The organism is Alteromonas sp. a30, assembly GCF_026788005.1.
Lineage (GTDB): Bacteria > Pseudomonadota > Gammaproteobacteria > Enterobacterales > Alteromonadaceae > Paraneptunicella.
The window spans coordinates 1-57671 of the sequence record NZ_JABEPE010000008.1 but is presented as its reverse complement, the minus strand read 5'-3'; the positions used below and the strand labels follow the sequence as shown (position 1 = coordinate 57671).

Genomic DNA, 57671 nt, shown 5'->3' with positions numbered 1-57671 from the left:
TTATGTCGTCAGGTTGAAAAGTCAAAGGTTGAGGAAGTGGTGGTTCACCCTTGTAGGGAGCTTGGTTGGCTGAATCATAATTCCATTTTCCGCCTTCTGGATTGCCGTCCTGCATGAGAATAGTGGTTTTCTGACGCATGACTCGGTAAAACATTTCCATCCTGAGTTGAGTTTTACCTTGGGCCCAAGCTTGGAAATCCTGATGTGAGCATAGAAAGCGAGTGTCTGGCAAGATTTCAACGGGTATTCCTAAGGCACCTTCCCAAGTCGTAATCGAATGTTTTAAATGGTACTCACTTGGCTCAGTGATGATGATGCGTTGAAAGGTTCGGTTGCCGATAATACGCTTGACTTCATCGAATAATGTGTGGGTGTTGTTGGTGTCGGTAATGGTTGTATAACGCACTCGAAAGCCACTTTTCTGTAGAGATTTAGCGAAGTGGCGCATCGCTGAGAAGATAAACGCAATCTTCTTTCCATGATGCTTCACGTGGGTGGCTTCTTGGTCCACCTCTGCCATGAAAAATAAATCGGAAGCCGGATCTGCTTGTTGGATGATGTCGAGCGATTCGGTGAGTTGGTCGCCAAGAATTAATCGAAGCGCTGAAGGCATTGCGCTATTCCTTATCGAGAAATAAAAATGTCTACGACAAAGAATAGCGTAAAGATTATATGTTTATTGCTGCCAAGGTTGCTGACGTATGTCATTTATCAAAGTACGGTAATCTTCAACCGCTGGAAAATGATGTATGTCGCGGGATGGTGCTTTGCTGTCAGGATTACGCACGGCCAAATTATATTGGATACCGAAGGTTTTAGCCGCTTCTAAAATGCCAATGCTGTCGTCAACAAACAGCGTGTGCTTTGGATCGAACCCTAAATGGGCGTGCAGCTTTTGCCAAAGCAGTTGTGATTCCTTGGTAACACCAAATTCATGGGTTGAGATAAGGGTATCAATATGAGCATCGAGCTGTGTACGTTCAACTTTTAACGATAAGCTTCCCGGATGTGCGTTAGTCACTAAGTACACATTTCTACCCGATTCGTGTAGCGCGTCCAAAAAAGGCAATGTGTCGTCGCGCATTCGAATAAGATGCTGGATCTCTCGCTTCGCTTCCATGATGTCGATGTTGAGCTTTTCGGTCCAGTAATCCAAACAATACCAACTTATGGTTCCGGCTACCTTTTCATACTCCTGCATGATGTTATCTTTTGCTTGTTCCAGGCTAACTTGATCTTTCTGTGCAAGTTTTTGGGGAAGAAAATCAAGCCAAAAGTGATTATCAAAGTGGAGATCTAGAAGGGTGCCATCCATATCTAAAAGAACGGTTTCAATTTCATTCCAAGGTAACATAGGCTTTTAAATTTATTAGGGTTATAGTATTCAATCATAGAAAATATGACTTGGTAGGTAAATGAGTAAAATAGATCCAAACAAGCTTTTGCCCGAGATTACCGAGCGCAATATCGTGGCAAGAAGTCGGCTTTTTGCCGTGGAAGAAGTCGATTTAACATTTTCAAATGGCGAGCAAAGAACATTTGAGCGTATGGCGGGGTCGGGGCGCGGTGCTGTTATGATCGTTCCTTTTATCAATGCTGAAACGTTATTACTCATTCGAGAGTACGCTGCGGGTACGCATTCCTATCAACTTGGCTTTCCAAAAGGGTTAATAGATCCGGGCGAATCCCCACAACAAGCAGCGAACCGAGAACTGCAAGAAGAGGTCGGATATGCTGCATCCTCCGTTACACTGCTACACTCAGTAAGCATGGCTCCCACCTTCTTCAATGCGAGTATGGACATTTTTGTTGCCGAAAATTTGAATCCGAGTCGCCTAGAAGGAGATGAGCCTGAGCCTTTAGAGGTGGTCGAGTGGTCCATTCATGATATACCTCAATTGTTGGCTCAAGAGGATTTCACCGAAGCCCGTAGTATCGCTGCCTTGTTACTCGCAGAAAGATGGAGAGCGCAAAAGTAAAATGCAAGTATTAACATCGCTTCTAGACGTTGCCAAAAAAGCCGCTGTCGATGCCGGCGAAAATGTGATGGACATCTATCATAGTGGTAACTTCAGGCGATTTAATAAAAGTGATGATTCCCCGGTAACGAGTGCCGACTTTCTTGCTAATGAGATTATCGTTAAAGCACTTCAGGCAGCGAGCCCAGACATTCCTATTATGTCGGAAGAACAGAACAATGGTAGCCTTACCGAGCGGCAAAGCTGGGACCGTTATTGGTTAATTGACCCAATAGATGGCACTAAAGAATTTATCGCTAAAAGCGGTCATTTTGCGGTGAATATTGCTTTAGTTGAAAACCATGTCCCCGTCATAGGTGTTATTTACTGGCCTACATCCGATATTTTGTATTTTGCTTGCAAAGAAACGGGCGCATTTAAAATGACACAAGGTCATACCTCCTCGATTCGAGTACGTAAATTAGAAAATCCTCAGCATGATGCTATTCGCATTGCAATCAGCCGTGAGCAACCGACAGAATGGGTGCTATCAAGATTGAGTCATCAGCGTCATTATGAGACGTTGGCGTTGGGAAGTTGTTCGTTAAAGTCTTGTTATGTGGCAGAAGGCAAAGCTGATGTGTTTATGCGTATTGGCGAAACCGGGGAGTGGGACACAGGAGCAGCGCAATGTATTGTGGCCGAAGCCGGAGGAAAGATCCTTGCAATTGACTTTCAACCACTAACTTATAATTTAAGGGAAAGTCTAAAAAATCCAAATTTCATCGTGCTGGGTGATCAGCGAATAGACTGGCAAAGCATCGTTCTTTAAATTCTTTTTAACGCAATCAATGGAAAACTTCTATCATCATGAAAATGTGTAATAAACTTGTCTCTGTCGTCGCTTTATTAGCGGCATCTATGAATGTGAATGCGGGCTGGATGTTGGACAATGACGCTTCTTCAGTTCATTTTATTAGTGTGAAAAAAGAGCAAATAGCCGAAGTACATCAATTTAAACAACTCGCAGGAAAAATTGATGAAAAGGGAATGATGGTGGTTGATATTGACCTTACTTCGGTAGAAACCGGTATTCCTATTCGCAACCAACGCATGCAAGAAATGCTGTTTGAAGTCTCTCAGTTTAAAACAGCCATTATCAAATCAGATTTGAGTGAATTACTAAGAAAGAATGTTGTTACTGGCAAAGCTGTGCAGTTTACCGCCACCCAAAAAGCGACCCTAACCTTGCACGGAAAAGTAAAAGCAATTGATGTTGAATTGCTTGTGAGTTACGACGGCGTTGGGTCATTGTCTGCATCGGTCACTAAGCCAATTGTGGTACAAGCAAAAGATTTTGACTTAGGGGATGGTGTGATGGCACTACAAAAAGTGGCTGGGCTATCAGGGATAACGCTCGCAGTGCCTGTTAATGCTAATCTTGTCTTTAGTCAGTAAGGTATCGACTTGGCGTCTCATTTTTCAATGCGTAATATTGAAAAGCTAGGCGCCATTACTTTACAAGGGTGGCTTGTTTTCTAATCTTCCCTTTGTTGCTGTTGGAATGCTTGCTTCGAGATAACATCCACAGTTTCATGCAATTCACTAAAAATTAATACTGCTTCGCCGCTTTTTAGTTGTTGTATAACTTGTAGTGTTTTGTCTTTTAGTGAAGCTTCAACTTCTCCGTAATCCGTTCCTTCTCTTAAAACAAAAGATTCAGCGATGGCATAAAGTGTTTCTTTTTCGAGTTCATCAACCGGAATTCTCATGAAGTTTGCCCTATGTTGAATTAACCAATTTTGATATTGGCTAATTGGGTATCTAAAAAGCATTTTACCCGATCATGAAACCAAATTTTAGGGCGCCAAGGCGACCCTTGCATAAACCCCACATGTCCACCTTGTTCACTCAATTCAAGCTCAATATGTTCAGATAAGTGCTCGGGTTGAGGCACTACGTTTGAATTCATAAAAGGGTCGTCTTTTGAATGAATGATCAAGGTAGGTGTTGTTATCTTGTTTAGGTAATGAATACAACTGCTCCGGCTATAATAATCTTCTGCGTTTTCAAACCCGTGCAAAGGCGCAGTAATGTATTCGTCAAAATCACGAAATGTTCTTATTTTATTCATAATTTCATTAGTGATCTTAAATTTACCAAAGTCTATTTGGCGTATTTTCTCAATAAAGGTGCGGCGCATACTGGCAAGCAAATAGTTCTGATAAATGCGTGAAAACCCTTCACTAATACTCTTACTACATTCCGATAATTTGAATGGCGGTGAAATTGCCACGGCAGACTCAAAGAATCCATGATTTGGTTCTTCGCCAATGAGCTTTAAAAGCATATTGGCACCTAGAGAAAATCCGAGTGCTGTTTGAATTGGTACATCAAACTGTTGTTTATGCAGGTATTCCAAAAAGAAGCGGGCGTCGTCAGTATCGCCGGAATGGTAAGAGCGTGGAAGGCGATTGATACTGCCACTGCAACCGCGAAAGTGCATTAACACAACCCACCAACCGTCTTTATTGAGTTGGGCAATCATGTCGTTGGCATAATGAGAATTGATGGAACCTTCAAGGCCATGAAACATGGGAATTAAGCCTTTACACTCATCTGGTCTTGGCGACCAAGCCAGATCAATAAAGTCTCCGTCAGGCAAATCCAAGCGTTGCACTTCTGTTCTTAATGGCAATCGACGCGTAAAAAAGCGAGGCCATATGGTTTGAATATGGCGATTTCTAGCCCACAGAGGTGGTTTAAAGGAATTAATATTCTTACTTTTACTTTGCATTATGTTTAGCTTGAGTAAATGCTTGAAATTGCGTGTTTAGATCTAAGATAAACGGCTCAATTTCATCGTTATTGCCTTTTGAATATGCTCTTTTGGCGTTGATGTAGGTTCTAAGGTTTGTAAGATGACAAGCTGAACCCCTCTTCTCTTTCGAAGGTATTATATTAAATGAATGCACCAACTCGGTAATCTTTCTTTGCTGATGCTGCTCCATCTCCAATTCTTGTTGTTTAAGTGCGTGATATTGCACCTGTGAAACCGACTTTGTTGCCCGTCTTTTTTCACGTAAGGTTTTTATCTGCGCTTCAGATGCGTTAATGCCTTGAATGAGTTGTTCTATGTTGTTTTCTGAGAGGGCACAATCCAGATCACTTAAAAATCCACAAAGGAGTAACAGGTTGACGTTAAGATCGAACTCATCTTGTAGCGTTAAAACAAGACGTTGCACATCACCAAAGCTGTAAAATTCAAGGGAAAAATCCCAAAATTGCTGGCTTAGGTATTGGATGCTTTTATCGTGGGCGGTCATTAAGATAAGCTTTCCTCAAATTGTTGCTGAGCTTTTTCTAATTCTTCTTGAGCGTCAAACCACAACAATTCCGCGTCCTCTTTGTTTTTCTCAAGCGAAGCTTTGTCAGCGAGCAGTGTGAGCAATTTGTTTTTTTGATCTTCATTGTAAATGCTTGGATCAGATAATTCGGCGTCGATTTTCGCAAGCTTTTCGTCTAGCTGCTGCATCTTCTTTTCCGATTGACTGATTTGATCTCTAAAGCCTTTCGTCGCTTTTCTAAACTCTGCTTCTAAACGCTTCTCATCTTTACGGCTTAGCTTGTCAGCTTTGGTGGTGTCGGTCTCGTCATTTGCCGAGTCTTGGCTTACAAAGGCTTGTTTGTCGGACTGCATTACCCATTGCTGATAGTCATTCAAATCTCCTTTGAAAATGTCGACTTTACCTTGATCAACCAGATAAAAATCATCACTCACAGCGTTAAGTAAATAACGGTCATGTGATACCAATAACACTGCGCCAGTGTAGGTTTGCAAGGCGAATGTGAGGGCTTGACGCATTTCCAAATCAAGGTGGTTGGTTGGCTCATCCAGCAGTAAAAGGTTTGGTTTTCGATAGATGATCATCGCCAATACTAAGCGTGCTTTTTCACCACCAGACATAGGACCAACGGGGGCTAATGCGTCGTCACCTCGAAAACAGAACCCACCTAAATAGTCCCTTAGCGCTTGTTCAGATGCGAGTTTGTCGAGTTGTTGAATATGGGCGAGTGGAGAAGCGTCGAAATTGAGTTTTTCTGCTTGATGCTGGGCAAAGTAGCCTACATTCACGCCTTGGCTTACCGTATATTCGCCGGACATAGGTTTTAACTCAGAAGCCAGAAGCTTTACCAGCGTGGATTTACCCGCGCCATTGTGACCCAATAAACCAATGCGGCTTCCCGGAACTAGGTTAAGGTGGATATTATCAAGAATGACCGTTTCACCATAACCGGTTTGTACTTTCTCTAACTTAATAAGCGGGTTAGGTGACTTTTCGGGTTCAAAAAATTCAAAGTTGAAAGGGTTCTCTTGTTGTATTGGCAAGATTTCTTCAAGTTTTGCAAGCTGCTTAACGCGGCTTTGTGCTTGTTTGGCTTTACTGGCTTTGGCTTTAAAACGGTTAATAAAGCTTTGTAAGTGAGCCACTTTAGCTTGTTGTTTTTCAAACTGTTGTTGCTGCAAGCGTAAGCGCTGAGCTTTTTGTTTTTCGAAGCTAGAGTAATTGCCAGTGTAGGTTTGTAGCGCCTGAGACTCGAAACTAAGAATATGCGTTACCGTATTGTCTAAGAAATCACGGTCATGGGATATAAGCAATAGTGTACCGGGATATTGTTTCAACCACTTCTCAAGCCAAATTACAGCGTCTAAATCCAAATGGTTGGTTGGTTCATCCAACATTAACAAGTCGGAACGACAGATAAGCGCACGCGCAAGGTTCAAGCGCATGCGCCAACCACCAGAGAAGGCGGTCACTGAATTATGCAGTTCCGATTGTTGAAATCCTAAACCTTGCAAAATAATGGCAGCGCGAGACTCAATGTCGTAGCCTCCCTCGATGGCAAGTAAGTCGTGTAGCTGCGCTATTTTATCGCCGTCATTATCGGCTTCGGCTTGTGTGAGTTGCTGTTGAATTCGTGTGACTTTCACATCGCCTTCAATAACATATTGCAGAGCTGGCATATCAACGGCGGGGGTTTCCTGTTTAACGGATACAATTTCCCACGTACGGGTTACGTTTATATCGCCGGCATCAAGATTTAACTCGCCACGAATCATGGCAAACAAGCTGGATTTTCCACAACCATTGCGACCGATAACTCCGACCCGTTGTCCCGGCTGTATTTCTGCCGACGCATTTTCCAGCAGCGTTTTGATGCCTCGCATTAGGGTGATGTTATCGATCTTAATCATGTTGTTTTGCCATCTGAATACTCAAGAGGGCGGATTTTACCTTGATAGCGCAGGTGAACAAAATTGTTTTACGCTAAGTATTAAAGGTATGATGCCGCGCATTGAATGATGACTAATAACAACGGGTGTGTTTATGACTGAAAAAAGGAAGCGCAAACGCTTTATTGCGGGAGCAACCTGTCCGCAGTGTAAATCGGTGGACACCTTAATGCTTTACGTTGAAAACAATGTAGAGAAGCTTATGTGTGTGTCTTGCGACTATCGAAAATCGCAAGTTGACAACGAAGTCGAAACCAAAACGGGTGATGCGCAAAACGTGATTGGTATTTTTAAGCCCGAATAGTAAAACCTTGCCTGCACCGTATTTGGGCTATGTGAATTCTAATAATGTGGTGGAGGCGTTTCTTCGTCTTCACTGGCGAGATTCGAAACAGACATGTTTTTAACTTTGCTAACCACATGTTTCATTTGATATTCCAATTTATGGATTTGATTTTGTTGTGATACTAGTGCCTGATTAAGCTGCTCAATTAGATCATCTTGAAACGCGAGTTTAGTTTGTAATTCAGTAATTTCGTTTAGCAAGTGTGCTGTGTCGTGACGCATTATTTAATCTTCCTCTACTGTCCACACTTCGGCCCAACCTGAGCTGCTGCCGGAAATAACCTGATTATCTTCCATAAATGCAACTGCATATACCACGGCGCTTTTGGTCAGTGATTTTTCGTTAGGGTGGACTTTCCAATCTTGAATTTTCGCGCCGGATTGTACATCCCATAGCGTCAAATGTCTGTCTGGTGAGCCGGTTAATAGTTGTGTTCCGTCCTCTGAAAAGCGCGCAGCACTAAAGATTTTTTGCCTTTGTATGTATTTTAGTCGACTGATTTCTTGACCCGTTTGTAAATCCCAAATTCTGGCGTGTTTTTGGCTATCGGCAGTGAAAGCAAACCGGCCTTGGTTATCCAGTACAACTTTCGTCACGCGGCTTGGGTGTTCAAACTTATATACAATCTGACCGGTTTTCGTGTTCCATAAAAATGCGGTGTAATCGTTGCCCCCCGTTAAGGCATATAAACCATTTGGAGAGAGCGCGACACTATTGATTCTTTCTTGGTGTCCGAGGAACTCTATGCGGCGTCCGGTTCGATGTTCAAAATACAGCACTTTTCCATTGCCTCTACCAACTAAAATACCGTTACCGCCATTACTTACCGCGATGTCTCGAACACTGGACTCATCTATACGCCAAAAACCAATAGGTTCGCCGGTGTTGAGGTCCCAAATGGCAAAAGCTTCTCTGTCGGCAGTCACTGCGTGGCTTTTATCTGGTGAGATGTTAACCAGACCAATCACATTCGCATTGTCATCTTGGCCTTGATGATTCCACTGGTAGATCTTTTGGTTGTATTGTAGATCCCAGACAACTATACCTTCATCGTTGCTAGATACGATACCAATGGCGGCATCGTCGGAGAAGGCCGTTGCAAGAGAGCCTGATTCAGCGTGTTGGAAATAATTGACCGGTTTGTTGCTGTAGACGTCGCAAGCGAATAACAGAAAAACCAAGCTTAATGACAGCAAATGTTTCATTTTAAATTGAATTCATGGTTTATTTTTCTCCGTTGGGCGTTAGTATAAGCGCTTAGTTTGGAAACGTCTTGTTCTTCATCTCGGTGAACCAAAATCGATCTCAAGGATTTTCAAACTTTGGGTGTCGGCCAATTGAGCAGCACTTTACATAAAAATTACAAATTGAACGTTCATTATCGGAGATAAACATGAACAAAACTCTTTCAGTGTTGGCGCTTTCAGTAGTATTTGGTTTGACGGCTTGCCAACAACAAAAAACGGAAGATAAATCTGTGCCAGTGAAGCTAGAAACACAAGAGCAAAAAAATGCATACGCACTTGGTGCTAATATCGGAAACTTCATCGACCAGCAAGCAACAACTTATGCTGATGTCGGTATCGAACTTGACCGTGACCTATTAATTAAAGGGGTTATCGAAGGAGCAGAAGGTAAGTCCCAGTTAACTGAAGAAGAAGTGCAACAAACACTTCATGACCTACAAGTTGCTTTCCGTGAAGGTCAAAACAAGAAGCGTGATGCAGAAGCGGAAAAGAATAAAGTTGAAGGCGCAAAATACTTAGAAGAAAACATGAAGCGCGAAGGCGTTGTCGTGACGGATTCTGGTCTTCAGTACGAAGTGCTTGTTGAAGGCGATGGCGAAAAGCCAGCCGAAACAGACACCGTTAAAGTTCACTACCACGGTACGTTAATCGATGGCACAGTGTTTGATTCATCTGTAGAACGTGGTCAACCTGCTACCTTCCCGCTTAACCGAGTGATTACAGGTTGGACGGAAGGCGTACAATTAATGCCGGTTGGTTCTAAGTATCGCTTCCATATTCCGTCAGACTTAGCTTACGGCGACCGTTTAGCTGGAAAGATTACACCATTCTCTACATTGATCTTTGAAGTTGAGTTGCTAAGCATCGAAGCTTCAGGTGACGAGAAGTAAGCTTATTTTTCAAATAGAACATAAGTAAATTAAAAAAGCCGGATATTGATTTTAATGTCCGGCTTTTTTTTGGCTTATGTAAGGTAAAGCTTGGTTAATTCAACCAATCCCCAGATTCTGTTGGTACAAAGAAAGGCTGAGAAAACCAGTAATAATGCCCGAGTTTAGATTTACTCGGCGCGGTGCAGTTAATACGAGAGCGTCCTGTTGGGAAATGCTCTGGAATTCCTATATCTACCTGATTTTCCTGCCATGTTAATACTTGTGGATTACCCTTGTAATAACAGGCCACTTGGCTGGCATAAATGTCAGATAAATCCACCTTAAGTGTGAAATTCTCTAGTTTTCCGCTTGCATCTAATTGTGGCTCAGTAACTGAATTTTTTATAACGGGGAAAGCCAAACTCGCCATTTTTACTTTTAATGTATTTAAGTTGCTATAAACACCAGAAGCAGGAAAGCGGGGTAATGCGGTGAAGTCGCTATCTGCGGAAATTGCGCCTGAATGCTGCGCGAACCCCTGTATGTTGTGTTTACGCAAAAGCGCTTGAATTTGAGTGTTGTATTCGCCGTAAGGATAAGCAAAATATCGCGGGCTGGTGCCTATATAGCTTTCGATGATCTCTTCTGCGAGCAAAATATTGCTTTCATGATCTTTTAGCCAGCGAGCGTCGGTTTTGCCTTTTTCTTTATAGAGCAAATGTTCATGACCAAGGTAGTGATTGGCAATGCTCGCACCTTCCTGCGATATCAATTTAAGTTCTTCCCACGTTAATAAGTTACTGCGTGTGCCCTGCAAAGCGGGATTAACGAAAATCGTATAAGCGAAACCATGATGTTTTAATAGCGGGTGAGCGTTCTCTAAAATATTGCGATAGCCATCATCAAAAGTGATCGCAATGCTATTTTCAGGTACAGATTCATGTTTTTGAAGAGCATTAATGATTTTTTCCAGAGGTAAAACCGTATAATGCTCGGAAATATAAGCAAGATGTTCTGCAAAGCGCTCGGGTGATACAGAGGTCGAGCTCGGCGTATCTTCACTCACATGGTGATATTGCAAAATCACGGCATGGCTTTGCTGTGCTGCGGCGGCAACACTGCTCAGAAACAATGTAATCATAATAACTGAACGTAAGATGTTAATAATCGCTCTCCTGGAAATTCAAAAACGTATTTATTGTGAACCTAATTTTCTCAAGGTACTAGAAAAAGCACTATGATTTTATCGGCACAGAGTCAAAGAATCTTTGCCTTAGCGATCCCCATGATCATTAGCAATATTACTACGCCATTGATTGGCTTAGTAGACACTGCTGTTATTGGTCATATGGATGACGTTGGTTTTCTTGCTGGCGTTGCGCTTGGTGCTTTAATCCTAACGCAACTTTATTGGGTGTGCGGCTTTTTAAGGATGTCTTCAACAGGATTATCTGCACAAGCAAAAGGGGAAAACAATAACACATTCGCGGCGCGTGTATTATGGCAAAGTGGCGCAATTGGTTTATTTATCGGTGTTGTCATTATTTTACTACAAGGCCCACTATTATCGGCTGGTTTATGGTTAGCCGATGCAACGCCCACAATTATGACTTCGGCCAAGGCGTACTTTGAAATACGCGTGTGGAGTGCGCCATTCGCACTTATCAATCTTGCACTGATTGGCTGGCTGGTGGGGCAGCAAGCGCATCGTCATATTATGCGCATCCAGATTGCTGCTAATTTGCTGAATGTGACTCTAGATATACTATTGGTTTACGTTTTTGATTTGGGAATTGCTGGTGTTGCGATCGCCAGTGTAGCCGCAGAAATCAGTATTTTTATGCTGTCTTTAGTGGTGGTTTTCCGTGTCGCTGATGTTCGTTTTAAAGCACAATTTCTTCATATTGGCATGTTTCGAAGTTTATTGGCGTTAAACAGTAATATGCTGATCCGCAATCTAGCTTTACAACTTTGTCTCGCTTTTGTGACTTATAAGGGGACAGCGATGGGGGAAATGATTGGCTCGACTAATGCTATCATTTTGCAGTTCTTTACCTTAATTGCACTTGGTTTAGATGGCCTTGCTTATGCAACCGAGGCACTTATTGGTGAGGCAAAAGGTCAAAAAACAAGTCTGGGTATTCTTAACATTGTGAAAGTAGCAATGCTTTGGTCGGTTATTTTTGCTGTTGTTTACAGTAGTGTTTTTTGGTTGTTTGGCGAATCTATTGTTCGGTTACTCACCGATATTGAGGCGTTACGCCAATCGGTTTCGAGTTATCTCATGGTGATTGTACTGTTGCCACTGGTTGCCCACTGGTGTTTCTTGTTAGATGGTATTTATATTGGTTTAAGTAATGCCAAAGCCATGCGTAATAGCATGTTGGTGTGCATGGCTTTGTTCTTCTTTCCTACATGGTACGGGCTTTCGGTATTCGAAAATTGGGGACTGTGGAGTAGCTTTCTTATCTTCCTAGCTCTGCGGGGCATGACATTAGGCGGGCACCTTGCTTGGTTAGTTAAACAAAAAAAGATATTTGCTTAACCGTTCAGAAAGCCGTGGAACTCGCATTTCGTGTGCTCTTACGGGGAAGCCGATTTTTTGAGTTTAACGGCCTCTATTGCTTGCCAATATGGTGAACAATAACGGTGCCAGAGGTATCGATTTAAGATAGCAAAAAGCAGATACAACCCATAGAACAATATAAAGAAGAACAGGATCAACAATACCGATGGAAAGTGAGTAAAGTCTGCCGCTACATCGCGTAAAACGGTGATTGGTTTTTCCATGATTGCTCGACTTTCCAAGCGTTGTATTCTTCCAAGATAAACCCCTACGGCACAAGCAAAGTGAATAATAGGAATAAACCATTTTGCAAGACGGTTATTCGCTTCCTGTTGAATATAGTGTTGCGCCAACATGATAGAAACAACATAAAACTGGAAGTTAATAAAAATAAACAATAAATAAATAGGAAACAGGAAAAATGTTAGGTAAACCCAAGAATGTGCCTCGCTCTGTATGGCACCAATAAAGTGAATGATGTCGGTAAGTGTATATGCAGCGTTAGGTAAAAATCCGACGAATGTTACGCACATGAGCCACCAAATAATGGAACGTTTTTGTGCGAAAACAAACAAATAAAGGGCTAGAAAAACAGGTATTTCTGCAAGTAAGATGTTTTTAGCTACAGTAAAATGTGCAGGAATTATCATTTGTATATCTCTTAAGATAAGCGGGCATACTTAAGATATGCCCGAGCGAAGCTTATTTTGACAAAGTGGAGTTAGCGGTATTGGGTATGGGAGTTAATTCAATATTGGTTTTGAATCCACATACACTGCCAAACCAGAGGAATGTTTGGCACACTAAAACACCAAACGGGATGTAGCCAAAGTAGCCAAGTAAAGGCATATCACTGAATAAATACACCGCGTCGACATAGGGAATATTGTAGTCCCAATAATTTGGGTTAGTTGGTGTATCGATACCTAGATGGGTGCTTCCATAATTCCAAAATTCCCATACAAAACCATTGAATAAGGATGCTAGTCCCATTAATACACCATTGCTCCAGTCGCCTTTATGAGCGATTTGCAAGAACGTGTTATCAATTTTGCAGTTAACTAATGTGCCGGACAAGATGGCAAATGGTCCTATCCAAACCACCCAAAAGAAGGGGAAAGGCCACATCACCATACAGACAACCAGAATCGCTCCAATCAGAAGCAAAACGTTACCTGGGATATTCATTTTGGGACCGTTTTTATAGCGGGCAGGCAATTTAGGAAAGGTTTTAAATAGTGAGAACCATTCAAAGAAAACCACGGTGATAGTGCCATATGTGATAAAAAACTCTATGACCAGAAGCCAGTGTGGCCAAGGCGCATCGTAGGCTTGAGGGTAATACCAATTTCCCAACACAAAATAATCATAGAACTCGAAATAAGCCCAACCCACGATAGAAACAATGTAGGCAATTCCCATAAGTTTGAGCTTACTGGATAACAACGAAATGCCGTTGTTACGTTTATAAACGATTCCATCGAGCACTAAAATGAAGCCCCACCAGAGGGGAGTGAAGGACCAATAAACTAACTCGCCAAAAGCGGTAGAGTGTGACCACATCAACCACCAGAAAAAGCTCATCATTATGAGGCCAAGCCAAAACCACCAAGGAAGGGATTTATGACTAATTGGCATTATTTCCGGTTTTTCACCTCGGAAACCAAACCACTTGGGGCAGATGAGAAATAAAGTAAATGCAAAGCAAAATATTGCTAAGCCAATAAAAATAGGAAGATTAAAGCCGGGAAGTTCTTTTGCGGTATATTGAGGTGGAAAATTAAAATATCCGGGAGGATATCCTTCGGTATAAACGGACTGTGATACCCAAAGTGGTATTGCTATTGATAGTAATACAGGCCAGCACAACTTCCAGAGTTTCATTTACATCTCCCAAAAAAATAAACGCATCCTTTAATTACCAAAAGGGTGCGTTTATTTGGCGTTCAAGTCAACTGACTTATTGTAAATAAACTGCTTAAAATCAGTGTAAGATTATGATTTTTCTAGAACTTATAAGTTACGTCGACACCAATTTGACGTTTCTCACCTTTCAGCTCAGTGATAGCTCGTAAACCGGCAATAGAGTCAAATCTTAATTCTGCATATTCTTTATCAAATAAGTTCTTGCCCCAGATACCGAAGCTTAGTCCAGAACTAAGTTCATAACTTACGCGACCATTCCAAAGGGCGAAGCCACCTTGACGCGTATATGGATTTTCGTTTTGATCGAAATAGAATTCTGATTGGTAGTCAAATCCCAATTCAGCCTTCAGCATACCGTTACCGATTTCTGATTCCCATTGGGCGCGACCACCAATGTTCCACTTAGAAGTAAACGGCAAGCGAGTTTCTTCAATCACGACTTCACCGAAACGGAATTCGCCGATCTCTGCTTCTGGAATATAACCAAGGTTTAAATCTAGCTGCCATGCTTGTGTTGGCGAGTAACTAAACTCGGTTTCTAAACCATAAATGGTAGAATCACCAGCGTTACGCAGTACACCAAAAGGTGATCCATCGTTAAGTAATACGAAGATTTGTTGGTCTTTATAGTCGTAGTAGAAAGCGGAAGCATTTAAGCGTGCTTTCTTATCTAAGAATGACCAGCGGCTGCCGATTTCATAAGCATCCAATTTTTCAGGACGGTATTCAGAATTTGCTGCAACGTTAGGTGTTAATGAGTAAGCACCATTATAACCGCCGCTCTTATATCCACGAGCATAGCTGTAGTAAACACTGAGGTCGGTATTTATTTTCTGGATTAACGATAACTTGCCAGATAATTCGTCATCTTCAACCTCGCCATTTAAATCCCAAGCTCCGGGAATGAAAGCGCCAACAACGTCGAAATCTGCAAGTGATGACCATTCAGTGCTTTCATCTGTGTAGCGTAATCCGGCAGTTAATGTGTAAGTGCTAGAAAGTTGGTAATCCACTTGGCTGAAAAGTGCAACGGATTCATTTTCTAAATCATTGTGGTAAAACACTTGGATTGCATTTGCGGCGACTTCTGGCGGAGCTTCACGAAGTGAGCGAGCAACATCAATACTGTTTTCCTGCTGAATATCCTCATTTAGATAATAGAGGCCGGTGATCCAGTACATGTCGTCATTTTCATAAGAGACCGTGAATTCTTGGCTAACCAAGCTGTTGTCTGTGCCCATTGTTCCTTCGGTAAATTCACCCGGGCCGTCTGAATCGAATGCATGGAAACGGTCTAAATCTCGGTAGCCGCTAATTGAGGTGAACATGATGTCGTCGGTAATGTCCCACTCAACCTTTACACTGGCCGCCCAAGATTCAGAGTCATGAATTCTGTCAGCAGTATCGGCTGATGCGTCCCAATAATTGTCGCTATCAATACTATGACCATAAACGTTAACACAAGCCGGTGAACCTAATTCTTCCGGCGTACATTGACGGCCTTCTGTAGCATGATCAATCCCCAAACTATGAATGGGTTTTGTTGAACCTGACCAATCATCGTGTTGGAACTTAGTTGTTAAACGAACGTCGTCAAAATCGGCAGTAGTGATCCAGCGGAAATTTAACTGTTTCAAGCCGCCATCTGGCGCGCCCGGGAAAAGGTTGTTCGTGGAATAATCGTAATTGTCGTAGTTAAATGCTAAACGGCTTTTAACTCGGGAATTTGAAGGTAAGTTAACCGCACCTTCAGCGGAAGTGTGGTCTTGCTGTGCAACGCCAGCGTTCAAATAACCACCAAACTCGTCGCCCGGCATCGTTGAATGAATAAGTACCGCGCCCCCGGTTGTATTTCTACCGAACAATGTGCCCTGTGGACCACGCAGAACTTCAAGGTGCTGAATGTCGAATAAGTTAACTGATAAGTTATTTGCACTGCCACCAACGACACCATCTGAATAAATCGAAATCGGGGAAATGGAGGATGTGTTGTAATCGATCATGCCGATGCCGCGAATATTAAATGAAGGAGGTGTGCCTTCGCCGGCGTTTGTTGTGATCTTAAAATTAGGCACAAGAGAGGAGATTTGCGTTGTATCTTTAAGCTGTAACTCTTGAATATCATCGCCAGAAACCACAGTAACGGGAATGGCAATATCGGCAATGTCTTGTGCACGTTTTTGTGCATAAACAACAATCTTCTCTACACTTTCGTCTGAGCTAGCAGCGTCCTGTGCATTAGCCTGACCAAAAAATGCGGTACTTAGGATAAGTCCTGTGTATATACATCTTTGCGATAACATCGTAATTCCTTGTTAGTTTTTCTCTCTGGATCATACTGTTGGCAACGCCCGTAAAAAGTAATGCCAAAACGGATTAAGTTATAGGCACCCTGCGGGCGCGGCTATTATGCATGAAAATCTTTGGCTTTGCAGTTGTCTGCGGGATCTAAATGGAAAATTTTTTAAGTTGTTTTATAACCATGCTTTTGGGATAACATCGTGCGAGTCAGGGCGAGACAAGGTAAACTATTGCTCGAAAAAAGGCACTATTTACTCCTCAAAAAATATAACCGCTTGGTAAAGTTAAATTCTTACCTATGTTAGTGAGGAGCTAATAATTCCAAATGATGAAATGAGAGGACATCAAGCGTAAAGGCTTGTGTCTTAAGTGATTATTTACAAACATCAAGATTATTATTGTGAGTATACTCGATTACGAATTAACAGAAGAACTTGCCTCGGTCACTCCAGAAATACGCCTATTTAAAGCTCAAGATGAGGAAGGTAGTGCTTATTTTGTTAAACAATTAATCAGTAGTGATCCTGATAAGCTAAAAAAATTCTTGGATGATAACCAAGTCCAGCAGCAATTTTCTTTTTATTCGCTTGCGAGTATTACTGAATTAGCTGAGTCGCAGCAGTCTTGTCATGCTGTTATGCCGGTGTCAGCAGATGTAAAGGATTTCATTTCTTATTTGAATGACTCAGCGCTAGAACTTCACCATAAGTTAGCACTCGCTGTTTCTCTTGCTTCCATTGTTGAGGACTTTCATAAAGAAAACGTCATCATTGGGGAGATTGCCCCTCAAAATATTTATGTTGTGCCGGATGAAGCATTACCCTTTTTAATTGACCTCTCCTATCTGAAACGAACAAACAGCGTTAGTGCGCCCATTTCGCAAAACGAAGTTAATTTACTTAGCCTGAAAACCATCGCTCCAGAAGCAACGGGGAGGGTTAATCGAGTTATTGAACAAAGAGCAGACTTGTATTCTCTGGGTATTATCTTGTATCGCTTGTTTTATAACGTTTTCCCGTTTGAGTCAGATGTGCCCATGGAGCTTATTTATGCCCATATAGCCAGTGAACCTCCCGTTCCTGAGAACACGCAAGTTCCCTCAATTTTATTTAAAATTATTCAGGTTCTGCTGCAAAAGAATCCAGAAAAACGTTATCGCACTATTGCAGGGCTGAAACAGGATTTATTGACGTGTTTAAACACGTGGAACGAACAACAGGTTATCCCCGATTTTGAACTAGGAACGGCAGATCAAAGTGATCAACTCCTGTTTAGCCATCACTTATACGGAAGAAGTACAGAGATAGAGTGGCTGCAAACCACCTTTTATCGGGCGATGGAAGGTAATAAGCAAGTACAGGTGGTTCATGGTGCTTCGGGTATTGGTAAGTCCAGTGTAATAAGGGAACTTATTCCAACTGTTTCCCAGCACAAAGCCATTTTCATATCAGGTAAGTTCGATCAATTTAAAATTGATCAGGCTTATTCCGGTTTACTGGATGCGATAGAAGCGCTCATTGATCAAATGTTGGCGTTGGATGAAGCCAAGTTATGGCAATGGGAAGGTAAGTTACGCGAAGCGCTTGGTCTTGATGCAGAGTTAATGACGCGTTTATTGCCTAAATTGGGTTTAGTGCTAGGGCAAGGAACGGAAACCCCCACTCGTTCTTTGGAGTATGGAGAGCAGTTCAACAGCTTATTGCTGCGCTTGATCCAAACTTTGTGTAGCCAAGATAGAACCGTTGTCATGTTTTTGGATGATTTGCAGTGGGCCGACATTGCAACCATCAAGGTACTTGAAGACATCATGCTAAGTGAAGACATCAATAATTTGATGTTTATTTTGTCTTATCGCGATAACGAAGTGGATGAACATCATCCTCTTACTGCTACCCTCACAAGTGTGGAAGAACAAGGCGTGAACGTAAATGTCATGGCGCTGGCACCGTTAGATGAGTTAGCCGTTGCTTTGATGTTGTCTGATTTACTGAGAATGGATGAGCAGCCATGTAAACCTTTGGCACAATTGCTTGTGCAAAAAACAGCAGGAAACCCCTTCTTTCTAAAAGAATTTATTAAGGCCCTCGTTGACCAAAAGCTGTTGTATAAGAAGTATAATAAGCCATGGAATTGGTCTATCGATAAAATTCAGCAGCAACAAATCACCGATAATGTTGTCGATTTGGTTTCGCAACGCATCCAACGCTTTAGCCCAGAAAACCAACATGCATTAAAAACGGCAGCCTGTATTGGTGATGAAGTTGCTGTTAGCTTGTTATCTAGTTTAATTAAAGATAACGCAGAGGCTTTAGAGCAACTCATCGCTATTTGGGTTGAAGATGGCCTTATGACGGCTCACCTTGGTTCTCACGGAGTGACTAAACTGGTGTTTACTCATGACCGGATCCGTCAAGCGGCTTATGAAATGCCGGGCACAGCAAGTACAACGGAAATTCATTACAACATTGCACAGTGGTATTTAAATCGATATTCCGAGTCATTGCAGCAACAGCATATTCTTGAATTCATCGATCACTTAAATGTTAGTCGTTCATTTTTTATTGATTCTGGACGTCAATATTACTTGGCTAAACTTAACTTATGGGCTGCCCAAAGGGCGCTTAACTCAAAGGTTTATGAGTTAGCAATTAATTACTTCAACTTGGCTCTTGAGTTGCTCGAAGCCGCAGATTTGGGACAACAATATGAGCTTATCTTCGAAGCAAATTTTGGTCTCGCTCAATGTATGTATTTAACGCAGCAATTTTCTGACATAGACCACTATCTCTTTTTGCTGACAGAACAAGCAAAATCTCAGCGCGATTTGAAACTGGTTCAGCGCTTGCATTTGTTAGTCTTGATTGCTCGAAACGAAACTCAATCCGCTATCAATTTAGGAATGGAAGCAATGCGCGAGGTTGGGGTTGAATTACCCGAGCTTGATACCATCGCTGAAACTTACCTAAATTTAGAAAATCTCTACGATGTAAACAACATCGAAGCGCTGATCAAATTACCCGTCTTAGAAAATCAAACCTCGTTACTTGCGTTAGATATTGCCAATGTGATGCAAACGCCTTGTTATTTAATGGGGCCGCAATACTTTATGGGGTTAACGTATGCCACTATGGAATGGTGCTTACGTAGCGGTAATTCAGCTTTTTCCAGCAAGATTTTTGTGAGTCATGCTCTGCTAATTTGTGGTGCTTATGGAAAATATAAAGAAGCGTTAGATTTTGTAAATGTGTCTGAGAAACTGAATAGCGTTTACAAAGGCGTTAAAAATTTCGAGACAGAAATTCGCTTTTCCAAGCACTCTACTGTTGCTCATTGGACTGCCCATTTGGCCAATTCACTAGATGAATTAGAAAAGAATTACTATCTGGGTTTGGAAAAGGGCAATGTTGAGTACGCCTTCCATTCACTGCTTTTCCAATGCTTTTATCGGGTTTTTGTTGGTCAGCCGTTAGATGAAGTGAAGAATAAGTTTGATTTTTCTTTGTCTATCTTCAACGGTAAAAATCAGCATTACCATGAAGTGTTTGGTGCAGTTTGGTATGAGATGCTCCTCAATTTGCACTCACCGATGCGTGACCCATTGATATTGCAAGGCGAGTGGTTTGATGAAACTCGCGATTTGGAAGATTTGGAGCAACGCGGTGACATCACTATTCAATTTTGTTTCCACATTGCAAAAATGGAACTAGCGTATATTTTCAACGATTTTGAATTAGCAAAAAAGCATATGGAAGCGGGAGAAGCCTTAGTAGCCGTTGCGCCTGGCTTGTATCATGTAACCGAATATTATTTCTATGCGGCGTTAACGCATGCAAGGTGTAGCCACTTCGCTAAATCGTTGGAAGAAGAAGATTATCATTTGAAAAAAGCCAAAGAGCTGGAGGCGATGTTTGATAAGTGGTGTGAAACCGCCTCTGAAAATCATCTTCATAAACTACAGCTCTTACGTGCCGAAATTGCCTTTTTAGAGCGTAATCCGCAGGCGTGGGAGTTGTATGACTTAGCGTTGAAACAGGCTCAGGAAAGTGGCTATATCAATCATGCGGCCATTATTTGTGAAAGAACTTATGACTATTGGGTGGAGCAAGGCAAAAGAGAGTTCGCCATCATCTGTTTGAAGCAAGCTAATCAATTCTATCACCAGTGGCGTGCGTTTAATAAAGCAGAGCAGTTGGTCGCACACTCACCGGAGTTAGCGCGTGTATTTGAGGAAGAAAGTCGGGGGCAAAGTAATAATCAAGATTTAGGTAACTTACTGGATTTATCCTCGGTATTAAAAGCCTCGGAAATGCTGAGTGGGGCCATCGATTTAGAAGCGTATCTTAAGCGAATGATGGCTATTATTGTTGAAAATGCCGGTGCGCAACGAGGGTGTATTTTACTGTCTAATAAGCAAGAGCCGATGGTGCTACGAGCGAGTTATCCCAACACGTTCACTGAAGACATGTTGCCTAAATCGTTAATTAATTACGTGAGTCGAATTAAAGAAAAACTGATCATTGATGATGTCCCTGAGCATAGCTTAACCAGTGATGAGCCATGCTTTAAAAAGTCGGCTCCTAAGTCGATTATGGCGATTCCAATTTGGATTGGTGGCAGCTTGAAAGGCATGTTGTATCTTGAGCATTTGGAGTTGAGCCACTTATTTAAGCCTGAAGGCGGTTATGTTTTGCAAATGCTGGGAAATCAAACCGCTATTTTGTTCGAAAACGCCAATTTGTATCAAGAAAGCCTTGATTACAGCCGTGATTTGGAGCGTAAGGTCTCAGATAGAACCAAAGAGTTAGCACAAGCCAAAATTAAGGCGGAAGAAGCAACGACAGCTAAATCTAATTTCCTTGCCAATATGAGTCATGAAATAAGAACGCCGATGAACGCGGTTATCGGTTTGTCTCAACTGGCTTTGCGTAAAGCTGAGGATCGTAAACAGCGAGATTATCTCAACAAAATTCTTAATTCTTCGGAGTCATTGCTAGCGTTAATTAACGATATTCTGGATTTCTCAAAAATCGAAGCTAACAAGTTGGTTTTGGAGGATACACGTTTTGATTTAGAAGCGTCGATTCGCCGCGTGACTAATTTATGTGCGTTGAGAATTCATGAAAAAGGCTTGGAGTTTGTGCTCTCCATTGACCCGAAATTACCACATTTTTACATTGGCGATCCTTTACGCATTGAGCAAATCATTACGAACTTAGTCAGCAATGCTGTGAAGTTTACCGAACAAGGTGTGATTCAGCTCAACGCTAACTTAGTTGGGCGTCACGAAGACAAGGTTATCTTGGAGTTTTCTGTTGAAGATAGCGGCATCGGAATGTCGAAAGATCAAGTGGACAAACTCTTTAGCTCATTTAGTCAGGCAGATGAATCGGTCACACGAAAATACGGAGGCACAGGACTCGGCTTGGCGATTAGCAAGCAATTATGTGAGCTAATGGGCGGAGATATTTCTGTTTCCAGCCAAGTTGGTGTTGGCTCCAAGTTTACCTTTACGGTACAGCTTGGCATTACAGATGAAAAACCAACAGAGAGTCGTGTTGAACAAAAACAGGTTATTTCTAACTTAAAAGTGCTGGTGGTGGATGATATTGCCATCTCCAGACGTGTAATGTGTGATTGCTTACTTGGGCTTGGTGTTAGTGCAAATACTGCTTGTAATGGCATCGAAGCGATTGAAATGGCGCTAAATGCAGATGCCAATAACACGCCCTTCGATGTGATTTTGATGGACTGGCGAATGCCTGAACTTGATGGTATCCAAGCCGCAAAACAAATCATGTCGGGTTCGAAAGGCCGATTACCACATATTTTGATGGTATCAGCGTACGATAGAGAAGATGCTATTGATGCTGCGAACGCTGTGAATATTAGTGACTTCTTAGAAAAACCCGTGAGCCGCTCTACACTCATGGACTCTTTATATACCGTCATGGGGCACCAGTTATTACCGGAAAACCGCTTTAACGTTGCTTTAGAAGCTCCCGACTTGCATCACATTAATCTTTTACTTGTGGAAGACAATGCAATAAATCGACAGGTGGCAATTGAGTTTTTATCCGACACTCGCGTCAATATTACCGTGGTCCAAAATGGTCAAGAAGCTGTGGAAATAATGCGTAATACGCAGTTTGATATTGTTTTGATGGATATTCAAATGCCTGTTATGGATGGCCTGACCGCTACAAAACGTATCCGAGACTTTAATCAAGAAACGCCTGTTATTGCGATGACCGCTCATGCGATGGAGGGGGATAAAGATAAGAGCCTTGAAGCTGGCATGAATGATCATATAACCAAACCCATTGTTCTTGATGAATTGTATGGTGTGCTTAAGCATTGGTGTCCAGAAGGTAATGGCGAAATAAAAGCGATTGAAACTGAGGTGATTCCACCTAAAACTAAAGCATCGCTCAATGACTCAAACGAGCGATTTGAGCGTCTTGTTTCCTCGAATATGCTTGATGTACACAGTGCGGTTTCGCGCTTCCAAGGGCGAAAGTCATTGTATATGGAGCTGGTTGAAGATTTTTATCGCTCGAATCATGATGTTGCTGAAAAAATGAATCAATGCCTTAAAAATCATGAGGAAGACGAGTTATTCCGAATTGTACACTCATTGAAATCTAATCTTGCTTATATTGGGGCGTTATCGTTGAGTGATGTTGCCGGACAAATGGAAGCGGCAATGAAGTCGCAGAATGATTACGCTCCGGGTATCAATGCTTTTTGTTCACAAATCACCCTATTGACCGATGCCTTAGCGAAGGTTTTCGAGCAGGTTAAAATAGATAAGCCAGTATCTCAAATTAGTGAGCATGTGTTGTTATCTATTCTTGAGCGCCTGCTGCCATTATTGCGTTCATCAGATTTTGATGCTGAAAAATTGATATTGGCGCTGCAAAATATGCAACTTTCTGTCGAAATGCAGGAAAATACTGAACAAGTTGCAGAGATGGTCGATGAAATGGAGTTTGAGCAAGCAACTACATTTGTGCAAAATTGGATAAAAAAGCTGACCAATAAGGAATAATATGTCACTATTTTGCGAGTATTAATTTAACCTGCGCAAAGTAAGAAAGAAGAAGGATTATGTTGCAAGAATTGGCAGATAAACCAACAATTTTGTTGGTCGATGATGAAAAAGCAAACTTAAAAATTTTAACGGATTTGCTTAAGCCGAATGCAAAAACCTTGGTTGCCAAAAGTGGTGCGCAGGCATTACAAAAAGCAAAAGATTTATTCCCAGATATTATTTTGCTTGATGTCGTTATGCCTGACATGGATGGATTCGAGGTTATAAAAAAACTCAAAAGTGATCCGAGTACCCAGTCTATCCCGGTTATTTTTATTACGGGCTTAACGGATGTGAATTTTGAGGAAAAAGGGTTAGAGCTTGGCGCATGCGATTATATTCAGAAGCCTTTCCATGCAGCAATTGTCCGAGCGCGTGTTCAGCTTCATCTGCAATTACTTAGACAACGCCGTATGCTGGAAGAGCTGGCGTTAATAGACCCCCTCACCACAATTGCCAACCGACGTAAGTTTGAGCAAGTTATTGATATCGAGTTGCGTAGTGCAATGAGGACAGGCGAGCCACTCTCCATTGCGGTCATCGACATCGATTTCTTTAAACAATTCAATGATACTGCTGGTCATTCGGCTGGAGATATGGCACTCGCGGAAGTGGCTAACGGCATCCAGTCGCAGTTGAAGCGTCCTCGAGATTTTGTGGCACGAATTGGCGGAGAAGAATTTGTGGTTGTGTTACCAAATACAGACAGCGTTTCCGCAGATATGTTACTAAACCAGTGTCGAAGTGCCGTCGCCTCCTTGAAAATTCCTCACCCAACAGCTACACCTTATCAAGTGGTCACGATAAGTTCTGGTGGAATAACTTGTAAGCCATCTTCTTTAAGTGACAAGGATGACATCCTTAACCGCGCAGACAATATGTTATACGAAGCTAAAAACACAGGGCGCAATCAAGTTTTGTGGGACGAGCTGCCTAACTAGCTCATCAAGTTCGCTTACCGTATGGTCTCGCTTATTCAAAATGTGGAATACGGTAGTGAATAAAAGCAAATATGAGAAAAATGAGCCGTTACTTTCGGGCAAAGTCCTTGTAGCGGAAGATCAACCCGAAGTGCGGCAACTACTTGTTATTCTTTTAGAAACCGCGGGTATGAATGTGGTTGCCGTCGACAATGGCGAAGATTTAGTACGTTTGGGCACAACATCTTCTTGGGATATTATTCTGACGGATATCCAAATGCCTAGAATGGATGGTATAGAAGCCACGAAAAAGCTGCGCTCTCAATACGTAAATCAACCTATTATTGCGCTGACTGGCAATGCAGTTCAGACTTGCAGTGGGCAGTACGAAGATGTTGGATTTACCGGTTTTATCGGCAAGCCATTTACGCGTAAAAGCTTCCTCGAAACGCTTTCAGCACATTTGATGGCGGCACATGATGAGCGTGAAAATATCGAAAAAGATATTGCAAGCGAAGTGGATGCTTTGTCCCGTGGATTTATCTCGACACTTCCCCAACAACATGTTAAGGCAGTGCAATATTTGGCACAAAAACAATGGCGAGAATTAGCCGGTTTAGCGCATGCAATTGCGGGTTCTGCATCGACATTCGGATTAACTGAATTAGGTAAAGCCGCCCAAATGTTGGAACTGTCTTTAATGCGAGTGCAGCATCCAAGTTATGAGGGAGACTGTTCTGAGCAAATCGAAAAAGCCAATGCTTTTAGCTGCCACATTCAGCAAGTTCTAACGTTTCATTCGACGAGTGAAGTATTTGAGTGACACTAAGGCTTCTTTTTCGTGTGTTTTAACCAGTTATTTTGCAGATCAAGTAATCGGCTACTTAGTATGCCAAGATATCCCCAGCCAGAAAACAAAAGCGCTGCGCCTAGCATAAGTAGGCCGGGAATTTGCAGTAAGTGATTGAGCTGTGCGCCAGCAATAATTAGCCCAACTGAAAAAGCGAACAGAACAACTCCTAGTTTGAAGCGTTTCCAGCTTTTTTCAGGGGTAGTGGCTAGTTTTTGTAGTTGCTCGCGCATCATTATTGTGACAGTAGTCAAAAGCATCGAAAACGACGATGCTGGGTTGATCTAATTTAAGAATAGTAAGAATGTTCGCCAGCTTGGTGCTCTGTAATATCTCGAACGCCTTTTAACTCACCTTCAAATTGCTTTAACAACTGAGCTTCAATACCATCTTTTAGTGTGACATCTACCATTGAGCAGCCATTACAGCCCCCACCAAATTGAACAACCGCAATACCTTCATTCGTCAATTCAATCAAGTTAACGTGACCGCCGTGGTTGGCAAGTTGTGGATTAACCTCGGATTGAATGACATATTGGACGCGATCATACAAAGGGGCGTCTGAATCCACTTTACGTGCTTTTGCGTTTGGTGCTTTCAGAGTCAGTTGAGAGCCCATTTGGTCAGTGACGAAATCAATTTCGGCTTCTTCAAGGAAAGGGGCGCTTTCTGTATCGACAACTGCATCAAAACCGCTGAAGGGTAAAATAATATCTGACTGTTCAACTGCATCGGGTGGGCAATAGGATACACCACACTCCGCATTAGGGGAGCCCGGATTCACAACAAACACTCGGATATTTGTGTGTTCAACTTGATTTTCAAGCAACTTCCTGAAATGTGCTTGAGCAGCATCCGATATAGAGATCATAATATCACCTCGTGTTTAAAGATGGTCGAGATGATAGCAAAAAATACTTGAGTGAAACACTCAAGTAAGTAACTCTTTTGCAACTTCTTATAATTAAATCGCAATTCTGAATGCGAAAGCGTAAAAATCTCCAAAGTAAAATAGGAAACGGCAAACGAAATGAACTGGCTTAAGACAACCACGCGATTATTGTGTTCCCTGATCATATTGAATTTTTCTAGCTTGGCAGTAGCAATTGAAGATACCGACTATCTTCCAAAAGATGTCACTTACAACCCTGACATATCGCTACCAAACAGTGTGTTAGGGGCTTCAGTGGGTGAATGGCATGTTCGACATGACCAGCTTGTGAATTATATGAGAACTGTGGCGCAACAGTCTCCGCGCATGCAATTGAAGGAAATTGGTCGCACTCATGAGAATCGTCCATTACTACATATTTACGTATCCTCGCCGGAGAACCTAGCTCGCTTAGAAAGCATTCGAACTCAACACATGAATAACTGGTTTGAGCCGAAAGAAGAAGTGGACCTAAATCAACCCGTTATCGTTAACATGGGGTTTAGTATTCACGGTAATGAACCATCTGGCGCGAATTCTTCAATGTTGTTGGCGTACTATTTGGCGGCAGCACAAGGGGAAAAGATCGATAATCTACTGAAAAATACAGTGATTATTTTAGACCCTTCTCTCAATCCTGATGGCCTTGCTCGTTTTGCGCAATGGGCCAATATGCACAGAGGTAAGAATCTATCATCGGATAGCAATCATCGAGAGCATATTGAAGGGTGGCCTAATGGCCGAACCAATCATTACTGGTTTGATTTAAACCGAGATTGGTTATTACTTACTCACCCGGAATCAAAAGCCAGAATTGAGCAGTATCACCAGTGGCGTCCACATGTATTAACAGATTTTCATGAAATGGGAAGCAATTCAACTTACTTCTTCCAGCCCGGCGTTCCATCCAGAACTAACCCGTGGACGCCTGTAGATAATGTACGACTAACGGGTGAGTTCGCTAAGTTCTTCGCTCATGATTTCGATAAAGTAAAACGTAGTTATTTCTCAGAAGAAGCCTTTGATGATTTTTATTACGGTAAAGGCTCTAGCTACCCAGATGCACATGGCAGCATCGGTATTTTATTTGAACAGGCCAGTAGCCGTGGACATCAACAAGATACAGTAAACGGTTTATTAACTTTCCCACGCACTATTGAAAATCAGTTTTTAATGTCGTTATCGACTTTGCGTGGAGCCGTTGCCCTAAAAGACCAGCTACTCAACTTGCAGCAAACCTTTAAAAAAGAAACTGCGGCGCTTGCAAAAAGCGATGAGGTAGCTGGATATTTGATTAGTGAAAAGTTTGATAAATCTCGCTTACATAAGATGTTAGGGAAGCTAGAGGATCATCAAATTACCTATTATCGTATTGATAAGCCTGTTGAAGTGGATGGCGTGAAATTCATTCCCGAACACAGCTATTTTGTGCCTTTGGATCAAATACAGTATCGATTGATCAAATCTCTTTTTTCGGAGCGAAAGCGTTTTAATAACAACACATTTTATGATGTATCAAATTGGAACATCGCGCTCGCTTACAATATCGACTATCGCCCTGTGGAGCGGAGTCGCTGGCGTAAAGTCTCCTTTATAGATTCTAAGCCTCAGCATTTACCAAGTGTTACGAATAACCTGAGTGAGAATGCCGTCGCGTATGCATTTAGCTGGCAAGATTCTCAAGCGCCGACACTGCTTCAGGCTTTACTTAATAAAGGCTTAAAAGTTCGGAATGCTTCTATTAGCTTTACCGCGAACACCAGTGCGGGTGAGGCGAGTTTTATGCCGGGAGCGGTGATTATCCTTGCAGGGGATAAACAGCCTGAAAACTACCGTTCCACGTTATCTGCGCTTGCGAACGAAAACAACATTCGTGTGAGATCTTTAGTTTCTGGCTTAACAACACAAGGGCCTGACCTTGGTAGCCGTAATGTTTGGCCAATTACGCCCCCCAAGGTCATGATTGTGGGTGGTAAGGGAGTGTCTCCATATGAAGCTGGGGAAGTGTGGCACTATTTGGATCAACAACTTGCCCTTGCTCCCAGCATCGTTGAATGGGGTAATCTAAATCGCGTAGATTTATCTGATTACACCCACATTATTCTTGTTAGTGGTAACTATTCCAATGTGAGTGACTCTGCTGTACAAGCTTTAGCTCAATGGTTGAAAGATGGTGGGGTCTTAATTGGCCAGCAACGTGCTAATCAGTGGTTGTCTGAAAAGGATTTATTAGCAACGAACCTAATGGGCAACGATGAAATCGATAAAGTTTTCGATACGAGCACCTTAAATTATGGCGATCGAGACAAATTAGCAGCCAAGAAACTTGTAGCGGGTGCGGCCTACTTGGCTGAGGTGGACTTAACGCACCCTCTTATGTTTGGTTTTACAAAGGATAAAATTGCCATGTTTAAAACCACCAACTTAGTGATGCGTAAGCCGGCGGGGCCTTTTATTACCGTGGGAAGTTACAGCAATAGTCCTTTGCTTGCGGGTTACAGCGCCGATGAAATGCAAAATCAATTTGCAAACAGCGCTGCGATTGTGGCGCATCGAAAAGGCAAAGGTAAGGTAATCGCCATCTTAGATCGCACCAATTTCAGAGGATATTGGCAAGGTACGAACCGTATTTTAAGTAACGCCTTGTACTTGAGCGAGTACATCAATGGTAAGGCAGATTAATCTAACCCAAGGTTTTTATCGCTGATTGCAAGTGTCCACACATCAATGTTGATGTGTGGATTCCTGTGCTTTATTGCCCGTGATAGTGCTTCAACCGTTGCACCTGTTGTAATCACATCATCGACAATGGCAACTCGTTTTATCCCGAGCATCGGTTCCGCACTAAATGCTCTTTTTAAGTTCTTTCTTCTTTTATCTCCCCCTAATTGGCTTTGGGCGAAAGCAAACTGTTGACGTTTGCAAAAGTGCGTATTCAACGGAATAGCCAATCCATGCGATAGGTGCTCAGCTATCAATGTTGCTTGATTAAAACGCCGGGTCCCATAGCGTTTAATGTGTATTGGTACAGGAATAATGATGTCGGGTCTTGTGGTGTCGTTTAACTGCAATTCTAAATCATGAAGTAAGTATTTACATAGGCTTTGAGTTAGATAATCAGAGCGTGAAAATTTAAACTGTTTGATCATAAAATCAATAGGCCAACGATACAGCATTGGGCAAATAAGCCGATTAAATGTGATGTTTCCGAGGGCTTTTGACACGTTGGGGAGTGTCAATAGGTTTTCCGCACTAGCTGATCTCACCAAAGAAGATGGCACGGTTTCTTCAAGGGTAGTCTTAAGAAAAGGCAGTGCATTTTCGCACGTCTCACAAATCAAATTATCGCTAACTTGTTTACATAAATAACAGTTTTGAATATGAGCCCACTTAAGGGAAATGATAGACTCCATTGATATTTTAACTCCGCTTCCGTGTGGTAGTTCATTAGCAAAGGTAATTCAAAAATGACGCAAACGAAACAACAAACGCTTGAGTGTCGAGTCGTGGGTGATGGTCCCGATTTGGTATTACTGCATGGATGGGGGCTTAACAGCGGTGTTTACGATAAAATGCTGCATGATCTTAGCGCGCATTTTCGCGTGACCTTGATTGATTTACCCGGTTATGGTGTGAATAACCATGTTTTGCCGGAGCATTACGATTTGCCCTCCATAGCGAATATGGTGGCTCAGGTGATACCTGAACGTTGTGCTATTTTGGGGTGGTCATTTGGCGGTTTAGTAGCGCAAAGACTGGCACTAGATTTACCGGATCAAGTCAATAAATTGATTTTGGTTGCAACAACACCCAAGTTTGCAGCAGAAAAGGAAGAAGAATGGCACGGTATGCTGCCAGAGGTGTTAGATTTATTTAAAACACAACTGCAAGGGACATACAGTAAAACGTTGGACCGGTTCATGGCGATGCAGGCGTTAGGAAGTGAATCGGCAAAATCCGATATTGTTATCATCAAAGAGTCGGTGTCAGCTTATCCCGAGCCTCACACTTCTGCTTTAGAAGCTGGGTTGAGTATTTTAAAATCTACCGACTTAAGGCATGAACTAATGCAGCTTGCTATTCCTACTCTTCGTATCTATGGGCGACTTGATAGCATTGTTCCTGAAAAAGCCGTGCCACATATCGAGTCGCATCATCCTGAGTCTCGCTCCTTGATTATTCGAAAGGCTTCTCATGCGCCCTTTATTTCTCATCAAGATGAATTTCTAGAGGCCGTTCGAACGCACTTGTTGGCGTAGTTAATAACTTGGTCGTATATCAAATAATTAATTAAGTAGAAGATCGACTAAACATTAGCTTTTAATCTCTCTTGAGTTGATTAATAATTGATCACTAGGTATGAGGGGAAATTCTATATGTCTATCGTCAATAATGATGTGAATTCAGCAGTCGTTTCTGGTTTGTTGGGATTCCAGCGTGCATCGGATGGCATTACTCAAGCGTCTATTGGGATTGCCCAAAAGGCAGCACAGCTTCGTGATCCTCAAGAAGTATTAGCAGATGCAGCGACAACGCAATTAGGACTAACGTCACAGTTGTTACCAAGTCGAGGTGATTCGATAACTTCAGACATTGTGTCGTTGTCAGTGAATTTAACAAACGCACAAGCATCAACTAAAGTGTTAGACGTGGCTAACGAAACAGTTGGTCGGTTGATCGATGAATTAGCTTAATTTGAATTTTTGAGACAGAACGAAACGTTAAAATGAACATTGTTACGCCATTGCCAACAACGATTCCATTCACGACAAGTAACGTGAATACGGAATCTGCGCGCCGTGATAATGCTCAGCGAGAAACGATTCCACAAACAGGTGCTTCAGAAAATTCGGCTTCTGATTCTGGCTTAGGGTCAGAGTCAGATCGCGTCAGAACACCGGGACAAGCTCCTCCACCAGTCACTTACGAACGTCCACAGCCACAAACTCAACAAGCCCAATCTGATGCCCAACAAGAAGGGGTCCAGAATCAGGGCAATCCGCAAGATCAAGATAACGCGGAAGATCCAAGTGCAGGAAGAGAATCGGCGGATGATCGTCAACAGGCACAACAAGAAGCGGTCGAAAAGCAGGAAGTTCAGGAACTAAAAGATCGTGACAGAGAAGTTCGTACTCATGAACAAGCTCATGCGGCAGTGGGTGGTCAGTATGCTGGCTCCCCGTCTTACGAATTTGAAACGGGTCCAGATGGCAGGCGTTATGCGGTTGGTGGTGAAGTTTCTATTGATATTTCCGAAGAAAACTCTCCCGAAGATACAGTTAGAAAAATGGAGCAGGTTCGCGCTGCTGCATTAGCACCGAATGAACCGTCACCACAAGATTTCAGAGTTGCGAGTGAAGCAACTCAAAAGGCAGCAGAAGCAAGAGCTGAGCTTGCTAGAGAAAGTTCAGTAACGGCGCAAGAAGCTGTTGCTAATGGTTTCCCCGATAGTGTTCAGGGTGAAAACGAAAGCAATGAGCGAAATACAATTGGTGGGGCACCGGATTTAGACGACATCGTTTCAAGAGGCGATGTAAGTGGTCCTCGCCGTTCGTTGCAAGAAGCCGATCCGGTTGCTGAGGCTGCGGGTTTAGCGTCAGAGGCTGACGCCTTTAGGCAACAGCTTGCTAATCGTGATCAACAAATTAACCAACGGGCTGAGCGTATTGCAGGCTTCTATCAACAAGTCTCAGAACCGCGTCAGTTTGGGGTCCAACAGTCTGCTTAAGGTCATTTCATCCTTGGATGAATGACTAAATGTTGGTGAATCGGGTTACTAAGGATTAAGAAAGCCATCTGATTGTTCAGATGGCTTTTTTGTATCTAAACTTGCTAATCCTTCTTAGCTTTAGCAAAGGCTTCTGCAAAAGCGTTACCCATAGCAGCGTTGCCGCCGAAAGATGCTTGCCGATTTCCTTGAGGTTTACTACGACTTTGCGGTTTGCCCTTGCGAGCATCAGGTTTCTTATCACCTTGTCCATTTGATTTCGCTGTAGGTTTATCATCAAGGCGCATCGTGAATGAAATTCGTTTTCTTTCAATATCTACTTCCATGACTTTCACTTTCACAATGTCTCCAGCTTTTACAATTTCCCTCGGGTCAGAGATAAATTTATTAGTCATGCTAGAGATATGCACAAGTCCATCTTGATGAACACCAACATCGACAAAGGCTCCAAAGTTAGCCACGTTGCTGACTACGCCTTCGAGGATCATGCCGGGCTTGAGATCTTTGATTTCTTCAATACCCTCTTTGAATTGAGCGGTCTTAAACTCTGGTCGAGGGTCGCGTCCCGGTTTTTTCAATTCATCAATAATGTCGCGTACGGTAGGTAAACCAAATTGTTCGTCAACAAATTCTTGAGGCTCTAATTGATTGATAGCGTCTTCATTACCAATTAACGATTCAACATTTGTTGTAAGTTTCGCAATCATCTTTTTAACAAGCGGATAGGTTTCGGGGTGAACCGCAGAGCTATCTAATGGGTTGTCGCCCTGACTTGCGTTAATACGTAAGAATCCAGCGGATTGCTCAAACGCTTTATTGCCAAGTCGGCTCACTTCCAATAATTGTCGACGGTTCTTAAATGCGCCGTTCTCGTCGCGGTATTTAACGATGTTTTGTGCGAGGGTTTTGTTTAAACCAGAAACATGGCTAAGTAAAGCAGGAGAAGCCATATTTAAGTCAACCCCCACGCCGTTTACACAGTCTTCTACAACAGCATCAAGTGATTTGCTTAACTGACTTTGGCTTACATCATGTTGATATTGACCCACACCAATGGCTTTAGGCTCAATTTTAACCAGTTCCGCGAGCGGATCTTGTAAACGTCTAGCAATAGAAACAGCGCCTCTTAAAGAGACATCCAAATCCGGGAATTCACTGGCCGCAAGCTCGGAAGCCGAATAAACAGAAGCGCCAGCCTCGCTCACCATCACTTTATGGATGCCTAGTTCGGCGTTGTCTTTAATCAGTTCAGCAACAAGTTTGTCTGTTTCACGAGAGCCGGTGCCGTTACCAATACTGATCAGTTTTACTTTATGTTGTTTGCACAAATTACCTAGAGTACGAAGCGACTTATCCCACTGATTTTGCGGTACATGAGGGAAAATGGTGCTGGTGGCAACGAGTTTTCCAGTGGCATCAACAATGGCGACTTTAACACCAGTTCGCAGGCCGGGATCGAGTCCCATTGTGCATTTAGCGCCCGCAGGTGCAGCCATGAGTAGATCTTTGAGGTTATCTGCGAAGACTTTAATTGCGGCGGCATCTGAACGTTCTCGCAACTGATTAAACAATTCAGTTTCCATGTACATCATGATCTTAATGCGCCATGTCCACTGAACAACTGAGGACAAAAACTTTTCTCCTGCTTTACCAGCGAGTTTATTCGCTGATAAACCAACGTGATCCGCAATAATGGTCTCGCAGTAAGAGTGGCGATCACCTTCCTCTTTTTCGGGATCAGCATCCAGATTAACTTGCAAAATACCTTCGTTTCTTCCTCTAAACATGGCTAGAGCTCGGTGAGAAGGTGCAGAGCTTAATAGTTCTGAGTGTGCGAAATAGTCTTTATATTTTGCCCCCTCATTTTCCTTCCCAGCTACGAGAGTCGCTTTAATATGCGCGTTTTTTTGCAGATAGCTTCGTACCTTTTGCAATAAATCTGCATCTTCTGCGAACTTTTCCATCAAAATGTACTTCGCGCCATCTAGTGCCGCTTTACTATCAGCAATGCCTTTTTCTGCATTGATATAGTTTAGCGCTGCCTGTTCCGGGTCGGTTTCAGGGTGCTGCCATAAGTTAAGTGCAAGCGGTTCGAGTCCCGCTTCTTTCGCAATTTCACCTTTGGTTCTTCGTTTAGGTTTAAATGGCAGGTAAACTTCTTCAAGCTCGGTTTTATTTTCAATTTTTTCGATCTTAGCTTTGAGCTCAGGCGTTAACTTGCCTTGATCTTCAATGGACTTTAATACCGTTGTTTTTCGTTCCAATAATTCTCGAAGGTACGTAAGGCGAGTATCGAGCGTTCTTAACTGCCCATCGTCTAAGCCTTGAGTGGCTTCTTTACGATAACGTGCAATAAAGGGGACGGTGGAACCTTCGTCTAATAATTGAATTGCTGCTTCAATTTGTGAAGGTTTTACATTAATTTCTGCTGCAATGAAGTGAGCAACAGTGTTTTCTGACAATATATGTTCGGACATGCAATGCTTCCAGCACAATCTGTTCTGTTTCAAGCCTGATTATCGGTGAAAATGCCATAACCGAGCTTAGTTAACTGCCGTTGGAAAACCAACGTCATATGAGAATAATAGGTGTAATAGTAAATATGGGTGATCAAGCCATATCAAACCCCTAGATTATAATTTATTTTTACGATGAAGAAATCCAACTATATAACTCGAGAAGGTTACGACGCATTAGAGCGAGAACTTCGCTACTTGTGGAAAGAAGAGCGGCCTCGTGTCACCCAAGCGGTGTCCGATGCCGCTGCGCTTGGTGATCGCTCAGAAAATGCGGAATACATATACGGAAAAAAGCGCCTCAGAGAGATAGATAGACGAGTCCGATTTTTAACCAAACGCTTAGAGTTGCTCAGTGTGGTTTATCCTTCACCGCAACAAGCAGGGAAAGTCTTTTTTGGCGCCTGGGTGGATTTAGAAGATGATGATGGAAATATCATCACCTACCGATTAGTTGGGCCTGATGAATTCAATATCCGCGAAAATAAGTTAAGTATCGACTCGCCCATGGCTCGCAGCTTGTTAGGTAAAGCCGTTGACGATGAGGTCAAGGTGATCACCCCTTCAGGCGAGAGATACTTCATGATTTGTGATATTCGATATAGCTAATACCCAAAGATGAGGGGGTCATCGCTGGGTGATAGTTTGCTATTTGGGGGACTAACAAGACACGATTTTGTTGCTATATTCGAGGTTCTCCTCTTTATAAATATTGGAGATAATTTGATAGTGCATACAAATGATCTCGGCCTTTGAACCGACGTCTAATTTCTTAAAGATATTAGAATTATGAAATTTGACGGTTCTCTCCGAAATATTGAGTATTTTACTAATTGACCAATTATCTTTGCCCTCAATAATCCAATTGGCTACCTCTTGTTCTCGTTCGGTTAAGCCGAATTTTTCAAATTTTGTCCGTAGCTTATTTAGGCGATTAAAGCCTTTAAATAAGGCGGGTAAGCTTCTATTTAGAATCTGCTCTTTGCGTTGATCGAAATATTCATTCAGTGTGAGATAAACGTAAAAGTAGAAGCCTTCTTCTTGCACTTTGAAATAGCGTTCGGCTTTAACTCTGGAATTTGTTGTCACTGGAATAAAGTTGTTATCCGAAGGAAATTGCTCTGTTTGATTGTGTATATCAGATTCAGATTGGCTTCCTAATATAATATTTACGTTAGATTCTTCACAAAATGCACCGCAAACGACGCTATGAAGTGACAATAAGTCTTTTAACTCATTTAAAACTGGGGTTAATTGAGTGATGTGTGTCAAACTCTCTAGTCGGCTAACAATATCTATCAATGAATCAATGTCACCGAGCGATATATGTGAGCCTCCCGATGGTGAAGAACGCCCCAATAAAACAAAATTTCCGTTCAAACATTCTTCAAAGTCACTCGCAATACTTTTCAACATAACCATTCCTTAAATTACAAATTTGATACAAGGATAGATAGTCACCAATCTCAAATCCGTGTGAATAATATTTCCCACGAGATAAATTTTTACACCCTTTATTGACTCTGGTCAATATCAATGTATAAAAAATTTCTATGATCATGAAAGTATTGATCATTTTTATTTTTGTTATCTATGCTAATTAAAAAGTCTTATAAAATGTAATGAGTTAGCTAACATTTAGTCAGAAAGTTGACATAAAACTTTAGTCGTATTTAAGGTTAAGAATGGGTTAAAACTCGAAGCTTAGCGTTTGCCATAGGTTTAAAATATACTCATGGTATATTTCATTTTATTGGTCCGACCACTTTCGAAAATAAAAAAATTACGCGCACGTTTATACGGTAAAAATGTGACATTTGGATTAATTAAAATTTAAATTTTTCCACAATAATTAAAATAACCGTGATATCGGCTCCCTCTTGCTTTGCTTTTCTCCTTATCTTAATGAACAAATGAGCTTGTTATCGTAAAAAAATGCAATGAAGCGGTATTGTTTCCGGTTTGATATGTTCCGTAATAGGGTAAATTACATTAATTATTAAAATATGGGATGTAAAAAGACGATATGAATTTAACTAAAACCAGTGAAAGTAAAGCGTTTGGTGGTTTGCACCAGCAATTTAGCTATGCCTCGGAAGTGCTAAACAGTGAAACTCGGTTTGCTATTTATCTGCCTCCTAATGCGTCCAGCTCAACACCGGTTCCAGTTTTATATTGGCTGTCGGGATTAACCTGTACGGATGAAAACTTTATGCAAAAAGCCGGGGCTATGCGAGTTGCCGCAGAACTAGGAATGGCAATTGTTACCCCTGATACTAGTCCTCGAGGCGGTGCTGTGCCTGATGATCCGCAGGGGGCTTATGACTTGGGTTTAGGGGCTGGGTTTTATGTAAACGCGACACAGGCTCCGTGGAGCACGTATTATCATATGTATGATTTTGTTGTGTCAGAATTACCGAAAGTGATTGAGCAACATTTCCCTGTTAATCGTATAAAGTCTATAAGTGGCCACTCAATGGGGGGGCATGGAGCACTTACAATTGCGTTAAAAAATGCAGGTGAATATTGCTCAGTAAGTGCATTTGCACCGATTGCCAATCCAACCCAAGTTCCTTGGGGCAAAAAAGCGTTTAGCCAGTATTTAGGCGAAGATGAATCATCATGGGCGCAATATGATACCTGTTTATTACTCAAAACGTTCCAAAATGAACCCGTGCCAGCGTTAGTTGATCAAGGTGAAGCGGATAACTTTTTAGAGGAACAGCTTTCGACGGACACTCTAAAGAAGATGGTTGAGCAAGTTAATTATCCGATGCAGATTCGTTTACAGGCAGGCTACGATCACAGTTATTACTTTATTGCCTCGTTTATAGAAGAACATTTGCGATTTCACGCTAAGTATATGGAACTGGCTTAATTAGAACTTTTAATTATAAGCTAGAGGTAACGTCGATTAAATTTAGTTTTGACGATACTATGCATTTTCCTCTCGTTTATACATTGAAGATGTTTACCAATGGTCCAAACTCGAAAGCAATGGGTCGCAGAAGCGATCAACAAAATTAATGCCGACTATAATCGCTCCTCAGATACTCATCTTATTAAACTCGATTTATCGGCATTGAAGGGGTGTGATCTTTATCTGAAAGATGAATCTACGCATCCAACAGGTAGCTTGAAGCATCGACTGGCGCGTTCATTGTTTTTATATGGTTTGTGTAATGGCCATATTGGGCCAGATACGCCAATCATTGAGTCTTCCTCTGGGAGCACTGCAATATCAGAGGCATATTTTGCGCGCCTATTGGGCTTACGTTTTATTGCCGTTGTGCCGCAAAATTTAGTCAAAGAGAAAATTCGACAAATTGAGTTTTATAACGGCGAATGTTTCCAAGTCTGTCCAACGGACATTTATTCGAAAGCACGTCAATTGGCAAAAGATTTGAGTGGTCATTATATGGATCAGTTTACGTTCGCAGAAAGGGCGACTGATTGGCGAGGTAATAACAATATTGCAGAAAGCATTTTCCAGCAAATGCAAAAAGAACGCTTCCCAATTCCTCGTTGGGTTGTGATGAGCCCGGGAACTGGTGGCACCTCAGCAACCATTGGACGTTATATCCGTTTGCATCCTGATTATCATCTTTTAACAGAATTGGCTGTGGCAGATCCTGAGAACTCCGTTTTTTATGACTATTTTCAAACGGGCGATAATTCAATCACATGTGATAAAGGTTCTCGAATCGAGGGTATCGGTCGACCAAGAGTCGAGCCTTCTTTCTTGCCGAGCGTAATCGATACCATGCTGAAAGTATCAGATAGTGCTTCTATTGCGACGATTCGGTGGTTGGAAAAAGTGCTTGGGCGCAAATATGGGGGCTCAACGGGTACGAATGTTTTTGCGGCGCTTACCTTGATTCAGTCTATGCAAGAAAACGGTGAGCAAGGCAGTGTTGTAACACTCATTTGCGACAGTGGAGAGCGTTATTTAAACACCTATTACAATGATGAATGGGTAGAACAGCAGGGGCTAAACATCTGTGAATATGATGCCTTTTTAAACCAATTTAGTGATTAGGCTTCATAGCGACTTAAAAACATATCAACGGCGTCTTCTGCAAGTTGGGTTTTTTGTGCCTCGGTGAAAATGGGTTCGATTCCCATTAATTGTGGCCAGAAACAGGCACCTTTGATGAGGTTGCAAAGCTGGTCGATTCCTTTATCTATATCTAGATCGATTAGTCGGCCATCTTGCACTGCGGCGCTTAAGCAGTGATGTAAGTTGGTTTTCCTATCGTAAAATTTGTCGACTTCTTTTTTGAAATCTTCAGTGTGATAAACAAAGTAGCTAAAAACCGCTCGCGATAAATTAATATGATTTTCGCTGCTGACCAGTTGAATGAAGTCATCGAGTAAAGCAATGAGTTGGCCTTTGAGGGGCGCATTTGGATTGTAATAGGCGCTACTCTGAACAAATATCTTTTCCCACGATTCTTTCATGATATAGAACAAGAGGGTTTCTTTGGTTGAAAAGTGGTTGTACACAGTGCGTTTTGAAACCTGCGCAATTTCGGCAATACGATCCATGCTTGTATTTTGAACACCGTCGTTTTGAAATGCGGTGCGGGCAGCACTAATGATAGCTTCGCGTTTTATTTCACTTCGTGTTTTCTTTGTTTCAGACAAAACCTGACTTCCAGAATATTGATGATTAGCTCATATAAATGTAAACCACTTGGTTTACATTTACTACTCATAAAGTAAACTACACTGTGTCGTTTACTTATTTATCTCCCAATAACGACACAGTGTTCTAGAATTCAATGTAACTTCACATGACGACGCCGCAGGCGCAAGACGGTGGGGTAGAAAGTCAGTATCGTGAGTGTTTAAAGAGGCCGCATTAAATGAAAAATAGAGTGATGACTTATCTTAACTTACACATTAGCTTAGCGGCGTTGTGTATTGCGACCTTGACTGCATGTGAACCACAAGCCGCAGCGCAGAAAAATGCAGGGTCTACGGCGATGCCAGTAAAGGTTGTGACGGCGACAACGAAAAAAGTCACGGAGTGGGATGAGTTTACGGGGCGTTTTGAAGCGTCTAAGCGTGTGGAGGTCAAGGCCAGAGTTGGTGGTTTTATAGAGGCGGTCACTTTCGAGGATGGTCAACGAGTAGAGAAGGGGCAAGTGCTCTACGAATTAGATAAACGCCCTTTTCAAATTGAACTGGCTAGTGCCGAAGCCAATCTAAGTTTGGCTGAAAAAGATTTATATCGCGCCCGTGATCTTGTTAAAAAGAAATCGATCTCTGAGGAGCAATTGGACGAACGCATCCAACAAGTTCAGGTTGCGCAGGCTAATGTTGATCGCGCTAAATTGAACTTGGAGTTTGCCAGCGTGGTTGCCCCTATTTCGGGCAGAATCGACAGAACTTATCGAGATGAAGGTAACTTGATCAATGGCGGCAGTGCAGCGGCAGATACGTTAACAACCATTGTTACCGTCGACCCAATTTATTTTTACTTCAGTGGCAGTGAAAGTACAGTGCTTGAGTATGTTAGGCGTGGCATTGCTGGTGAGAAACGAACGGAAAGTGGAGGAATGCATTCTTTTCCTGTTTCGGTAAGACTCCAAGACGAAAGCCATTTCCTACATGAAGGCACTTTAGATTTTTCTGCGAACACGTTGGATTTTGATACGGGAACAACGGAAGCGAGAGCGGTATTTTCCAATACAGACCGTCTTATCAAACCGGGTATGTTTGGCCGATTACGTTTGGCGCCAGTGCCTGAAACGGACATGATTACGCTTGATGATCGTTTAATCATGTCGGAACGAAATAAAAAATACGTGTTTGTTGTAGGAGAAAGCAACAAAGCAGAGAAGCGCTATGTCACGTTAGGAGGGTTAAGTGAAGACGGTTCACGGATTATTCGTTCAGGCTTGCATGCAAATGAACAAGTCGTTGCGGGTAATATTCAAATGATAAGACCCGGAATGGTATTACAGCCTGTTCCAGCCGGGGCGGGAGAGTAAGCCTGATGAACTTCACCCACTTTTTCGTCGATCGTCCTAGGCTCGCTACCGTCATTTCCTTGATGATTGTGATTTTTGGTTTATTAGGCATTGCAGGTTTACCTGTGGCGCAGTACCCCAATATTGTTCCTCCGCAAATTCAAGTTCATGCTTCTTATCCCGGCGCAAGCTCAGAGATTATTGCCGATACCGTAGCAGCTCCTTTAGAGCAAGAAATCAACGGCGTTGAGTCGATGCTTTATGTTTCGTCGCAATCTACCAACGATGGTCAGTTAACAATCAGTATTACCTTTGCGACGGGAACGGATCTTGATACTGCGCAGGTGCTTGTTCAAAACCGTGTATCGGCAGCGTTACCTCGTTTGCCTGAACCAGTACGTCGATTGGGTGTGACAACCGTCAAGAATTCTCCCGACATGTTGATGGTTATTAACTTGTTCTCACCGGATAACAGTGCAGATCAAACGGAAATTGGTAACTACGCGGTGTTGAATTTGGTCGATAAACTCTCCAGATTAGATGGCGTTGGTAATGTTCAGGTTTTCGGTGGAAGCGAGTATTCCATGCGTATCTGGCTCGATCCGGGAAAAATGAGCGAATACGGTTTAACTCCTGAGGATGTGATCCGCGTTGTACAGGCAGAAAATCTACAGGTTTCCAGTGGCACATTAAACCAGCCTCCTATGCCGTCTCAAAATGCCTTTGAAATGATAGTGCAAACCCACGGACGCCTTAAAACCGTTGAAGAGTTTGAAAACATTATTGTGCGAAATGGCGAGCGTACAGCGCTGCTGCTGTTAAAGGACATTGCTAAAGTTGAACTAGGCGCACAAAACTATAACTCTCGAGGCTATTTGGACTCCAATCCTTCAGTTGTTATGCCAATCACCATGCGTCCCGGTGCGAATGCCTTATCAACTGCTGAGGGAGTAAAGGCATTAATGAAAGAGTTGTCGCAACATTTTCCCGCCGGCATAGATAGCACAATCGTATATAACCCAACGGAATACATTGAAGCCTCTATGAAAGAGGTGTATCTCACCTTGCTTCAAACGATTGCTTTGGTGGTGGTGGTCATCGTCGCCTTCTTACAAAGCTGGCGTACTGCCATTATTCCTGTTGTTGCGATACCCGTGTCACTTATTGGAACATTTGCGTTGATGTATACCTTTGGTTTCTCACTCAACATGTTGTCACTCTTTGGCTTGGTATTGGCAATAGGGATAGTTGTCGACGATGCTATTGTTGTTGTTGAAAACGTGGAACGTAAACTGAGTGAGGGAAAGAACAATATTGAAGCCGCCAAAGAAACCATGACAGAAGTGGGAGGGGCATTGATCGCCACCAGCTTAGTGCTAGTTGCGGTATTTTTGCCCTCGTTGTTAATGGAAGGAATTAGTGGAGAATTTTATCGTCAATTTGGCGTGACGATTGCCTCCGCAACCATGCTTTCCACGGTTGTATCACTCACCTTAAGTCCTGCTATGGCGGCATTATTTATGCGCAATGTCGAGTTAAAAGAAAACTCAAAACGTCAGCGTTTAGGTAATGGATTCAACAATATTATTGAGCGCTTTTCTGGCGCTTACGCGGGATTTATTCGCCGGGTGTTACGAATCGGTGGCGTAATGTTACTCGTTTATGTTGGATTGATGAGTTTCACCGGTTGGCAGATGGTGAAAATTCCAACAGGGTTTATTCCTGAGCAGGATCAGGGATATGCCATTATTGCTGTGCAATTGCCATCAGGTGCTTCGTTGCAAAGAACCGATGATGTGATGCAGGAAATCATTCCGAAGCTATTGTCTATTGATGGTGTGAAAAACACCGTATCTTTCACTGGGTTTTCTGGAGCAACTTTTACCAGCGCCAGTAATGCAGGTGCCATTTTTGCTGTGTTTGAGCCGTTCGAAAAGCGTCGCTCAGGTAATGAGATTATTCAAGATATTCGTGCAAAAATTGGCGTTAATGATAAGGCGTTTGTTGTCACTATTCCGCCGCCAGCAGTAAATGGAATTGGCAACGGGGGCGGTTTCAAAATGATGATTCAAGATGTCGCCGGACACGGTACACCCGCACTAGAGGCCGCAGCATGGCGTGTTGTTATGGCGGCGAATCAGGCTCCAGAAACGACCTCTGTGTTTACCTTCTTTGAAACCAGTACACCGCGTATTTATCTGAATATCGATCGAGAAAAAGCACGCCAGTTAAATGTGCCTTTGCAGAATGTTTTTGATGCTTTGGAGTCATATATTGGCTCTAGTTATGTTAATGACTTCAACTACAAAGGACGGACTTTTCGTGTGACGGTTCAAAGTGAGTCACCTTATCGAGAAGAGCAGGATGATTTGCTTAAACTCAGAGTTAGAAGCAATGATGGCGCAATGGTGCCAATTGGCACGATAGCAACGGTTGAACATACCTCAGGACCCGCACGATTGCCTCGATTTAACTTGTATCCGGCAGCGGCAGTAACAGGAAACGCAACTTATGGATACAGTTCTGGGGAGGCATTGGCAAGAATGGAACAAATCGCTCAGGAAGTGCTGCCTCCTGGTTTTACTTATGAATGGACAGAACTTGCTTACCAAGAGAAAAACACGGGGAATTCTGCCATTGTCGTCTTCCTGCTTGCCGTTGTTTTTGTATTTTTGTTATTAACGGCGCAATACGAAAGTTGGTCTCTACCTATGTCGATAATATTAATCGTTCCAATGTGTTTGCTTTCGGCGGCGTTTGGCCTGCTGATTATGCACATGGACAACAATATATTGACTCAAGTTGGCTTGGTGGTACTGGTGGGGCTAGCGGCTAAAAACGCGATCCTTATTGTGGAGTTTGCTAAGCAAAATGAAGAGCACGGGGAAACAACAGAGCGAGCAGCCGAAGAAGCGGGACGACTGCGTTTAAGGCCAATACTGATGACCGCTTTTTCCTTTATCTTTGGTGTTTTGCCTTTGTTATTTGCCACGGGGCCGGGAGCAGAGATGCGCCAAGCAATTGGTTTGACCATGTTTAGTGGAATGTTAGGGGTAACGTTGTTTGGTTTGATTTTCACTCCGTTATTTTACGTGTATTGCCGTAAAGCATCGCTTTGGCGAAAACCAAAATCGCTTTAGTGAGATTCGACTGAAGCGCAAAACATTTAGTTAAGGGAATGGGGGACGTAGATCCCCTTTTCTATTTTAGCTTCAGCTCAGATATTCGTGTTATAGCGCCTTGAAACTAAATACCTTGCAAATGATTTGCCAACGGTTGTCGTCTTTATAGAGCGTTAGGTAGTCTAGGTATTCTCTGCCCATCATGGTTAAGCGAACTTTAACAAATGCCATATTGTCACTTTCAGACTCAATCGAGAGAATTTCATCATGGCGAGCGTCGCCCCTTTCTCTTGGAGGAGTGCGCTGTTCCAAGATTGCCATATATTCTTGAGTTGAACAGTTTACGTATTCTCCATTCACAGTATTAATGTAACGAGCCTCTTTATGGAATACATTTGCCATTCCAATATGATCCGCTTCATATAAACAATCAAAGTATTGATTCATGAGTTCAGTGATTAAGGAAATTTCTTTTGCATTACTCATTATTGATGCCCTAATTTAAGGTGAAAATAGGAATATTCACGGAATAATGCCAGTTCTATAAGGGGTTGGCAAAAAATGATACCGGAATAAGGGAGGGGAAAATATGGTAGAAATTGAGCGTAGAAAACCGACACGCGCTTACAGAAGCGCGCGTTTAGCCTGTAACTGCCATTTGTATTGAATCGTTATACTTTGGCGGGTTTGTTTCGTGTTACTTTGGGTGAAACTTTGTTCCCAGTGTACTTACGATAAAGCATTCTACCCAATAACTCGGCGACTTCTTTAGTGCTGTCTTCCGCCATGAGTAACAAGCCAAGGTCTTCGCCTTCTTTTAATACGTAGGCAAAGTCTTCAATGAGTTTCTCCTGCTCAACTGCCGGCACTGACATGTCAGAGAGCATTTTACCGCGCCCCGTAATGAGCCATTCCATTGAAGCCCCTGTTTGCTGAAAGGCCACGTAGCAAGCATGAAAAGGGATCTGTTCTCGATTGATCCAACCATTAATCGTGCTAGGGCTTATGTCTAGTTGAGTGCTGAGTTGATAGTTATTCTCAACGTCAAAAGCCATTTTCAACCTTTCTAATATGCCATGTACATCCACAATATTCTCTCTCTTAAGTTTAGGGATACGTCGATTGCTGTTATATGATGTAGGTAAATAATTTCACATATAAGAAACTAAGGCAACATCAAATGGCAATAAATAATACCTATGAGGGGTAAAAAAGTTTAAGTTTTTGAAACAAAGTCCCAAAAAGCCTAAATCTGTAGTCGATTTGGCGTTTTACTTACCAGCTTTACGGAATAAAACGATTAACTTTTCAGTTTCATATAGATAGATCGATTAGGTTTGCTTTGAGTTGCCAAATACTCTGACCGCTTAGGTGATATTTTCTTTCGAAAGCTGTGAAAGGATCCCTAACATTGATGAGTTGAGTCTGTGGCTTGGCGCCTGCAATAGAAAGTGCAATGGAAAATTCGTCAATATAAGTTGACCAATTGCTCCTGACTTCTAGTTCACCGCCTAGTTTTAAGATGTCTGAAAATGAAGGGCTAGCGTGCCAGCGTCTTTGTACTTGAGAGGACTTTGGGTAAGGGTTGGGAAACAACAGAAAATGTGCAGCCAGTTTCCAACCTTCTTCCACCGCTAAACGCCAGAAGTCAATGACATCAGCGCGAAGAATAATGGCGTTCGAAGGCAAAGTTAGCACTTTATCTTGCTTGGAGGTGCGAACAAGAGACTTATCTAAACCGATGACTCTTGCCTCAGGATAAAGCGCGGCAATACGTTGTGTGCTTTCGCCTACGCCGCAACAAGAATCCAGAATTAGCGGTTGCTCTGACTCGAAAAAATCATCGCCAAGCCATTGTTTTACGTTATTAAATGCCATGCGAGTATGCTCGCTAATTGGCTTTTGAAATGGCCTAGAAAGGTATTTCTCCACCAGCTCGGCGAGCTTTTCGTGAGGACCTGTTTGGTTACTGGTAACTGAACGCGAATTTCCCTGCATTACGAACGAATTCCCACACCTTTTTGAATTAATCGGTAAGCAAAACCGATGAAGACAATATTAAATAGCACGAGAAGCCCGATTGAAGTGCCGATTGAAAAATCAGATTGTCCTAAAAAGCCGTACCGGAATCCGCTGACCATGTAAACGATAGGATTGGCCTTGCTTACCCATTGCCAGAATTCAGGTAGTAGCGTGAGTGAATAGAAAACCCCACCTAAGTACGTAAGAGGCGTTAAAACGAATGTAGGAATAATGCTGATGTCGTCGAAGTTGCGTGCATAAACACCGTTAATGAGTCCTGCGCAAGCAAAAAGGGAAGCCGTCAGCAACAAGGTGGCGACAATTGCTGCAAAGTTGTGAATGTGAATATCGACAAACAATAACGAAATGAATGATACAAGAATACCGACTAAAATCGCACGGCTCATGCCACCGCCCAAATAACCAGCGATAACCACCCAAGCTGGAACTGGTGCGACTATTAGTTCTTCAATATTGTGCTGAAACTTGGCGCTAAAAAATGAAGAGGCAACATTTGAATAGGAGTTGGTGATAATCGACATCATGATTAATCCGGGAACGATAAACTCCATATAGGTGAAGCCACCCATATCGCCAATTCGGCTGCCAATGAGGTTCCCGAAGATAACAAAGTACAAAGACATAGTAATCACAGGCGGTAACAAGGTTTGTATCCATATCCGCATATATCGTGTGATTTCTTTTCGCCAAATGGTTTTAAGGGCGATCCAGTTACGTTGTGAACGCTGTGTCATACTTGCGCCTCCTTACGACCATTTTCAACCAGTTTGACGAACAACTCCTCTAACCGATTGGCTTTATTTCTTAAACTCAACACTTCAATGCCTTGCTCTGTTAACTGTGAAAATAATTGATTTAGCCCTGACTCTTTCGGCACATCTACTTCAAGCGTATTATTTTCTAATAAGCGGCTCTCATAGCCATTAATGATGGGATTGTGGCTGTTTGCCGGCAGATCCAATACAAAGGTTTCGACATTGAGCTTCGCGAGCAAGTTTTTCATAGTGGTATTTTCAACTATGCGACCTTTGTCGATGATGGCAATGTTTCGACAAAGCATTTCTGCTTCTTCCAGATAATGCGTCGTGAGAATGATGGTAATACCTTGCTCGTTGATTTTTGTTAGGAACTCCCACATAGAGCGTCTAATTTCAATATCAACGCCTGCGGTGGGTTCGTCAAGAATCAGAATGTTGGGTTCGTGCATTAGTGCACGGGCAATCATTAACCGGCGTTTCATCCCACCGGAAAGCGCGCGAGCCGGTTGATCTTTTTTGCCCCATAAATCCAGTTGCTTCAGATATTTTTCTGAACGTTGTAGGGCGATGTCTCGTGGGACACCGTAATAACCTGCTTGATTGACGACAATTTGTTGTAAGGTTTCAAACTGGTTAAAGTTAAATTCTTGTGGCACTAAACCAATACAGGATTTCGCTTCAACTAACTCCTTTTCTAGCGAAAAATCAAAAACTTTTACGTCCCCTTCACTTTTATTGACGAGTGAGCTGATGATGCCAATAGTCGTGGATTTACCCGCGCCATTTGGTCCTAATAGTGCAAAAAAGTCGCCACGGGTAACTGTTAAGTCCACACCCTTTAGCGCTTGTACACCACCATCATAGGTTTTTTTTAACCCTTTAATTTCAAGGGCAAATTTGGATTTAGCAGTCATGATAAGTCCTGTAGGGTACGACACAAAGGAGTTGTCTTTATGGTATCAAAATTAGCAATTTCAAGGGATGAAAAAATAGGGACATCAAGAGTCATATAATCATTGATGTCCGATCGTAAAAAATAGTTCGCCATTATTCAGTGGTGATTACATTTTCAATGAAAACTATTTTAAAGCTGTATGGTGTGCGCCATCGACTGGAATTGTGGTGCCATTAATATAAGAACCGGCTTCGCTGGCAAGCAATAAGATGGGGCCAAGTAGTTCAGGCAGTTCACCTAAACGTCCAGCAGGAATCGTTTTGGCGTAAGCTTGACCTTTTTCTGATTCAAAAAAGTGAGCGTTCATTTCGGTTTTAAACCAACCGGGTGCGATACCATTCACGCGAATTCCAAATTTGATTAAGTCTAGTGCCATAGATCGAGTGAGTTGCAATACTGCACCTTTAGATGTGGCATAAGCTGAATAACCGATTGCGGCGCCATAAGCTAATACAGATGCTACGTTAATGATGCTACCTTGCACTTTTGCTTGAACCATATGTTGTGCGGCTACCTGACCAACATGCCACACGCCTTTTACGTTGGTATCCATTACCCAATCGAAAGAGTCATCGTCGGTTTCTAAAAAGTGTTTTGGATCGGCAACGCCAGCGTTGTTAATGACAACATGAATCGGGCCAAATTCTGCCGCGGCGGTGGCAAATGCCTTTTCAATGCTAGCCTTGTCTGTTACGTCCATTGCCACAGCCAATGCTTCTCCACCTGCTTCTTTAATTGATTGAATATTCTGTTCCAGCTTTTCTAAGCGACGGGCTGCCAGCACGACCTTAGCCCCAGCTTTGGCTAGACCTGCCGCAATTGATGCGCCGATGCCGCTTGATGCGCCTGTAATAAGCGCGACTTTACCTTCCAGTGAAAAATTAGGGTACATAAAAAAGAGTCCTCGTTTAAAAGTCTGTGTTAGCCAGGATCTTGGCCAACTGATGTTTATCTAAGCATTCACCACGGGCCCAAGTTGCTTTCAACACTCGGATAAGTTCACCCATGCATTGCTTTTTGTGTAGAAGTTGTTGCAGTAAAACATCAACTTCTTGATATTTTTGCTCCAGTCGACGCATTAATTCATTGTGGTCGAAGCCTTGTTCTTTGCTAAAAAAGGTGGGGAGCTCATCGAGTGTGAACCCCAAACTTTGGGCAAATTTAATTAATTGCAAACGATCAACTGCGGATTCGTCATAAACACGAAAACCGCCTTGGCTTCTTTCTGCGAGTGGTAACAACCCCTTTTGTTCGTAAAAGCGGATGGTTGATGCTGGCAGGTTACTGACTTTGGCCAATTCACCAATGCGCATTGTTCACCTCAAATAAAGCTTGAACTTAAAGTTAACTTTAAGGTTATGCTTGAAACTACTTTCAAGTCAATGCTTAATTTTTGAGGTGCGTTATGACGCAGTCTTCAGTATTTTCTCCTTTCACACTGCCGTGCGGTCGTGTATTGAAAAATCGTATTGTGAAAGCCGCAATGGAAGAAAACTTGGCGACAGCCGAGCAGACTCCTGGGGCTCAACTAAGAACCCTATATCAATCATGGGCGCAAGGTGGCGCGGGGTTATTAATTACCGGGAACGTGATGGTTGATCGTCTCGCAATGACCGGACCCGCAGGGGTGGTGTTGGAAAATGAAGCGCACCTCAACGACTTTAAACGGTGGGCAAAGGCGGCACAAACTCATGACGCACAAATTTGGATGCAAATTAATCATCCTGGGCGTCAGGTGTTTGCAAAGCTAGGTGGTAAATCTGTGTCACCTTCTGATGTGGCCATTGATATTGGTAAGCATTCGGCTTTATTTGTGCGTCCTAAACCCCTTACAGAGTCAGAAATTCTGGATGTGATCGCACGGTTTGTTAACACCGCTAAACTGGCAGAAAAGGCTGGGTTCGATGGTGTGCAAATTCACGGAGCCCATGGTTACTTATTGGCGCAGTTTCTATCACCGCTGACTAATAAGCGTAACGACAAATGGGGTGGAACGCTGGAAAATCGCGCGAGGATTCTCATTGAAATTATTAAGGGTGTGCGTGAACAGGTTGGGCCTTCCTTTGCTGTTGCGGTAAAGCTTAATTCAGCAGACTTCCAACGTGGCGGGTTCGATATTGATGACGCCGAACAAGTGGTGGCTATGCTTCATGGTTTAGGTGTGGATGTGGTGGAGCTTTCCGGGGGAAGCTATGAGTCACCTGCAATGCAAGGACGTACCGCAGACCAAAGAACATTGGCAAGAGAAGCCTACTTTATTGACTTTGCCAAGCGTATTGCTGAAAAGAGCGCTATTCCTATCATGACGACAGGAGGTGTGACGCGTTTAGCAACTGCGGAAATGGTACTCAGTCATCAGGTTGAGCTTGTGGGGTTGGCGAGAGCTCTGGCTTTTAACCCATCATTGCCCAATCAATGGCTAAAAACCCCTGCGCTGGAAGGCTCAATTCCACAGGTTCACTGGAAGGATAAAACCATGGGCGCGCTTGCAGTGATGGCCATAATTAAACGTAATTTACGCCGCTTAAGTCGCAATAAGGTGCCGGCTGGCGGGTTGTCGCCTATTTGGACGTTACTCATTGATCAGTTTCGAACTCATAGACTCACAAAACGCTATAGAAAAAGAATTTTGCTAGAGAAGCGCTAGTTTTCCTATTTGCCTTTATCGATTATTGGGTTAACGTGTTTTTATGTTATGTCGTAATGCTACACGTTCAACCCAACCATGCCGCACAACACTTTTAACCCGCTCACTTCGCTGACCATAGAAAATCCGACTCACTTCACAATCACTGGGCTTACATGGCTACGCTCTGGTTACGCTGTGGTTGCTTTGATACTCAGCATTTCAAATGATGTTAGTCTTTACTTCTATGGCGTGGTTGCCGCTTATATTGGCTGCGCGTTTATTTTTTTGAGTCAGAAAGATAGTGCTCATTTTTTACGTATTTTAGCTGTGAGTTTACTCATTGATATTGGATTTACCGGATGGTTTCTATATATCAATGATGGCGTTATGTCTGGGTGGGTATCGGTACTTCTTTTTCCGGCGCTTGTTGGCAGTTTGACCTGTGATAAAAGAACAGCGTGGTTGGTCGCCTTAATGGCTATGCTGTGTTACGCCATTTTGATTTATATTCCCCACGATGCCATGACTTCAGGAAGTATGCCTATCTCCCATATGGCAATGGGACATGATATGGGGCAAACATCGAGTATGGCTACGCATATTGAGGGGATGTTGGTGACTTTTTGTATCTCGGTGGGCACATTAACCGGGTTTATTTCGCATCAAGCTGATTTATTGAGGCGTCACCAAAAGTCCCTTGTTGAAATGCATGAAAGACAGCTTCGAGAACAACAAATTATGGCATTTGCGACCTTATCTGCGAACACTACGCATCGATTAGCAAGCCCAATATCGTCCATATCATTGTTGCTTGAAGAGCTCGAAGAAAATCATCCTAAACTTGAATGTGACGATGCTTTTAAAGACATTCAAGCCCAAGTTCGGCGATGTGAAACAGTGTTACAAACACTGGTGAAAACAACGCGAGATTACGACCCAGACAAGCATCGACGAAGCCAAATTCAAGTATGGTTACAAGAGTTGATCGGAAATTGGTGGGTGACTCGCAGTGAGGTTCAATATCAATTAAATATCGCCGAAGACCTGAAAAACGAAATTATCGATTACGATGATAACGTTAGTTTCGCTTTAGTGAACTTGCTCGATAATGCGGCGAATGCGTGTCAATCGCAGTCAATGCCTAAAGTGGTGATGGATGTTCGAACACTTAAGAATGGTTGGATCGAAATTCAACTACAGGATAACGGAGCCGGAATAGAACAACCGCTCTTATCTCAGTTTGGCCGACAATTTGTGGATAGTGAGTCGGGTTTAGGTATAGGAACCACACTTGCTCGGGCCGCGATCCAACGAGTAGGGGGAAGAATAACGGTACAAGAAAACGGCGACGACATGGCTGGCACACAAGTAAACGTTATGCTCCCCTTAAAACGTTTAAGCTGAAGGGCTTTGCATTAATCCTGATTGTCAGGGCGAAAGGAGAGGAACTGCTGATTAAAGTAGTGAAATACTCGTATTAACGGGGTTTTCAGCTCGGGGTTTTCCCGACTAATGATATAATTTATCGCTTCAAGTGTACTTAAATAACCCGGTTGTGGTGCCTTTCTTATTGGATACTGCCCTGCTGGTGGGGATTCAAAATGAAACGCAGGTAGTTGGTGCAGCCAAGGATTTAAGCACCAAACCTTTAATGCCTTACGCCATGTTGCATCAATGAAAATAAAGGTGTCGATGCGTTTTAAAATATGTTTTTCAATGGCCTTGCTTCCCCTGCTAGGGAACAACACGGCGCAGTGCGCCGTATCAACTTGTTGAATAATATCAGCAAAGTCACCCTCATTTTCGCCAACGTAAATTTCCGTTTGAGGTAAACATAGCTTGACCAAACGCGCTGAGTTTTTAGCATTATTCGTTTCGCTTGGGTGTTGCAAAACCACCAACTTTTGAGGCACTTCAAAGGGCTGGATGTGCTCACATAGGCAGGTTTTAATCGGGTAATGGCAATTTTGACAGTATTCGCGCACTAGGGTTATCAGTAAACTGGAAACAAGCATCAAGCATATCAAAAAAGTTTTGCACTCGGTGTGTTAAAATGCATGTTTGTTTATAACGAAAAATATTTAATTCAAGCGGGAAAATAGAAACTCCATGTCGACCAATGTATTGGCTATTTTGGATGATGATCGCGTACTCGCTGAAACTCTCTCAAGACGTTTAGCAAAGCGCGAATATGAAGCAAGCACTTACTTCCATATTGATGAACTACTCTGTTCAAGTAATGCATTCACGCATATTATTTTGGATCTTAATTTAGGCCACTATTCGGTACTAAGTGGCTTAGAACAAATTCGTCAAAAGTGGCCGCGAGCGAGAATTATCATCCTCACCGGCTATGCCAGCATAGCCGGTACCGTTAGTGCTATGAAAAAAGGCGCAGATGATTACCTCACCAAACCGATTAACTTTGAACAGTTACTAAAAGCATTAAAAAGTGAAGGGGAGTTAGCAGAAACGACCTCAGATGATGTGATTTCATCCGCGCAACTGGAGTGGGAGCATATTCAACGAGTCTTACTAGAGCATGATGGTAATATTTCGGCAACTGCGCGGGCGTTGAACATGCACCGAAGAACCTTACAGCGTAAATTGCAGAAAAAACCCTTGTGGTGAGCTATTGCCAGTATATAAAAAGCCCCGCAATGGCGAGGCTTTCTAAATATGTGACATTTTTCTAAGCAGTGAATCTTAGAAAGGAAGTAACTGCCAAAAATCCTCAGCTGACTGGGTGAGTGAATGAATTTCTGTAAGTCACTGTTTAATAATAAAAACCAAATTTTAGCTGGTGTTCTTTTATTATTTTATTCTTACAAAACAAATCATTCCGTAAAATTAACGCTTAAAGTCGGAGTCAATCAGCGCATTCTTTACACTTTTTAATTTAACAATTATCCAACATCCTCCGTTTGGATACCCAATAGCTTAGCTATAATATTTCAATAATTCTTCATATTGATGCCACTCAGGACTACTTCTTAACTTCTCAATAAATGAAAACGGCAAAGAGCTATTAAAGTCAAAATCTTCGACAGAAATGGGCTTTGTTGACTAAATGATTTGAACTTTTCCTTCTCTCAATGATCAGATCACCAAATCATTATTTCTCCTTCCTCATGACTAAACCTAAATATCAAACTAAAAACTGGAAACAGTACAACCAACACCTTATCAATAGAGGTTCCATCACATTTTGCCGTGATATGCCAAAACCTCACAGGTTCCAACCGTTATTGGAAAAAGCAAACTGACTACCATCAACGTTCACTAAGTGAAACAGCCATGTTCAGATTCAAAACGCTCTTTGGCGATAAACTGAGCTTAAGGCATTACAATTCACAGATTGCAGAAACAATGGCAGCTATTAAAGCAATGAACAAACTTACCAGGATAGGTATGCCTGAAACCTACAAAATGGCCTGAAATGGGGCTGCATTACTGATGTTTTGTCTATGGAGTGAATTGATCAACAGAGCCCAAACTACGTCATACACACTCAGCATATTGGAACAAAAGATAATTCCTACTTTAACTGAAGGTAGAATAAAACTGACCAGATTGGACTTAATTAACAATGACTCATTTGATATCAACACAGTCACAGAAACTAAGCTTAATGATGTGAAAGACTTTAACCCTCAAAAATGTGTTAATAATACACAGCGACTGCAAAACGATTTACATACGAAAGTCTCAAGAGAGGATTCATATACTGAGTTAAGCAATGAATTTGATGAGTTGTTTAAAAGGATTGAGTCACCCAAAGATCCTTTATCAATTTTTAGAGCCACCGAAAAGGAACTTCGGGCGACTTATAGCCCAGGGAAAACTAAAAGTGACTCATAAAGTAAATGCATGGAGAGTTTCATGAGAATTGAACAAATGCCGGGGTATTCATTGCCAACCCTAGCAGTATGACCACAACCTTGGTATGAAGGCTGTTTATGGCAAATGTATGAACTAAAAATAATAAAAGATGGTTCATTACACTGGTATATAGGCTTCTATGAGTTTGATACGAATCATGTGAAGGAAGATGTTTATGATACTTATGAATCCGCCGTGAAAATTGCAAAGGAAAGAAACCTTGAGCTGAACAACACCTTCAATCAGCTTGAACTTGCGAAACATGAAAGAGAATCCTTGCAACTCAAAATAGAAAAAGAAGTAACAAGACAGAGCCGCCTTTTTGGAGAAGAGCAACTTATGTTTTCTGAAGGCTTGAGTAGGCACAAAGAAACTCCTCGCCCATGAGCCGAAGACCTGATTTTACCAAGTAATAACGAGAACATTCGCAGTTCATTAACTGAGATTTTAAACGAAACGCCCTACGTAAATTTTGTTAGATTAAAGAGATACGGTATCAGCTTGCTAAAAGAAGGCCATAATGATTGGACCACAAGAGTCAAACACACCAAACAAACTGCCAAATACTTCTATCGAGAAAAAATTGCAGCAGCATTTGGATTAAACGGTGCTGAGCATTGGGGTAAAACTAAATCTAAAATTAGAGAAATTTTGCTGCCTAGAGCAAATCAGCTACTCCAATTAGCAAGCGTAAAAAGGATGCTCGCCGAAGCTGAGATCCTGGGAAAAAAGGTCGTGGTTGCATCAGGCTTTGTGTTTTGGTTTGAAGAAAATAACAATGTTGGCTGGGTTGTTAAAGAAGTGAGTTATACAAGCGCAGAGAAATCAGGAAATACTCTCTGGACGAAAGGGACTATATTATCTAAAAATCATGGCCGCATCGTCGTTTTGCCATATATAAAGGAAAATGGAGAGCTCGTTCAAGGCCACACCAAAAATGCACCATATGATGGGATAGCAAAACCAAGACATCCTAAAGAATATGTAGAACTTCCGTATGAAGTATTGGATGATGACTTGATGCTTGGACTATTTGATGAGTTGAAATATGAATAAAATGTCTATCCATCTTATTTAGATTAAGAAGCAATCCATGTGGCACTTTCTATCACAGACCTTGACTGAACCAAATCGTCAGCTCAGCCAGAGCCGAGCATTCAGGTATAGGTTGCTTTATGATCGTAACTGTCGGTAAAAATGGAGCTATCCTACTCCCCCAAGATGAGAATTTCACTGAAGAAAATAAACTAGAAATCGATGATATTTTATTGTGCACACTTACGAAAGATAAAGGCTTAATTAAGCTTGAAAAGTTTTCAGAACAACCTTTAACCAATGAACAAATAAAAGCCACTACAGTCATCAGCGGATTTAAATTATAACGATTTCGATTTAATTGAATGGGACAACAGCGTGTTGCCCCATTATACAGAGAATTCTATGCTCACTTCCGATTATCGCTTCTATCTGTTATGAATAAGCGTGCCCTAAAACCCACATAAAGTCCTAAAATGGTTACTCTAAATAGCTAAAATCCACTTAATGCAATCAAATTGGGACACTAAAAGAGTTATTTGACAATGTCATCTTAAAGCTCTAAATTAAGGACATTAGGTAAGAATAACCCACATAATGTAATCCAAACAGGACTTTACAGTGAAAGGTGTGACAGCTACAGCATTAGCAGAAGAGATCGGCGACAGATTGAAACAAGCTCGACTAAATCGAAACCTAACACAATCTGAAGTTGCGGAGCTTGCTGGCATTGCCCGCAAAACGGTTTTGAATGCAGAAAAGGGAAAAGTTCAGCTCGACATCATGATTGCTATATTAATGGCACTAGACCTCACGCAGCAGATTGATCTATTTCTCCCTAAACAAGAAACTTCTCCCTTACAGCTGGCCAAACTGCAAGGAAAGAAAAGACAGAGAGCCTCTGGCCAGCGCAGTAACAAAGATGAGGAAACACCAGAATGGTAATGGAAGTCATTACAATAACATACCAAGACGATGTTGTTGGCGCAGTGAGTTTTGACACTGAAAAGGGACTTGGGTCATTTGAATATGATCCAGGCTTCATAAAAAAAGGTGTCGAGCTGTCCCCGATCAAAATGCCATTAGCGAATCGCATTTATAGCTTTCCCGAACTGGATTTCAATACCTTTAAAGGACTACCAGGTTTAATAGCTGACTCCTTACCTGATGATTTTGGTAACGCAGTTCTCAACGCATGGGTTGCAGGTCAAGGTCGTTCACCGAGTGACATTACACCACTGCAACGTCTCCAATATACGGGAAAGCGAGGCATGGGAGCTCTTGAGTATGCGCCAGCTACAAAGTTACGAAGTTTAAATGCTTCACAACAAGTAGAAATCCAATCGCTCGTTTCAATTGCACAAGAAATCTTAGATTCACGAGGTAATTTTGAAGTAAAACTCAAACAAAATGGGCAAGACGATAGAGAGGCAATGATGTCTTTATTATCTGTTGGCATGAGTGCGGGAGGAGCACGACCGAAAGCCGTATTAGCATTTAATGAAGATTTTACTCAAGTCCGCTCCGGCCAAGCCAAAGTGCCAAGTGATTTTACTCATTATTTGATGAAATTTGACGGCGTTAGTGAACATAACAAAAATCAAGAAACCTTCGGTGACCCATTAGGCTATGGAGCAATGGAGTTTGTTTATCATCTAATGGCTAACAAATGCGGTGTCGATATGATGCCATGCCGCTTACTCCATGAAGGCAATCGACGCCACTTTATTACACAACGGTTTGATCGAATTAAAAACAGCAAGGTACACGTACAAACGCTAAACGGGCTTGCCCACGTTGATTATAAAAAGCCGGGGTCATTTTCTTACGCAGAGTTATTTGGCATTGCCAGACAGTTGAAGCTTTCTGCTGTTGAAGCTGAGCAACTATTCAAACGCATGACGTTCAATATCATTGCTCGAAATCATGACGACCACTCAAAGAACTTTGCCTTTATTCTGAAAAAAGACAAATGGTCTCTCGCACCAGCCTATGATTTAGCTTATAGCTATAAACCAGGTAGTAAATGGGTGAACAGCCATTGGATGAGTTTGAATGGTAAAAGAGATAACTTTACACGAAGTGATTTCTATAGTTTAGAGAAACTGAGCCATGTTTTTAACAAGAAAAAGATCGACGATATTATTGATGCAACGATTGAGCACGTATCAACTTGGCGTCAGCTTGCTGAGGAATGGGATGTACCAAAAACACTGATAGATGAAATACAAGAAAACTTGCGGCTCGATATTTAGTATGCTCGGAGTTCGATAATTACTTCCACTTTTCGCTCATTCCTGTCGCTTGATATGACACAGCCGAACGTCAGCTTCACGTTGTGAGCTGACTGTCCGAATTAGTTAAGCTTTGTGATGAAAAGTGTCAGATTAAGTCGAGACTAATACAATTAAGTGTGTTGACACCAAGCGACTTTGTCGTATCTTAATTACCAAGCGATTCTGTCGTATTCGCTAATTACCAAGGGAAACTGTCGGTCACTTTTTTACATGTCTGGTAATGTTCTTTTTTTGAATATTTGAGGCATGTTGAGGATGATTGTGATGGATTCTAAAGCTCAACTCACCGTTGATATAATTGCTAAAGTTGTTGAAGGCAGGATAACAATAGCCAACGCTGCTAAGCTACTAAGCTACTAAGCTACTAAGCTACTAAGCTACTAAGCTACTAAGCTACTAAGCTACTAAGCTACTAAGCTACTAAG

At 42.3% G+C, this 57671-nt stretch carries 53 protein-coding genes and 1 pseudogene (1 of these 54 running past the window's edge); 28 read left to right on the top strand and 26 right to left on the bottom strand.

The window, feature by feature from the left end; translation table 11 throughout:
* Together HJG39_RS09555 and yrfG are read right to left on the bottom strand one after the other, a co-directional pair.
* On the bottom strand, window positions 1-613 hold the 5' end (the start) of the coding sequence (locus tag HJG39_RS09555) for a cryptochrome/photolyase family protein (RefSeq protein ID WP_268408744.1). The gene continues 929 nt to the left of window position 1, outside the view; only the first 613 of its 1542 coding nucleotides appear in the window; the start codon lies at window positions 611-613; its stop codon lies beyond the left edge, outside the window.
* Window positions 614-676: 63 nt separating this feature from the next.
* Window positions 677-1354 (bottom strand): GMP/IMP nucleotidase, encoded by a 678-nt coding sequence (gene yrfG, locus HJG39_RS09550; protein ID WP_268408743.1) that lies wholly within the window; start codon window positions 1352-1354, stop codon window positions 677-679.
* A 61-nt stretch (window positions 1355-1415) separates the two neighbouring features.
* Between yrfG and nudE the strand changes: the two genes are divergently transcribed.
* The 3 genes from nudE to HJG39_RS09535 are packed head-to-tail and all read left to right on the top strand — an operon-like array spanning window position 1416 to window position 3416.
* Window positions 1416-1979 (top strand): ADP compounds hydrolase NudE, encoded by a 564-nt coding sequence (gene nudE, locus HJG39_RS09545; protein ID WP_268408742.1) that lies wholly within the window; start codon window positions 1416-1418, stop codon window positions 1977-1979.
* A gap of 1 nt (window position 1980) precedes the next feature.
* The gene (cysQ, locus tag HJG39_RS09540) at window positions 1981-2790 is read left to right on the top strand and encodes a 3'(2'),5'-bisphosphate nucleotidase CysQ (RefSeq protein ID WP_268408740.1); all 810 of its coding nucleotides are present in this window, start codon (window positions 1981-1983) and stop codon (window positions 2788-2790) included.
* Between the two features lie 38 nt (window positions 2791-2828).
* Window positions 2829-3416 carry a YceI family protein gene (locus HJG39_RS09535; protein WP_268408739.1) on the top strand — a complete coding sequence of 196 codons (588 nt, stop codon included), beginning with the start codon at window positions 2829-2831 and terminating at the stop codon, window positions 3414-3416.
* Window positions 3417-3496: 80 nt separating this feature from the next.
* Here the strand turns inward: HJG39_RS09535 and HJG39_RS09530 are convergent, their stop codons facing one another.
* Genes HJG39_RS09530 through HJG39_RS09515 form a run of 4 tightly spaced genes read right to left on the bottom strand, consistent with a single transcriptional unit; the run spans window position 3497 to window position 7215 of the window.
* Window positions 3497-3730: a YheU family protein gene (locus HJG39_RS09530; protein WP_268408738.1), complete on the bottom strand. Its 234-nt coding sequence runs from the start codon at window positions 3728-3730 to the stop codon at window positions 3497-3499.
* A gap of 20 nt (window positions 3731-3750) precedes the next feature.
* Window positions 3751-4755: a hydrolase gene (locus tag HJG39_RS09525; protein WP_268408737.1), complete on the bottom strand. Its 1005-nt coding sequence runs from the start codon at window positions 4753-4755 to the stop codon at window positions 3751-3753.
* On the bottom strand, window positions 4745-5284 hold the full coding sequence (locus HJG39_RS09520) for a TIGR02444 family protein (protein ID WP_268408736.1): 540 nt from the start codon (window positions 5282-5284) through the stop codon (window positions 4745-4747). The genes HJG39_RS09525 and HJG39_RS09520 overlap by 11 nt, the downstream gene beginning before the upstream one ends.
* Complete coding sequence (locus tag HJG39_RS09515; protein WP_268408735.1) at window positions 5284-7215, bottom strand: ATP-binding cassette domain-containing protein; 1932 nt, start codon at window positions 7213-7215, stop codon at window positions 5284-5286. Before HJG39_RS09515 ends, HJG39_RS09520 begins: the two co-directional genes overlap by 1 nt.
* 133 nt (window positions 7216-7348) lie before the next feature.
* Here HJG39_RS09515 and HJG39_RS09510 point away from each other — a divergent pair, with 133 nt between their 5' ends.
* Window positions 7349-7558, top strand: a complete 210-nt coding sequence (locus HJG39_RS09510; RefSeq protein WP_268408734.1) for a YheV family putative zinc ribbon protein — start codon at window positions 7349-7351, stop codon at window positions 7556-7558.
* A gap of 38 nt (window positions 7559-7596) precedes the next feature.
* Here the strand turns inward: HJG39_RS09510 and HJG39_RS09505 are convergent, their stop codons facing one another.
* On the bottom strand, window positions 7597-7821 hold the full coding sequence (locus tag HJG39_RS09505) for a SlyX family protein (RefSeq protein WP_268408733.1): 225 nt from the start codon (window positions 7819-7821) through the stop codon (window positions 7597-7599).
* Between the two features lie 3 nt (window positions 7822-7824).
* Entirely contained in the window at window positions 7825-8805 is a 981-nt protein-coding gene (locus tag HJG39_RS09500; protein ID WP_268408732.1) for a WD40 repeat domain-containing protein, read from the bottom strand.
* A gap of 182 nt (window positions 8806-8987) precedes the next feature.
* Here HJG39_RS09500 and HJG39_RS09495 point away from each other — a divergent pair, with 182 nt between their 5' ends.
* Window positions 8988-9737 carry an FKBP-type peptidyl-prolyl cis-trans isomerase gene (locus HJG39_RS09495; protein ID WP_268408968.1) on the top strand — a complete coding sequence of 250 codons (750 nt, stop codon included), beginning with the start codon at window positions 8988-8990 and terminating at the stop codon, window positions 9735-9737.
* A gap of 94 nt (window positions 9738-9831) precedes the next feature.
* Here the strand turns inward: HJG39_RS09495 and HJG39_RS09490 are convergent, their stop codons facing one another.
* The gene (locus tag HJG39_RS09490) at window positions 9832-10860 is read right to left on the bottom strand and encodes a polysaccharide deacetylase family protein (protein WP_268408731.1); all 1029 of its coding nucleotides are present in this window, start codon (window positions 10858-10860) and stop codon (window positions 9832-9834) included.
* 96 nt (window positions 10861-10956) lie between these two features.
* On the opposite strand from HJG39_RS09490, the gene HJG39_RS09485 reads away from it, so the two are divergent.
* Window positions 10957-12264 (top strand): MATE family efflux transporter, encoded by a 1308-nt coding sequence (locus HJG39_RS09485; protein WP_268408730.1) that lies wholly within the window; start codon window positions 10957-10959, stop codon window positions 12262-12264.
* 38 nt (window positions 12265-12302) lie between these two features.
* Here HJG39_RS09485 and HJG39_RS09480 read toward each other — a convergent pair whose 3' ends face one another.
* The 3 genes from HJG39_RS09480 to HJG39_RS09470 form a co-directional block, all read right to left on the bottom strand.
* On the bottom strand, window positions 12303-12935 hold the full coding sequence (locus tag HJG39_RS09480; RefSeq protein ID WP_268408729.1) for a DUF1361 domain-containing protein: 633 nt from the start codon (window positions 12933-12935) through the stop codon (window positions 12303-12305).
* Between the two features lie 52 nt (window positions 12936-12987).
* On the bottom strand, window positions 12988-14169 hold the full coding sequence (locus tag HJG39_RS09475) for a hypothetical protein (protein ID WP_268408728.1): 1182 nt from the start codon (window positions 14167-14169) through the stop codon (window positions 12988-12990).
* A 122-nt stretch (window positions 14170-14291) separates the two neighbouring features.
* Window positions 14292-16514, bottom strand: a complete 2223-nt coding sequence (locus HJG39_RS09470) for a TonB-dependent receptor (RefSeq protein ID WP_268408727.1) — start codon at window positions 16512-16514, stop codon at window positions 14292-14294.
* A 398-nt stretch (window positions 16515-16912) separates the two neighbouring features.
* Here HJG39_RS09470 and HJG39_RS09465 point away from each other — a divergent pair, with 398 nt between their 5' ends.
* The 3 genes from HJG39_RS09465 to HJG39_RS09455 are packed head-to-tail and all read left to right on the top strand — an operon-like array spanning window position 16913 to window position 25345.
* Entirely contained in the window at window positions 16913-23560 is a 6648-nt protein-coding gene (locus HJG39_RS09465; RefSeq protein WP_268408726.1) for an ATP-binding hybrid sensor histidine kinase/response regulator, read from the top strand.
* Between the two features lie 59 nt (window positions 23561-23619).
* Window positions 23620-24543, top strand: a complete 924-nt coding sequence (locus HJG39_RS09460; RefSeq protein WP_268408725.1) for a GGDEF domain-containing response regulator — start codon at window positions 23620-23622, stop codon at window positions 24541-24543.
* Window positions 24544-24598: 55 nt separating this feature from the next.
* Window positions 24599-25345 carry an Hpt domain-containing response regulator gene (locus HJG39_RS09455; RefSeq protein WP_268408724.1) on the top strand — a complete coding sequence of 249 codons (747 nt, stop codon included), beginning with the start codon at window positions 24599-24601 and terminating at the stop codon, window positions 25343-25345.
* A 2-nt stretch (window positions 25346-25347) separates the two neighbouring features.
* On the opposite strand, the gene HJG39_RS09450 is transcribed toward HJG39_RS09455, so the two are convergent.
* Together HJG39_RS09450 and nfuA are read right to left on the bottom strand one after the other, a co-directional pair.
* Window positions 25348-25632 (bottom strand): hypothetical protein, encoded by a 285-nt coding sequence (locus HJG39_RS09450; protein ID WP_268408723.1) that lies wholly within the window; start codon window positions 25630-25632, stop codon window positions 25348-25350.
* A 29-nt stretch (window positions 25633-25661) separates the two neighbouring features.
* A complete protein-coding gene (nfuA, locus tag HJG39_RS09445; protein WP_268408721.1) occupies window positions 25662-26243 on the bottom strand; it encodes a Fe-S biogenesis protein NfuA in 582 nt (193 codons plus the stop codon).
* A gap of 159 nt (window positions 26244-26402) precedes the next feature.
* On the opposite strand from nfuA, the gene HJG39_RS09440 reads away from it, so the two are divergent.
* Window positions 26403-28985: a M14 metallopeptidase family protein gene (locus HJG39_RS09440; RefSeq protein WP_268408719.1), complete on the top strand. Its 2583-nt coding sequence runs from the start codon at window positions 26403-26405 to the stop codon at window positions 28983-28985.
* Here the strand turns inward: HJG39_RS09440 and HJG39_RS09435 are convergent.
* On the bottom strand, window positions 28982-29716 hold the full coding sequence (locus HJG39_RS09435) for a ComF family protein (RefSeq protein ID WP_268408717.1): 735 nt from the start codon (window positions 29714-29716) through the stop codon (window positions 28982-28984). The two genes, HJG39_RS09440 and HJG39_RS09435, sit on opposite strands and share 4 nt — an antisense overlap.
* 54 nt (window positions 29717-29770) lie before the next feature.
* Between HJG39_RS09435 and bioH the strand changes: the two genes are divergently transcribed.
* From bioH to HJG39_RS09420, 3 genes are all read left to right on the top strand, one after another.
* A complete protein-coding gene (gene bioH, locus HJG39_RS09430; protein ID WP_268408715.1) occupies window positions 29771-30562 on the top strand; it encodes a pimeloyl-ACP methyl ester esterase BioH in 792 nt (263 codons plus the stop codon).
* Window positions 30563-30679: 117 nt separating this feature from the next.
* Complete coding sequence (locus HJG39_RS09425; RefSeq protein WP_268408714.1) at window positions 30680-30997, top strand: hypothetical protein; 318 nt, start codon at window positions 30680-30682, stop codon at window positions 30995-30997.
* A gap of 32 nt (window positions 30998-31029) precedes the next feature.
* Complete coding sequence (locus HJG39_RS09420; RefSeq protein WP_268408712.1) at window positions 31030-32031, top strand: putative metalloprotease CJM1_0395 family protein; 1002 nt, start codon at window positions 31030-31032, stop codon at window positions 32029-32031.
* Window positions 32032-32135: 104 nt separating this feature from the next.
* Here HJG39_RS09420 and HJG39_RS09415 read toward each other — a convergent pair whose 3' ends face one another.
* Window positions 32136-34508, bottom strand: coding sequence for a Tex family protein (locus HJG39_RS09415; RefSeq protein ID WP_268408711.1), 2373 nt, complete (start codon window positions 34506-34508; stop codon window positions 32136-32138).
* 174 nt (window positions 34509-34682) lie between these two features.
* On the opposite strand from HJG39_RS09415, the gene greB reads away from it, so the two are divergent.
* Window positions 34683-35156: a transcription elongation factor GreB gene (greB, locus tag HJG39_RS09410; protein WP_268408710.1), complete on the top strand. Its 474-nt coding sequence runs from the start codon at window positions 34683-34685 to the stop codon at window positions 35154-35156.
* Window positions 35157-35207: 51 nt separating this feature from the next.
* Here greB and HJG39_RS09405 read toward each other — a convergent pair whose 3' ends face one another.
* Entirely contained in the window at window positions 35208-35963 is a 756-nt protein-coding gene (locus HJG39_RS09405) for a helix-turn-helix domain-containing protein (protein WP_268408708.1), read from the bottom strand.
* Window positions 35964-36573: 610 nt separating this feature from the next.
* Here HJG39_RS09405 and fghA point away from each other — a divergent pair.
* Window positions 36574-37425 carry an S-formylglutathione hydrolase gene (fghA, locus tag HJG39_RS09400; RefSeq protein ID WP_268408707.1) on the top strand — a complete coding sequence of 284 codons (852 nt, stop codon included), beginning with the start codon at window positions 36574-36576 and terminating at the stop codon, window positions 37423-37425.
* Between the two features lie 99 nt (window positions 37426-37524).
* Window positions 37525-38586: a PLP-dependent cysteine synthase family protein gene (locus tag HJG39_RS09395; protein ID WP_268408706.1), complete on the top strand. Its 1062-nt coding sequence runs from the start codon at window positions 37525-37527 to the stop codon at window positions 38584-38586.
* Here HJG39_RS09395 and HJG39_RS09390 read toward each other — a convergent pair.
* The gene (locus tag HJG39_RS09390; protein ID WP_268408704.1) at window positions 38583-39194 is read right to left on the bottom strand and encodes a TetR/AcrR family transcriptional regulator; all 612 of its coding nucleotides are present in this window, start codon (window positions 39192-39194) and stop codon (window positions 38583-38585) included. The two genes, HJG39_RS09395 and HJG39_RS09390, sit on opposite strands and share 4 nt — an antisense overlap.
* A 221-nt stretch (window positions 39195-39415) precedes the next feature.
* Between HJG39_RS09390 and HJG39_RS09385 the strand changes: the two genes are divergently transcribed.
* Both HJG39_RS09385 and HJG39_RS09380 read left to right on the top strand, forming a co-directional pair.
* Entirely contained in the window at window positions 39416-40546 is a 1131-nt protein-coding gene (locus HJG39_RS09385; RefSeq protein WP_268408703.1) for an efflux RND transporter periplasmic adaptor subunit, read from the top strand.
* Window positions 40547-40551: 5 nt separating this feature from the next.
* Entirely contained in the window at window positions 40552-43665 is a 3114-nt protein-coding gene (locus HJG39_RS09380; protein ID WP_268408702.1) for an efflux RND transporter permease subunit, read from the top strand.
* A gap of 90 nt (window positions 43666-43755) precedes the next feature.
* Here HJG39_RS09380 and HJG39_RS09375 read toward each other — a convergent pair whose 3' ends face one another.
* The 7 genes from HJG39_RS09375 to HJG39_RS09345 form a co-directional block, all read right to left on the bottom strand.
* Complete coding sequence (locus HJG39_RS09375) at window positions 43756-44133, bottom strand: nuclear transport factor 2 family protein (RefSeq protein WP_268408701.1); 378 nt, start codon at window positions 44131-44133, stop codon at window positions 43756-43758.
* A gap of 185 nt (window positions 44134-44318) precedes the next feature.
* The gene (locus tag HJG39_RS09370; RefSeq protein ID WP_268408699.1) at window positions 44319-44735 is read right to left on the bottom strand and encodes a helix-turn-helix domain-containing protein; all 417 of its coding nucleotides are present in this window, start codon (window positions 44733-44735) and stop codon (window positions 44319-44321) included.
* A gap of 226 nt (window positions 44736-44961) precedes the next feature.
* Window positions 44962-45645, bottom strand: a complete 684-nt coding sequence (trmB, locus tag HJG39_RS09365; protein WP_268408697.1) for a tRNA (guanine(46)-N(7))-methyltransferase TrmB — start codon at window positions 45643-45645, stop codon at window positions 44962-44964.
* Window positions 45645-46424 (bottom strand): ABC transporter permease, encoded by a 780-nt coding sequence (locus tag HJG39_RS09360; protein WP_268408696.1) that lies wholly within the window; start codon window positions 46422-46424, stop codon window positions 45645-45647. Before HJG39_RS09360 ends, trmB begins: the two co-directional genes overlap by 1 nt.
* Complete coding sequence (locus tag HJG39_RS09355) at window positions 46421-47362, bottom strand: ABC transporter ATP-binding protein (RefSeq protein WP_268408694.1); 942 nt, start codon at window positions 47360-47362, stop codon at window positions 46421-46423. The genes HJG39_RS09360 and HJG39_RS09355 overlap by 4 nt, the downstream gene beginning before the upstream one ends.
* 165 nt (window positions 47363-47527) lie before the next feature.
* Entirely contained in the window at window positions 47528-48295 is a 768-nt protein-coding gene (locus HJG39_RS09350) for an SDR family NAD(P)-dependent oxidoreductase (protein WP_268408693.1), read from the bottom strand.
* Window positions 48296-48311: 16 nt separating this feature from the next.
* A complete protein-coding gene (locus HJG39_RS09345; protein WP_268408691.1) occupies window positions 48312-48716 on the bottom strand; it encodes a MerR family transcriptional regulator in 405 nt (134 codons plus the stop codon).
* A 92-nt stretch (window positions 48717-48808) separates the two neighbouring features.
* Here HJG39_RS09345 and HJG39_RS09340 point away from each other — a divergent pair, with 92 nt between their 5' ends.
* Both HJG39_RS09340 and HJG39_RS09335 read left to right on the top strand, forming a co-directional pair.
* Window positions 48809-50050 carry an NADH:flavin oxidoreductase/NADH oxidase family protein gene (locus HJG39_RS09340; RefSeq protein ID WP_268408690.1) on the top strand — a complete coding sequence of 414 codons (1242 nt, stop codon included), beginning with the start codon at window positions 48809-48811 and terminating at the stop codon, window positions 50048-50050.
* Window positions 50051-50128: 78 nt separating this feature from the next.
* The gene (locus tag HJG39_RS09335) at window positions 50129-51436 is read left to right on the top strand and encodes a sensor histidine kinase (protein ID WP_268408689.1); all 1308 of its coding nucleotides are present in this window, start codon (window positions 50129-50131) and stop codon (window positions 51434-51436) included.
* A gap of 11 nt (window positions 51437-51447) precedes the next feature.
* On the opposite strand, the gene HJG39_RS09330 is transcribed toward HJG39_RS09335, so the two are convergent.
* A complete protein-coding gene (locus tag HJG39_RS09330) occupies window positions 51448-52047 on the bottom strand; it encodes a tRNA-uridine aminocarboxypropyltransferase (RefSeq protein WP_268408688.1) in 600 nt (199 codons plus the stop codon).
* Window positions 52048-52141: 94 nt separating this feature from the next.
* Between HJG39_RS09330 and HJG39_RS09325 the strand changes: the two genes are divergently transcribed.
* The 8 genes and pseudogenes from HJG39_RS09325 (at window position 52142) to HJG39_RS09290 (ending at window position 57204) form a co-directional block, all read left to right on the top strand.
* Window positions 52142-52663, top strand: a complete 522-nt coding sequence (locus HJG39_RS09325; protein ID WP_268408686.1) for a response regulator transcription factor — start codon at window positions 52142-52144, stop codon at window positions 52661-52663.
* A gap of 567 nt (window positions 52664-53230) precedes the next feature.
* A pseudogene (locus HJG39_RS09320) lies at window positions 53231-53470 on the top strand (IS5/IS1182 family transposase); the annotation flags it as partial.
* A 39-nt stretch (window positions 53471-53509) separates the two neighbouring features.
* Entirely contained in the window at window positions 53510-53893 is a 384-nt protein-coding gene (locus HJG39_RS09315; protein ID WP_268408685.1) for a hypothetical protein, read from the top strand.
* 105 nt (window positions 53894-53998) lie between these two features.
* A complete protein-coding gene (locus HJG39_RS09310; protein ID WP_268408684.1) occupies window positions 53999-54301 on the top strand; it encodes a hypothetical protein in 303 nt (100 codons plus the stop codon).
* A 114-nt stretch (window positions 54302-54415) separates the two neighbouring features.
* The gene (locus HJG39_RS09305) at window positions 54416-54970 is read left to right on the top strand and encodes a hypothetical protein (RefSeq protein WP_268408683.1); all 555 of its coding nucleotides are present in this window, start codon (window positions 54416-54418) and stop codon (window positions 54968-54970) included.
* Window positions 54971-55089: 119 nt separating this feature from the next.
* The gene (locus tag HJG39_RS09300; protein ID WP_268408682.1) at window positions 55090-55296 is read left to right on the top strand and encodes a hypothetical protein; all 207 of its coding nucleotides are present in this window, start codon (window positions 55090-55092) and stop codon (window positions 55294-55296) included.
* A gap of 274 nt (window positions 55297-55570) precedes the next feature.
* Window positions 55571-55894 (top strand): helix-turn-helix transcriptional regulator, encoded by a 324-nt coding sequence (locus tag HJG39_RS09295; protein WP_268408681.1) that lies wholly within the window; start codon window positions 55571-55573, stop codon window positions 55892-55894.
* Window positions 55888-57204 carry a type II toxin-antitoxin system HipA family toxin gene (locus HJG39_RS09290; protein ID WP_268408680.1) on the top strand — a complete coding sequence of 439 codons (1317 nt, stop codon included), beginning with the start codon at window positions 55888-55890 and terminating at the stop codon, window positions 57202-57204. The genes HJG39_RS09295 and HJG39_RS09290 overlap by 7 nt, the downstream gene beginning before the upstream one ends.
* The last annotated feature ends 467 nt before the right edge of the window (window positions 57205-57671 follow it).

Coding starts and splice junctions, on each gene's coding strand:
- yrfG (WP_268408743.1), bottom strand. CDS start 1,354: ATGTTACCTTGGAATGAAATTGAAACCGTTCTTTTAGATATGGATGGC.
- nudE (WP_268408742.1), top strand. CDS start 1,416: ATGAGTAAAATAGATCCAAACAAGCTTTTGCCCGAGATTACCGAGCGC.
- cysQ (WP_268408740.1), top strand. CDS start 1,981: ATGCAAGTATTAACATCGCTTCTAGACGTTGCCAAAAAAGCCGCTGTC.
- HJG39_RS09535 (WP_268408739.1), top strand. CDS start 2,829: ATGAAAATGTGTAATAAACTTGTCTCTGTCGTCGCTTTATTAGCGGCA.
- HJG39_RS09530 (WP_268408738.1), bottom strand. CDS start 3,730: ATGAGAATTCCGGTTGATGAACTCGAAAAAGAAACACTTTATGCCATC.
- HJG39_RS09525 (WP_268408737.1), bottom strand. CDS start 4,755: ATGCAAAGTAAAAGTAAGAATATTAATTCCTTTAAACCACCTCTGTGG.
- HJG39_RS09520 (WP_268408736.1), bottom strand. CDS start 5,284: ATGACCGCCCACGATAAAAGCATCCAATACCTAAGCCAGCAATTTTGG.
- HJG39_RS09515 (WP_268408735.1), bottom strand. CDS start 7,215: ATGATTAAGATCGATAACATCACCCTAATGCGAGGCATCAAAACGCTG.
- HJG39_RS09510 (WP_268408734.1), top strand. CDS start 7,349: ATGACTGAAAAAAGGAAGCGCAAACGCTTTATTGCGGGAGCAACCTGT.
- HJG39_RS09505 (WP_268408733.1), bottom strand. CDS start 7,821: ATGCGTCACGACACAGCACACTTGCTAAACGAAATTACTGAATTACAA.
- HJG39_RS09500 (WP_268408732.1), bottom strand. CDS start 8,805: ATGAAACATTTGCTGTCATTAAGCTTGGTTTTTCTGTTATTCGCTTGC.
- HJG39_RS09490 (WP_268408731.1), bottom strand. CDS start 10,860: ATGATTACATTGTTTCTGAGCAGTGTTGCCGCCGCAGCACAGCAAAGC.
- HJG39_RS09485 (WP_268408730.1), top strand. CDS start 10,957: ATGATTTTATCGGCACAGAGTCAAAGAATCTTTGCCTTAGCGATCCCC.
- HJG39_RS09480 (WP_268408729.1), bottom strand. CDS start 12,935: ATGATAATTCCTGCACATTTTACTGTAGCTAAAAACATCTTACTTGCA.
- HJG39_RS09475 (WP_268408728.1), bottom strand. CDS start 14,169: ATGAAACTCTGGAAGTTGTGCTGGCCTGTATTACTATCAATAGCAATA.
- HJG39_RS09470 (WP_268408727.1), bottom strand. CDS start 16,514: ATGTTATCGCAAAGATGTATATACACAGGACTTATCCTAAGTACCGCA.
- HJG39_RS09460 (WP_268408725.1), top strand. CDS start 23,620: ATGTTGCAAGAATTGGCAGATAAACCAACAATTTTGTTGGTCGATGAT.
- HJG39_RS09450 (WP_268408723.1), bottom strand. CDS start 25,632: ATGCTTTTGACTACTGTCACAATAATGATGCGCGAGCAACTACAAAAA.
- nfuA (WP_268408721.1), bottom strand. CDS start 26,243: ATGATCTCTATATCGGATGCTGCTCAAGCACATTTCAGGAAGTTGCTT.
- HJG39_RS09440 (WP_268408719.1), top strand. CDS start 26,403: ATGAACTGGCTTAAGACAACCACGCGATTATTGTGTTCCCTGATCATA.
- HJG39_RS09435 (WP_268408717.1), bottom strand. CDS start 29,716: ATGGAGTCTATCATTTCCCTTAAGTGGGCTCATATTCAAAACTGTTAT.
- bioH (WP_268408715.1), top strand. CDS start 29,771: ATGACGCAAACGAAACAACAAACGCTTGAGTGTCGAGTCGTGGGTGAT.
- HJG39_RS09425 (WP_268408714.1), top strand. CDS start 30,680: ATGTCTATCGTCAATAATGATGTGAATTCAGCAGTCGTTTCTGGTTTG.
- HJG39_RS09420 (WP_268408712.1), top strand. CDS start 31,030: ATGAACATTGTTACGCCATTGCCAACAACGATTCCATTCACGACAAGT.
- HJG39_RS09415 (WP_268408711.1), bottom strand. CDS start 34,508: ATGTCCGAACATATATTGTCAGAAAACACTGTTGCTCACTTCATTGCA.
- greB (WP_268408710.1), top strand. CDS start 34,683: ATGAAGAAATCCAACTATATAACTCGAGAAGGTTACGACGCATTAGAG.
- HJG39_RS09405 (WP_268408708.1), bottom strand. CDS start 35,963: ATGTTGAAAAGTATTGCGAGTGACTTTGAAGAATGTTTGAACGGAAAT.
- fghA (WP_268408707.1), top strand. CDS start 36,574: ATGAATTTAACTAAAACCAGTGAAAGTAAAGCGTTTGGTGGTTTGCAC.
- HJG39_RS09395 (WP_268408706.1), top strand. CDS start 37,525: ATGGTCCAAACTCGAAAGCAATGGGTCGCAGAAGCGATCAACAAAATT.
- HJG39_RS09385 (WP_268408703.1), top strand. CDS start 39,416: ATGAAAAATAGAGTGATGACTTATCTTAACTTACACATTAGCTTAGCG.
- HJG39_RS09380 (WP_268408702.1), top strand. CDS start 40,552: ATGAACTTCACCCACTTTTTCGTCGATCGTCCTAGGCTCGCTACCGTC.
- HJG39_RS09375 (WP_268408701.1), bottom strand. CDS start 44,133: ATGAGTAATGCAAAAGAAATTTCCTTAATCACTGAACTCATGAATCAA.
- trmB (WP_268408697.1), bottom strand. CDS start 45,645: ATGCAGGGAAATTCGCGTTCAGTTACCAGTAACCAAACAGGTCCTCAC.
- HJG39_RS09360 (WP_268408696.1), bottom strand. CDS start 46,424: ATGACACAGCGTTCACAACGTAACTGGATCGCCCTTAAAACCATTTGG.
- HJG39_RS09355 (WP_268408694.1), bottom strand. CDS start 47,362: ATGACTGCTAAATCCAAATTTGCCCTTGAAATTAAAGGGTTAAAAAAA.
- HJG39_RS09350 (WP_268408693.1), bottom strand. CDS start 48,295: ATGTACCCTAATTTTTCACTGGAAGGTAAAGTCGCGCTTATTACAGGC.
- HJG39_RS09345 (WP_268408691.1), bottom strand. CDS start 48,716: ATGCGCATTGGTGAATTGGCCAAAGTCAGTAACCTGCCAGCATCAACC.
- HJG39_RS09340 (WP_268408690.1), top strand. CDS start 48,809: ATGACGCAGTCTTCAGTATTTTCTCCTTTCACACTGCCGTGCGGTCGT.
- HJG39_RS09335 (WP_268408689.1), top strand. CDS start 50,129: ATGCCGCACAACACTTTTAACCCGCTCACTTCGCTGACCATAGAAAAT.
- HJG39_RS09330 (WP_268408688.1), bottom strand. CDS start 52,047: ATGCTTGTTTCCAGTTTACTGATAACCCTAGTGCGCGAATACTGTCAA.
- HJG39_RS09325 (WP_268408686.1), top strand. CDS start 52,142: ATGTCGACCAATGTATTGGCTATTTTGGATGATGATCGCGTACTCGCT.
- HJG39_RS09310 (WP_268408684.1), top strand. CDS start 53,999: ATGTATGAACTAAAAATAATAAAAGATGGTTCATTACACTGGTATATA.
- HJG39_RS09300 (WP_268408682.1), top strand. CDS start 55,090: ATGATCGTAACTGTCGGTAAAAATGGAGCTATCCTACTCCCCCAAGAT.
- HJG39_RS09290 (WP_268408680.1), top strand. CDS start 55,888: ATGGTAATGGAAGTCATTACAATAACATACCAAGACGATGTTGTTGGC.